The organism is Bartonella vinsonii subsp. vinsonii (genome assembly GCF_902825235.1).
Taxonomy (GTDB): Bacteria; Pseudomonadota; Alphaproteobacteria; order Rhizobiales; family Rhizobiaceae; genus Bartonella; species Bartonella vinsonii.
Window position 1 is genome coordinate 1 of record NZ_CADEAJ010000004.1, and the last position, 57,671, is coordinate 57,671.

Consider the following 57,671-nt stretch of genomic DNA (forward strand, 5'->3'; position numbering starts at 1 on the left):
GTAATATGTATAATTATTATATTATTATTTTTTTGTTAATATATTGCTGTTTTATATTTTATTTAAGTATGAATTTTAGTAATAAGATAAGAAAAATTGTTTGTAATTTGTCTCTTATAATTGTTTTGATGGAATTTTATGCCAAAACTAACTTAATATAATTGTTATTATTCATACAGAAAATTCAAGTAAGATTTTTTGTAGCTTTTATGGATGGTTCTCTTTGTCATTTTTTCTTATTTAATGTATATCTGTGATATTGTTGCTTTATAGATTTTATAGAAGAGATACATATCAAACAAACATATTCATAAAATTAAATCTTCTAAAGAGATCATTTCAGAAGAAATAATCTATTTATCGTATTATATCAAAATTTAGGAAAACTCTTACAGAGGATGTAGGTCATTTTTTAATAAATACATAATAGAAATATATTGAATAAAGTGGGATAAAACTTTTTCTTCATTAGATTATTGAGCCTTATTTACTCTTTAGAATTTAATATTATGCTTCTGTTTGTATTTAGGAAATATAAAAAATATGCGGCAAATAAAAGATTATAATAATGATAATGAATAAATAATACTTATAAAAGATATAACATAGTTATTTAATGTTGTTTTAGTTTTTATAATAGATATTTATTTTTTTCATAACTGTATCATTTTTGCTACAGATTTTTTTTAAAAAATATGAATAATTTAGTCATTATTGTGTCAATTAGCTTTTAGGGGAGCATTATGACTATAAAATACTTAATCACAACTTCTATTTTTTCTTTAACTTTAGTTTCTGCAGTGCAGGCAGCGGATATTATAGTCCCTGAACAATCGACACCTGTTATTGCAGTTCCAGCATTTTCATGGACAGGGTTTTACATTGGAGGCCAACTTGGCAATTTTTCCAGTAAAACTGGTTTAAGTTATGAAGAAGATGACAAAACAGGAAAATGGATTCCAGTGAAAAAGGATCTTTTGCCTAAACTTTCTGGTTTTGAAGGGGGTATCTATGCGGGTTCCAATGTTGATATCGACAATGGCTTTATCATAGGTATTGATACAGATGTGATTTGGTCTGATAAAAAAAATATGAAAAGTATCAGTTCATCAGATGTTGAGCCGCCGAAAGAAAGTCACAGTGAAAAATTAGGAGAGACGAGTCGGGCTACAGAGCACACAGATGTTCATCCTATAACTGTGCAATATACTTTAAAACAAAAATGGGCCGGTGCTACAAGGGCACGAGTGGGGTTTGTTGTTGATCGCATGATGCCTTATGTTGCAGGAGGAGTTGTCTATACGCAGCTTCAAAATATTTTTGCATTGCCAGCGAATACAACAGAGAGGGCAGTAAATCTTTCTGCTTTGGTGCATGATGAAAAAAAGACGATGATTGGTTATACCCTTGGAGGTGGTGTTGATTTTGCAATGACCGATAATGTTATTGTGCGTGCGGAATATCGTTACTCAGATTATGGTAAGAAAAAATTCGCACAAGATAAAATTGAAATGAGCTACAAAACGAATGATTTTCGTGTTGGTGTAGCGTATAAATTTTAATTCATTGCAAGATTGCATTTTAAAAGAGCCCCATTTTTGAATGGGGCTCTTGTTTTTCAGAGATATGAACATCCTCTTTTAAGAGAGCGGTTATTTTATTTAGAGTATCTTTAGAAAAGTCGCGCTTTTCTATTCCTTAAATACTGTTTTTTTCATTTTTAGATAAACGAGTTTAGTCTAATATACTAAAATTGTGCGTTTTAGAATGCGTCATCATTTGTTTTTGTTAGAGCTATGGGGATGTAAGTATAAAAGATAATTCAGATCCTTATCATTCTCTTCATGGTTTTATAAAATGATTCAAGTGTGATTTTGAATAATGGCTAAGAAAGAGAGATTTAAGATTTTGCCTTGCTTTATGAGAGTATAATTAAAAAATTTCTTTCTTTATAATGGTCAAAATTTTTTAAAATATAAAGAGAGTGAAAATGCTGGACATTTCTCAAAAGAGAATATTTTGCCTAAAAAATGTTTCAATAGGGGCACTTTTGGTAGCAAAGTCTTATAAAGGGATTTGTAATATAGCGTTAGGAGATACAAAAGAACAATTATTACAGGAATTCACAGGTCGTTTTGGTAATGTAAAATACGTGGATGATGACAATACATTTAAGAAAGAAGTTGCACATATTGTAGCCATGATAGAAACGCCTAAGTTGGCAAGAAAATATGATTTTCCTTTAGATATAAATGGCACTATTTTTCAACAGAAAGTGTGGACGCTATTATGTGAAGTGCCATGTGGTAAAACAATTTCATATGAAATGTTAGCGCAACGTATTGGTATGCCCCATGCTTTTCGTGCAGTTGCGAATGCATGTACACGGAATGAATTGGCATTAATTATTCCTTGCCATCGCGTGGTGCGCAAGGATGGTTTTATCTCTGGATATCGTTGGGGTGTTTGGCGAAAACAGATTTTACTACAACGGGAACAAAAGGAGGAATTTAACTTTGTTTGATTGGCATTGTAATGGTTACAGTTGTACCTTTCATTTCTTTAGAAATAATTTCAAGTTTTCCTTTGTGTAATTCTAGCAATGAGCGCGAAATGGCTAAGCCAAGACCAGAGCCCGTATGGGTTTTAGTGAGTTGATTTTCCACTTGTTCAAAAGGTTGTCCAAGTTTTTTAATTGCGGATTGGGGAATGCCAACACCTGTATCTTTAATTCTACAAATAAGGGTATTTTTTTTCTTAAACGCGCAGATATCAATACTCCCTCCAGAAGGTGTGAATTTAACAGCATTAGAGATGAGGTTAAGAAAGATCTGTTTCATGGCACGGACATCAACTTCTGCATGCAATTCTGGGGCAATACTTGTTGTAACAGAAATATTTTTTTCTTGAGCCTGTGGCGTAAGTATTCGTGCTGCTTCACTGATGATAGGTTCAAGATCGATATTTTTACAATCAAGAGTAAATCTTCCAGCTTCGATTTTTGACATATCAAGGATATCGTTAATAAGGGTTAGGAGATGGGTTCCTGAATTGTAAATATCACGCATATATTCTTTATAGCGTTGCGAGCCAAGAGGTCCAAAGGTGGATTGCAACATAATATCTGAAAAGCCGAGAATGGCATTAAGAGGAGTGCGCAATTCATGAGACATATTGGCTAAAAATTCTGATTTAGCTTTATTAGCACTTTCTGCGCGCTCTTTTTCAGCTTTCAGACTTTTATTAAGTTTTTCAACTTCTGTTGCACGTTGTTGAGCATTTCCTCGCGCACGTTTGAGTTCTTGAATGAAAGAAAAAAGGCGCCTTTCACTATCTTCAAATTTTTCTTGTTGTTGTTTAAGTTCAGAAATATCTGTACCAATGCAAACAAGTCCTCCATCTTGAGTGCGTCGTTCATTAATTTTGAGCCAATAACCGTCTGCAGTTTGGCGAATACTCGTTAAGTTACCACTCCCATCGTCTTTGAGGGGATATTCACTCATTGCAGGGCGAGCCATGGCTTCGACAGTTGCACGTTGGATTCCTGATTGTAAGACCTGTTTAGGAATAGCAGCATATTCGCAAAACTTGCTGTTGGACATGACTAAACGTCCTTCTGAATCCCATAAGACAAAAGATTCTGAAATATTTTCAATTGCATCACGGATACGAAGGTCGGCTTGCGCTGTTTCTTCTGCGAGTTGGCGCTGTTCACTAATATCGAAGGCAATACCGACCAAATGGGGTTCTTCTTCATCGGTAACTTCAGCACGAATACGCATCCATATATAATGACCATCGGCATGACGCATGGGGACATTAATATCGATATGTTTTTTCTTACCACTCATTAATTCTTGAGCAAGATCAAAAAAATTAGCATCATTTGGGTTGATAATGGCGGTAATTTGGGAAATTGATAGCAGTGCATCTTGAGGAACATAACCGAGCATTTCATAAATTGCTCGTGACCAGTAAACGCGTCCGCTTGCCATATTCCAATCCCATAGACCACAGCGCCCACGCATCATTGCCATATCGATGCGGTTTTGAGTTTTTTCTGAAATTAAATCTGTATTGTGTGCTCTTATAATTTGATTGTAATAAGCGTAGAGGAGAGCTAAAATAATTCCGCTTGTTCCTATGAATAGGGTCATATTTAATGAGAAAATCTTGCGCCATTCTCTATAGGTATTTTGTGTTTTTTCGCTGATGAAGACACCATAGTGTCCATTTTCTGTTTGCTGAAAAGAAGCAAGAGCGGGAATATCTTGGCCTATTGTAATTGTCATAACTCCAGCATGTTTTCCCAGAGATTGTAAAGCAATGCTTTCAGAAGTAAAATCCTGTAAAGTTTTTCCTAAAATAATCTCGGAATTTGATGAAGCTAGGACATTGCCTTTTTGATCAACTATGGCAATAACAATGCTGGAATTGATAAGGCCTTGATTGCGAAAATCAGTAAGGATCTTTTGCAAATGATTATGAGAAAGAGTAGAAACTTTGCCTTTTTGCGTAGCGGCAAGTAAATCACGATCAATTGTGTTGGTAATATGAGAAGCTAAAAGAGTGATGGTAGAACGTGTGTTTTTATCAATCGCATGGCGCCAATCGTAGAGTGATATGAAGCGAATTGCTGCCAGTACAACAAGAAATACAAGAATTACAAATGGCAGTGAACGTCGCAGCCAAGGTTCAATAAAAAGAAGTTTTTGATAGGCTGAACGAGAAAAAAGATTGAGACGCTCTTTTTGCGCTTTATGATTTTGTGCGCTCGATTTTGAATCAGCATACGTCTCCGTTGGCGCATTATATGCGTCCAATTCAGCCATTTCTCGTTCCTTTAATGATGGAATAATACATTTTAAAAACTGCTTCGATATTCATAGTAACTCCATAAAGTGCAGTGAATCAAAACAGGAGTCTTCTGTCCAGTCTTTTTTTTAGAAAAAACACTTTTACTTTTATAAGTGTGACGTATGGAAATGAAAAGGAATCTCAACAGCACCTATAAACAGGTTTAAACGGCCTGCTTATAGGTTTCTTATTATCGCGTAGAGCGTTGAATTTATTTGATAAGAAATATTACAAACTATTGCTTATAAATGTTTTTTATTTTAATCGAGAAGACGGTTGATGATCTCAGCCACATCGCTTGACAATTGTGAAGCTTTTGCAATTATTTTTAATGCAGTTTCAAATTTTTGTTGCCGAATGGGTTCTAATTGTCGCCAAGAGCGCATCATTGTTAATAACCGTGAGGCAAGCTGTGGATTTTTTTTGTCAATGTCCAAAATAATTTGGCAAAGAAAATGATAGGATGCCCCATCAATTCTATGAAAACCTGTTAGGTTGTGAGAGGCAAAGACACCAATCAAGGCTCGTACACGATTGGGATTATCTTGTGAAAAAAGCGGATGTTGCATGAGTTTTTGAACATGATCAAATGTTGATGCTCCCGCAACCATTGCTTGAATGGAAAACCATTTATCCATGACTAAAGGGTCATGCTGATAGCGGCTTTCAAAATCATTTAAGGCATTTTGCGCTTGTTCACTTTCGGTAAAGCGTCGCACTAAGATGGTTATACTAGCCATGCGATCCGTCATATTATCCGCTGTTGCATATTGTGTGGCAGCACGGTTTGGTTTGGCTTCGGCGATGGAGAGATAGTCTAGCATAATATTGCGTAATGCTCGTTTCCCAGCTTGTGCAGTGTTTGGTGAATAGGGTTCATTGATTTGCATTTGCGCATAAACTTTTGTGAAGAGTTCCTGATGCCTATGTGCGAGTGAAATTAAAAACTGATCGCGCACATAGTGGATACGTTCTGGATCAACATTTTTACCGATTATATGGGCAAGTTCAATTTCACTGGGTAAAGTTAAACAAAATGCGCGAAATTCTGGTTCGAGGCTTTCATCGTTAAGAATATTTTCAATCAATTTGAGCAAAGTAGAGGGCATCTCCTCTTTTACTTGTCTTTTATCTTGAATGGCTTCAATCAGAGCATGGGTCATTAAATGGTTAAATGATTGCCAACGATTAACTTGATTGCTATCATTTTGTGCAAGAAAAATGAGTTCGTTTTCATTGAAGGAAGTTTGTAGAGTAATAGGCGCAGAGAAGTCTCTAAGCAGTGATAAAACAGGTTGTTCACTCAGTCCCTTTAATGTGAAAGTTTGGTTTTCTTCAGACAAAAGCATAATATCTGATTGAATATTCGCATCAGTCTCATAAGTAAGAGATTTCCCGTTATGTCCTAAGAGTCCAAAAGCAATAGGGATAAGCATAGGCTTTTTTATGTTTTGGTGCGGTGTTTCAGGAATATGTTGTTTTGCATGAATTGTTAGAACACCATCACTATAATGGTGGCTGATTTCTACATTGGGTGTGCCTGCTTGTTCATACCAAAGCATGAACTGGGAGAAGTTGAGACCAGAGACTTCGGCAAAACAGGCGATGAAATCTTCAATTGTACAAGCTTGTCCATCATGACGTTGAAAATAAAGATCCATCCCTTTACGAAAAAGAGTGGGACCTAAAATAGTACGCACCATGCGAACGACTTCTGCACCTTTTTCATAAACGGTTGCGGTATAAAAGTTATTGATTTGGCTATATTGACGAGGACGTACAGGATGAGCAAGTGGACCAGAATCCTCAGTAAATTGCGCAGCTTTCAATGTTTTTATATTTTCAATTCGCTGTAAGCTGCGTACATTTTGATCTGAGGAAAATTCTTGATCACGGTAAACAGTTAAGCCTTCTTTTAAACAGAGTTGAAACCAATCACGGCAAGTAATACGATTACCAGTCCAATTATGAAAATATTCATGAGCAATTATACGTTCGATGTTTCTATAATCCTGATCGGTAGCTGTTTCAGGATCTGCAAGAACATATTTATCATTAAAGATGTTAAGTCCTTTGTTTTCCATTGCCCCCATATTAAAGTCAGAAACAGCAACAATATTGAAAACATCAAGGTCATATTCACGACCGAAACATTGTTCGTCCCAACGCATAGAACGTTTAAGGGCATCCATTGCATAGATTGCACGTTTGGTTTTTCCTTTTTCTACATAGATGCCAAGTTTGACCTGTCGACCAGATACAGTGGTAAAATAATCTTCTAGCTTATCAAGATTACCACCAACTAAAGCGAAGAGATAGGATGGTTTTGGATAAGGATCTTCCCAAAGAGCAAAATGGCGATTATTTTCAAGCATTCCTGTCTCGATAAGATTACCATTGGAAAGTAAGATAGGAATTGTTTGGGAATCCGCTTCAATTTTTACCGTATAGGTAGAAAGAATATCTGGGCGATCATAAAAATAAGTAATACGACGAAAACCCTCTGCTTCACATTGTGTACAATAAACACCATTTGAAAGATAAAGCCCCATGAGTTGACTGTTGCTTTCAGGATTCAGTTCCGTGACCAATTGTAATGTAAAAGGATCCGTTGGTGGAGCTATAATTTCTAAACGTGAAGGGGTAACTTTATAAGCATTTTCAGATAATTTTTGACCATTGAGAGCAATAGAGACGAATGTAAGATCATCACCAGAAAGCACAAGAGGTGTTGCTTCTTTTGTATTGTGACGAGGTTCAATAGACAATATTGCTGTAACAGAGGTTTTTGTTGGTGCTAAACGAAAGTGAAGGTACGTTTTTGGTATAGTATAAGGCGTTTCTTGATAGTCTTCTAAACGATAAATGGGGACTGCTGATTGTTGCATCATTTTTTCCTATTAATATTTTTCAAAGAGTTACGGATTGTAAGAGTCTTTATCTTTTGAGATAAGGGAGGATGAAGATATTACAAAAGACACTCTAAGCGGTTTTTGACTTCTAAAAAATCTATCCACGTAAGCTTCTTTTGACTAGGCGTTCGGAGAAGGTAAGCGGGATGAAAGGTTGGCATAACAGGTATTTTTATATTGTTTTCGCTTTCATAGGTAAACCATTTGCCTCGTGTCCGTATAATTCCATTTTGAGCCCCCGTAAGAAACTGCATAGCAACCCCTCCCAGTGCTATAAGAACACGTGGACGAGCTAAATAAATTTGTCGTTCAATAAAAGGGCGGCATAAGGCAACTTCTCTTGGTGTTGGTGTACGGTTTCCTGGAGGGCGCCAAGGAATAGTGTTGGCGATGTAAACACTCTTTCTTGTTAAGCCAATAGATTCAAGGATCTTATTAAGTAACATTCCGGCTTTTCCCACAAAAGGAATGCCCTGTATATCCTCTTCTCGTCCTGGGGCTTCCCCTATGAGCATGAGTGGACTTCCCGCTGTTCCATCTGAAAAACAGGTATTTTTCGCTGTTAATTTTAATGAACAGCCATTAAAAGCGAGAAGAGCAGCTTTTAATTCATCAAGTGTTTTCGCACTTTTGGCACTCTCTATAGCTGAAGATTCACCTTGTATTGTAGAAAAGTTAGGCAGTGGATGCTTGGGTACTTTGGTGGTTGGTGATGTTTGTTGATTATGAGAAATCTTTACTGCTTGTGTTGATTTTTTCTCTAAGGAAGCAGCTTGATCAAAGCGGTTAATAGGTGAATCTGTGAGGACAGCATCCGCACCACTTTCTTTATAAAAGTTCAAGAGTTCTTCATATGATATTGAGAGTGGTGTTTGATTTAACATTTTATTTTCTCTAATAATCTGTCTCTACAATAGATCAGGTAACATTATCCTTCAAGTTTTATGATGTGTTTGTGAGGAATTATGTATGCAATAGTGATAGACCATTTTCTTGAAAAGAACGAAGAAATTTAAATTTAGGTCATTTACAGTTGTATACATTTTTCAGTGTGTGATTTTATCTATTAGAATATATTAAATAAATTTATAATAAGTAAAATTTATATAAATTGATTTACTATAATGATACTATTTTAGTTTTATAAAACAAAAAATATAATTTATTATCAATGTATTTATAATTTTATTAATTAATAATAAAAATATTTTTTATCATAATTACTTTATACATACAGATTCATTAAGTTTAGGATAACACAATCCATATAAACTACAAAATACAGCAAGAGTGTTTAGTCAGATTATGACATAAGCTTAAACTTTTAATGACCCTTTTTGATTATGATTTAACAGCAATGTGTGAATATATGCTTTTGCCTTTTTTATGGCTTGAGTCATAGATTCATTTAATGCCAAATGCGCTGCAATAGCACTTGAAAGGATGCAACCTGTTCCACGCATTGTTTCCATTAAGCGTGGGGTGGAAATGTTAATAATTTCAGTTTTATGTATGAAGCTATCGGTTGCTAGAGGACCTTCTGCATGTCCACCTTTTATCAAGAGAGAGCGTGGACCAAATGACAGCAGTCTTTTTGCTTGTTGTATTGCTTGTTTATCATGAGATGCCAACGGGCTTTGGCTGAGAAGAGCGAGTTCTTCTCTATTTGGTGTGAGAAGATCAACATGAGGGAGAAGTTTATGAATCATCATTTCTGTGATTTCTTCTGTTGTTAGTTTTCCTCCTGATGAGGCGATAAGTACAGGATCAAGAATAACTGGAATATGAGGATAGTCTTTGAGGACATTACAGATTGCTATAATAATTTCTTGTGTTCCTGTCATACCGATTTTTATTGCTTTTATTGGATTGGCTTCTAGAGCAGTGCGCATTTGTGCGGCAACAAGTTTTTCACTCATTGGAACAATTTCAGCAACGTGATTATCATCTTGTACGTTAACACAGGTGATAGCTAAATTGGCTTTTATTTGAAAATGTGCGGCCGTTTCTATATCGCGAACAATACCAGCTCCTCCTGTTGGGTCTGTTCCCGCAACAATAAGAATCGAAGGAATTAACGCCATACTCGTGTCATCTCTATCCATTGTTGGACACGCTGTTCAGGTTTTTTATGAAGGAGAATATCGGTTACAACAGCAGCACTATTGGCACCTGCTTTTAAAACACCAATTGCACGTTCCGGCGTTAAGCCACCAATGCCTACTAAAGGTAAAGTACCAATCCGTTTTCTCCATTGCTTAATTTTATCGAGTCCTTGTGGGTTCCATTTCATTTCTTTTAAGATTGTAGGATAAATAGGACCAAGGGCGATATATTTAGGATTAGCAGATATTGCGAATTCTAGCTCATGTTCATCGTGCGTGCTGAGACCAAGCTTTATACTGTTTCTACGGATTGCAGGAAGATCAGCATTGCTTAAGTCTTCTTGTCCGAGATGAATAAAATCGCATTTTTCATCAATTGCGATTGTCCAATGATCATTAATAATTAATTGTGCTTCGAATTTATCGCATACATTTTTTGCGCGTTTAATATGTTGACTAATCGTTTTGGGATTTTCATTTTTCATACGCAATTGTATGAGTTTAACTCCAAGAGGAACCAAACGCTCAACCCAATCAGCATTGTCAACAATGAGGTAAAAAGGATCCAGTTTCATAAAAATACTGCTTTTCCAATGACTGGTGTTGAAGGAACTGCTATATTACGTGCTTCGAGGATTCCTGCTTTATATCCCATATGCCCTGCCTGAACAGCTTTAGAAAATGCTTCAGCCATTAAGACCGGATCACCTGCTTTGGCAACCGCTGTGTTAAGAAGGACTGCATCATAACCAAGCTCCATAGCAATGGCAGCATGCGATGGACGCCCAATGCCGGCATCAATAACAAGAGTAACATCAGGAAGGTACGCACGGATAGAACGCAACCCATCAGTATTATGAGGACCTTTGGCAGAGCCAATAGGAGCACACCAAGGCATAATGACACGGCATCCAACGTCCAAGAGCTTTTCAGCAACAATGAGATCATCTGTTGTATAGGCAAAAATTTTAAAACCTTCACTATTTAAAATTTGCACTGCTTCGATCAAGGAAAAAACATTTGGCTGTAAGGTATCTGGATTACCGATAATTTCAAGTTTAATCCAAGATGTTTTAAAGAGATCTCGAGCTAAGTGGGCAGTGGTTACAGCTTCTTTAACAGTATAGCAACCAGCGGTATTGGGAAGCACTGTTACATCAAGTTCTTTAAGAAATTGCCAAAATTGTCCACCTTGTTTCCCACCTGCTGTTTCGCGGCGCAACGATACGGTTACAATTTCTGTATTTGATTTATGAATAGCCTCACGAAGGATTGCTGGTGAAGGATATTGCGCTGTACCTAACATAAGACGAGAAGAGAATTTACGTCCATAAAGATTCAGCATAGTTTTATCCTCCTTGCATTGGGCTTAAAATTTCAATTTTATCTCCTTCCTGTAAGACAAATTGGCTTCGTGCATTGACAGGAATAACTTCGGTGTTCACGGCGGTTGCAAGCCAATTTCCTTCATATCCCAATTCTTCAAGTAAGAGACTGAGAGTCATAACTTCCGTTTGGATTGTTTCACCATTGACAAATATTTGCATATTTTACTCCAATGCCAATTTTATTGCTCGTTTTGCCATTTCTGGAGATAAAAGGAAACCATGTCTATAAAATCCATTAATAGAAATATGATTACCATGTTTGTACACAGAAGGAAAGTTATCAGGATAGGCTGGTCGTATACCAACACCGGATTCAATAATTTCTGCTTCAGCAAAAGCAGGATGCAAGGTATAAGCTGCATTGAGTAATTCCATCATTGATCTCACCGAGATGGCACCATCAAAATCACTTTCAATCATTGTTGCGCCAATCATAAAAATATTATTTTGTCGAGGTACAATGTAGAGAGGAAACCGTGGATGGAGAAGGCGAATTGGACGAGAAATTTTAACATCTGTACTGCGGACAAGAAGCATTTCTCCACGTACACCTCGAATATTTTTATCTTTTCCTAAACGTGCTATTCCAGTTGCATCAATAACAATATCAAAATTTGTTTCAGATGTTTCGACATCGACAAAACACACTCCATTTTGTACAAGCTTTTCTTTTAAAGTGATAAGTGCTTTACGAGGATCAATATGTGCTTCTTTTTCATAAAAGAGCGCATAGTTAAAACGTTCTGCAAGATCCGGTTCAAGATGGGCTATTTCTGCACCGTTGATCGTTTTGTGATTATGGGTACGCATGGAAAATCGTTCTAGTTCTACCCTATCGCGTATAGGGGCGACAACTAAAGTCCCTTTTTCTATGACAAGATTGGGAAGTGTTTTGCGCCACCATTGTATGGCTTGTACACCAAGATCTTCAACAATTTGTTCAGCATTTTCTCTTTCACAGTAAGGCGCAAGCATTCCTCCCGCATACCAACTGGCCGTTCCTATAGGAGAATGAGGGGGAGCAGATAGGGTAAAAGAAATACCTTTTTGTTGTAACATAAAGGCAACTGTTAAGCCCCCTATACCAGCACCCTTGATAAGAATATTCTTCACCTGTTAACTCTCTTTTTTTGAGTAGGAATAGCATCTACATAAAGATCACCATTCTTTTGATATTTTTCGGACATAACAGTCATACCTTCCTCTTTTGTTTTTCTTATTGCTGCTGCATCACGAATATCATGGGAAATACGCATGGAACAAAATTTGGGTCCACACATGGAACAAAAATGCACCAATTTATGTGCTTCTTTAGGCATTGTTTCATCATGGAAAGCACAGGCTGTTTCTGGATCAAGAGAAATATTGAATTGATCATGCCATCTAAAGTCAAAACGGGCACGTGAAAGGGCATTATCACGCAATTGTGCTCTGGGCAAACTTTTGGCAAGATCAGCAGCGTGGGCAGCGATTTTATAAGTGATCACGCCCGTTTTAACATCATTTTTATCGGGGAGTCCTAGGTGCTCTTTAGGTGTTACATAACACAACATAGCTGTCCCAAACCATCCAATCATAGCGGCACCAATCGCGGATGTAATATGGTCATAACCAGGAGCAATGTCAGTAGTAAGAGGTCCCAAAGTATAAAAGGGTGCCTCATGACAGAGCTCTAATTGTTGCTCCATATTTTCTTTAATTTTGTGCATTGGAACATGCCCAGGTCCTTCAATCATAACCTGTACATCTTTTTCCCAAGCAATTTTTGTCAATTCTCCCAAAGTCTTAAGTTCGGCAAATTGGGCTTCATCATTGGCGTCGGCAATAGAGCCTGGGCGCAAACCATCTCCTAATGAAAGAGAGATATCATACGTGCGTGCAATATCACAAATTTCATCAAAATGTTCATAGAGAAAACTTTCTTTATGATGATGGAGACACCATTTTGCCATAATTGAGCCACCACGTGAAACAATACCTGTTACCCGATCAACGGTTAGAGGGATAAAAGGTAATCTTAATCCTGCATGAATGGTAAAATAATCAACACCCTGTTCTGCTTGTTCAATGAGTGTATCACGGAAAATATCCCATGTTAAATTTTCGGCAATACCTTGTACTTTTTCGAGTGCTTGATAAAGAGGAACAGTTCCAATTGGAACTGGCGAATTTCTAATAATCCATTCACGGATATTGTGAATATTCCGTCCTGTTGAGAGATCCATAACTGTATCTGCTCCCCAACGAATAGCCCAAACCATTTTATCAACTTCTTCTGCCATGGATGAAGTAACTGCTGAATTGCCAATATTAGCATTAATTTTAACACGAAAATTGCGTCCAATAATCATGGGTTCACATTCTGGATGATTAATGTTTTGGGGAATAATGGCACGTCCGCAGGCAATTTCATTGCGAACAAATTCAGCGGTATAAATTTCTGGTAGTGATCCATGAAAGATTTCATTTGGTTGCACTTTTTGTTGCTCTTGTATTACAAGACCTTCATTTTCTCGTATAGCTACATATTCCATTTCTTCAGTAATAATGCCGGCACGTGCATAAGCCATTTGTGTAATTGCTTTGCCCTTTTTTGCTCGCAAAATAGGTCGTTTTTGTTCAAATGCTGTTACTGAGGGAGTATCGTAGGTTACCCCATTATCTTCAGGTTTAATGAATCGTGCAGGATAAGATTCGGTATCAGCGCGTTTAGAGAGCCAAGATGAGCTAATTGCTGGCAAGCCTTTTGTAATATCAATGATCATATTTTCATCGGTATATGGACCGGAAGTATCATAAATGTTTAAAGATTTTTCACCGCCGCTATCGGTCAGTGAAATTTCACGCAGTGAGACACGCACATCAGAAAAAAGAGGACTTTGTTGATAAATTTTGCGTGAGGCGGGAAAGGGGCTGCAACTGATGGATGGAATATCTTTCTGCATAAATTTTTTCCTTATAAACACATAGTTCAAAAACAGATTGCGATATTAAAGGGGAAATATTCAAATTATTAATCAGCTGTGCTTGCATTAAGGAATGTGTATAATATCGCTATATCAAGGCGCAGCAGATGAAAATCAAAAAGCTTTATTGAAAAAATTGATGCAATATTTTCCATAATATTTGCGCTACCCCCACTTAAAGCATTTTTGTTAGCATGACTATGGTTGGCTTAAATATCTATATTGTCAATCGCAAAGATATGTTTTGAACGGGTTTTATGTATTTTGGGGAATGAAAGCAGGAACTGTAAAGTGAAAAGTTATAATACGAAAGTTTTTTATAAAGAAACAGTAAGAGCAAAAATTTATTGCCAAAATGAGAGGGTTTATGCTTATTGCTTCTCTTAAGTTTTATTTTTCACATTTCATGTAGCTTTCTGATTCAAGAGCCAGTCTTTAGAAATCAGCATTCTTATAAGTATTCTTGTTTTCTGTTTAGAAAAAATTGCTTTGAGTTATGATAGTTCTTCTCCTGAAATCATGGCGAGTATTATTGCATATTTTTTTAAGTTATGTGCTCATTTTTTATACTTACTCGTGCGCTTAGGATATCTCTCATGCTTTTGGAAAAAACAGGATTGATCACCAAAACAGTTTGGCGAATGCTGCTCTGATATTGCAATAAGGATGGAGAATGCCAATAATGATAAGGTGCTGGACGGTCCCTTCAGCATTTTGCTGATATTCCTTAGAGTTTATTGCTCTTGCAAAAAAAATCTGTATATAATAAAATGTAAGGAAAGGCAGCTGTGTTAGCTGTTAGAGGGGGTAGACAGTTACAAAAATTGATTTTCGAAGATCCGTGGTGCGCCTTTTCAGGGGGGCGCAGATTCTATTTTTCAATTCACGTAAAGAACTCGGATGCATTCTTCAAGTTTGATGAGAGATGCGCCTTTAGTATATTTAGAATATAATTCTCGGATTATTAAGTTGAAGCGTGAGGTGGTGGCCCGTATTGAGAGATATCCTTTGTGCTGCTTTAGATTGAAAAGAGTAGGCCTTCAATAAGGGTGTGGGGTATTGATCTGGTAAGAGCAGTTTTCAGAACAATTCAATAAAATAAGATATGTTTGAAGAGATTTTTGCACGCAGAGAGAATTGTGGTGGGGAATGCGAAAAAAAAATATAAAGAAATTTTTTTAGCTTGTTTAATAAAGAAAACGATCAATAAAAATCATAGCCTATTTAAAATGAGGATAAAGCAAAATAACTTAAAAAATTTTGCAGTCACAGATCAAAAAATTGCAGTTATTTGTATAATTTCTAACATACAATATGCAGAACAATCTGTGCAGACAGCATGAGATATTTTGGGCTCAATAACGTTTAAAGTGTTGGGGGGCTAGAAAGTACAGTAGGCTTTTCAAGTGTATCAGTTCGCTTCATATTTAACTGATAGGTATTACATCCAACCGCAGTTATATCAAATCCACAGCAAGGGATTTTGTGACACATATTGTAGACTTTTACAACAAACTGAGGATTCCAAAATATAACCGCATAATGACAACGAGGTAATAAGAGGCAAGTAACACCAAATGGGATGATTATATTGCACGCGAAAGGCCTTGATACTGGTTTTATGAAAAAGATGTAATGGATTGAATTCATTTGATTGGGGAGGGATAAAAAGAAAAACAAATGACAAGTACAGATTGCTACAGCAGAAATGATGTATCAACGAATAATAGCGTTTTTTAACATTTTAGTATGTATTTGCAGGCTTACGACTGTTAATTAATAGATCTATTGATGAGGAATAGTTTCCTCATGGGGGAAGCAAAAAGAAACGAAGTTTCGAGAAGAGTTATTGAAAATAATGGGGGATAATAATGTCTAATATTTACGATTGGTCGTTAAAGGCTGATGAAAATGCTAATGCAGATAGTATCATTAATTGGGCAGAAGGTCAGCCACCCAGTTCTGTCAATGATAGTGCACGAGCGATGATGCAACGTGTGCGTGAATATCTTGCAGATAGTGGGGGTTCTATTGATTCAAGTTTTATGGTGAATGTAGAAGATAAAACAACATTTATCACGTTAAAGACAGCTTCGCTTATAGAAAAATATAAAAATGATATCATCATACGTTTTAAGTCTCGTGGCGTGAATATTGGCACGACAACAATAACCGTTAACAGCATGGGGGAGAAGCCAATCTATAAGGCAACCAATGTAGGTATTATACCATTAGAAGGCGGAGAGCTACAAACAGATGGCATTTACGAGATAGTTTATAATAGCAATGTTTCCATGGAAAATCATGATGGTTGGTATCTCTTAAATCCTACACCTCTTCCACCACCAAAAGTAGAACCTTTTCCTTGCGGGTTTATTGCGACATTTGCTATGCAAGAAATGCCGAATGGCTGGCTTTTATGCGATGGTGCTGTTTATAAACGTAAAGATTATCCGCAGTTATTCAAGGCAATAGGTGATAAATGGGGAAAAGACAGTAATACAACCTTTAAAGTTCCTGACTTTAGAGGGATGTTTTTACGGGGGGTTGATAATGGCCGTGGTCTGGATCCCAATAGACAGTTTGCAAAAGAGCAGCAAGATTCCATAAAATCACACGAGCATGTTTGCACCATTGAAAAGGCAGGTGAGCATACGCACAATTTTCAATATGATGGGGTAGGATGGAGTGCTGATGATATTGGTAGAAGAAACCCAAGTTATCACTATCAAATCATTACAGGGACAACACAATCGGCCGGCGCACATACGCACAAGGCGAACATTTCTCCAACAGGTGAGAGAGAAACAAGACCTGTGAATACAACAGTTGTTTATGCTATAAAATCATGAGGATTATTGAGTGATCAATAATCTGTTTTCTTTTAGTGAAGTTGTTAACGCGGAGCAATTTCGCGTTACTTTTTATACAAGTAATAAGAGATTCAGGTAGCATGAATAAGTTGCTTAAGAGTTTTAAAACGCTCTTTGAGTGATAAAGAAGTAATTTTAAATAGCTGTAGAGCCGAGAATATAATTCATTAACGAGAAAAATATCAATTACTTTTTCTTTGTAAATCCATAATTGCATAGAGGAAATGCATAAAAGTCATTTAAAATTTATCATTAAATTAAATTGTCTGAAAATACTTTATTTCGCTGTGCAGCTTGACTTTAACTCTTTGATTTAAATAATCAGACTTTTGAAAAAACACATCACTTTATAGGCAGGATGCTGTTTGAGGGAGTATAAATGGAATATCTGCTTTAGGTAATTCCGAAACAATTAAGGGACAATGATAAACATCACGGAGATTTTGTGTTGTCAAAACGGTAGAAGCATTTCCCTCGCAATGAATCTTTCCTTGCTTTAGCAATATCATTTTATCTGCATAATGTGAGGCAAGATTGAGATCATGGAGAACAGCAAGAACACCACCGCCACAACGGGCAAAATTTTTGGCAAGATCCATAACAACAAGCTGATGTTGAATATCAAGGCTAGCAATAGGTTCATCTAAGATCATCCAACGAGAAACTCCATGAGAAACAGGTTCCCAGACTTGGCAAAGTACACGAGCAAGTTGCACCCTAGCTTGTTCTCCTCCTGACAATTTATGATAATATCGCTTTCCATAGTCAGCAAGTCCGACACGTTCCAAAGCTTTTTGGGTAAGATTTTTTAATCCAGTTTTGGCAATGGTAAGTTGATTTACAGAAAGACCAAGTTCTACAACTTCATGGACTAAGAACGGAAATACGAGCATTGTTGATTGTGGAAGCACTGCACGCATCTTTGCCATTTCACAAGTTTTTGTTTGGCGAACATCATAACCATTTAAAGTGATTTTCCCACTGTAAGGAAGCTCCCCACTCAGCGCTTTGATGAAAGTGCTTTTCCCAGATCCATTAGGACCGATAATAATGGTAAAGTCACCACAGTTTGCATGAAGGTCTATATGGTTAAGAATTTGTTTTTTCCCGCGTTGAACACAAATATTTGTTGCCTCAATCATGAAAAGTTTGTTCCTCTTTTGTGTATAAGGATCCATAGGAAAAAAGGCGCACCAAAAAGCGCTGTAACGATTCCAATTGGTAATTCTGCAGGGGCAACAACTAAGCGTGCAAAGGTGTCAGCAAAAATAAGTAATGCCGCTCCTAAGAGAGCAGAACAAGGAATGAGATAACGGTGATCTGGACCAATAAGCTGACGCAAAATATGAGGAACAACAATACCGATAAAACCAATTCCTCCACTAATAGCAACTGCACTACCACACATAAGGGCAACAAGGAGAATAGCAATATTTTTAGTTCGTTGGATATGAAAACCAATATGGCCAGCAACGGCTTCTCCAAGAGCAAGAGCATTAAGTGCTCGTGATAAAAGGGGTGAAAAAAGAAGACCAACACAGATAAAAGGAAAAACAAGCCAAACTTTTAACCATGTAGCACCTGCAAGAGAGCCAAGATTCCAAAAAGTGATATCACGCAGTTGTTGGTCATTTGCAATAAAAATGAGTGTTCCAACAACAGCACTGCTTAAAGCACCAAGTGCAATACCAGCAAGAAGCATTGTTGCAATAGAGGTAAAACTATGGTGGGTTGCTATTGTATAAAGGACAATTGTTGAGAGAAGTCCGCCCAAAAAGGCACCTATGATCACTTTATAAGGTTCTAGAAAAGGTGCCAAGGAAGCAGGAAAGGCAATGCCAATAACAATTGCTAAAACAGCACCAAGACCGGCGCCTGCTGAGACGCCTATAATTCCAAGATCTGCAAGAGGATTACGGAAAAGCCCTTGCATGAGAACACCAGAGACAGCGAGAGCTGATCCAATCAATAACCCCAAAATGACACGGGGCAGCCTAATATCGATAAACACAAGATAATCGCGCGTCTTACGACTTACTGAAAAGTCTTGCGTAAGCATTCCATGAAGAAAATCAAAGAGAGAAACGTTTGAAGCTCCATTTAAAATTCCAGCAAAAATGCTGAAGATGAGAAATATGATGAGACCTAAGAGTACAATCTTTCTCAAATTTGCACGGTCTATTTTTTTATTCTCACTTGTTTCAGGTGTATACATTATAGATGTGCTATTTACCATTTTTGTTTTCACCATAAAGCATATGAATAAGTTCTCTTGAGGCATCCGCAGTGCGTGGACCAAATCCTAAAAGATACATAATATCCATCTGTTTAATAGCATGATTTTTGGCTGCATTCGTTGCTTGGATTGCTGGAATAGCTAAAATCTTTTCAAGGTTGGTGGATTTTTCACCGTGCTTCACAAGCAAAATAACATCAGGATTTGATTTTAATAACGCTTCACCATTCAGTAGCTTATACCCTTTATAATCGGTGATGGCATTGATACCACCTGAAAGTTTTATCATACCATCTGCAGCAGTACCTGTTCCAGATGCCATAACACGTCCATTTTGTACGGAAAAAATAAAAAGGACACGCTTTGGTTTTGTTACTTTTGCCAAAAGAGCATCATTATCCACAAAGTCACGACTTATTTTTTTTATGAGTGCAGCCGCTTCTGCTTCGCGATGCAGGGCTTTACCAACAATGCGAATCTTTTCTATAACATTTTCACGGGAGTAATCCTCTGGCACGATCACTATAGGAATCGATGTTTTTTTTAGGATTTCAATTGTTGAAGGAGGTCCACTTCCTTCGACTAGCAATATACCTTCTGGAGCAAGTGATAAAACACCTTCAGGTGAAAGAGCACGCATATATCCGAGGACAGGAAGTTTAAGCGCTTCTTGTGGATAAACGCTTGTACTATCACGGGCAACAAGTTGATCTTGAGCTCCCAATGCATAAACGATTTCTGTAAGAGAGCCGCCAACGGAAACAATACGCGCATTCTCAGAAAAGTGTGTTGTAGGTTCAGCGTATACTGGCTGAGAAAAGAAGGGAAGAGAGAGCAGTATGAAAATAAGAAAAAAATTTAGTACTCTACGCAAAAAAAGTGTAAGCATGCCCAACTTTACCTTATCTAAGCGATTGCTGTTTCTCTATATAAAGGTAAACTCTTCAATAAAGAGCGCCAATCCTCACGCTCTTTTTGGCCTTCCTTTCGCATGCCAAAGAATTGAACAATCATCTCATTATTTTTATCAAAAACTTCAAGTGAGCTGACATAACCATCATTTGTAGGTTTGCGAACATGCCATACTCTACCGATTCCAGAAAGTAACAAATGCATGTCAAATTTATGGTCTAGAATATTAATCCAAGGTCCCATTGTCTTAATATTTTTTATTTTCCCACTGAAAATTTGGATACACCCTCTATTGCCAATAAAGCACATAATTGGAATTTCCTGTTGTGCAGCTTGGTTTAGCATTATTTCAATAGAGTCCTCACTTAACGCGTCAGAAAATTCACTACCAGCATATTTCACAGCGTCGTGCCGATTAATTTTTAGTTCAGAGATAATTTCATGAAGTTGATGTACATCAGTCATGTTCCGCCAACGATCTCGGAAATGTTCAACATCTAGCTTTTCTATATCACATTGAACTGGGATTGGAGCAGGAAGAATATCAAGAACAGAGGATTGATCCTCATGAAGCAACTTATCAACAAGCTTATTCCACTCTTCCATATTTGTCGTATCTGTAGGATAGAGCTTAAAAATAGAAACGCCGCTTTGATCAAAAAATTGTAGACTTTTTGTAGGTTTTCCGAGAACAATCATATCATATTCGAAGCCAAATTTCCATTGTTTTGGAAAAATACGTAAGTCAATTTCACCGAGCGTGATTGGGATATGTTGGCTTTGAACAATCTCTCCAAAACATCCTGTTATTTCATGAACAGCATATTCATTACGTGTCAATGCCATCACTGTTCCAAGTTGAGGAGCACTTTCTAGGAAAGTTGCAACATTAGCATGTAATCTTTTTGCTTTTCCAATTGTACAATAGGCTGCAACAAATTCTGCCTCAGATATACCAATAGAGACTGCAAAATCACGATTCCGCATCTCTTTTTTTTCTTCACGCAAACGAATAATCATTTCGGCTGTATAGGATGACATGGACTTATCCTTATGTTAATTTTAGAGAGTTAACTTTCAAATTTTATCATTACAAAGGCAATAGGTTGAGTCATTCTCAATGAATGGCTCAACCCTTCACCAAATAAGCCCCTAATAATTAACAGCAGAACAACCAAAAATTGATAAATGAGGAAGAATTAAAGTTTTTCTTTCAAGTCTTTGTGATTTAAAGAACAATGAGAACAAAAACACAATAATTTATCCTTTTATTAATATAATTTTCTGTTGATCTAAGAGTTAACAGAAGTGACTAAAACTTTTGCACGAACGATACCTTAAAGTTACGACCAGGTTGGCTATAATAATCATCTGGTGTTGCACTTTTACTTGAAGGAAGATCAGAGACATTCCAATATTTTGTATTGAACAGATTATAAACACCAGCTCTTACAACAAGCCCTTTTTCACCAAAGGGTTTCCACCATCCTGATATATCAACAATGTTATACCCAAGAACTTTGGGGTAGCTAGATTCTTGAGTAGCTTTATCACGTTTTACAGATGAAGTAAGTATGACGTCTGCTCCCCAAAACTCTTTTGCATATCCTAGTCCAACAACCGTTTTTAAAGGTGGGATTGAGCTGAGATATTCATTTTTATCAAGATCTTTTCCTTGAGAGTAGACAAGGGCAAAATTGCTACGGAATCCACTATTAAGGGCCAAATGCATTTTTGCTTCAACACCAGAAATACGGACATTCGAACGATTCATGTAATGCAGACGCTTCATTCGAAACTCTTCTGACGGCCCTTTATCCATGGTATCTATGAAATTCTTATACTGATTGACAAAGCCACTAAGTGAACCACCAAAACTTTTATTTCCATATCTTATGCCAACATCATACCCATTGCTTGTCTCTGCTTTAAGATCAGGATTTCCCTTCACATAATAAGCAGAGGGTCTGATATAAGAGACGTAAAGTTCTGAGACACGCGGTGCGCGAAAAGCTTGCGCCCATTGAGCATAGAACGTTACTTGATTACGAACATCCCACTCCATCCGTAACTTAGGAGAGAAATGTGAGCCATTTCTTTCAGGAGGGAATTGATCAGAAATCAGTGCTTTTTCATAAGCAGAGGTTTTTTGAGGGATATGTTGATACCAATCGTAACGAACTCCAGGTGTTACACGGAAACGGTTATGAGAAAAGCCAATTTCATCTTCAAAAGCAAAACCAAAATTGTAGCTCTTCGTATCCGGTGAATCTGATCGATTAGCAGGCACAAAGAGACATCCTTGAGCATTTTCCTTCAAATGACAATTATCTCTTCCTAACAAATAATGATGAAATTGAGATGACGAAACATCAGTGGCAAGCTTTAATGTATGGCTTACAGTGCTAATATTCACTTTTTTGGAAGCATGAATATTTAAACCATAATTGGTATTGCGCACAAGATTATCTATCAAATAATCTCCTTTTGGTGCTCTAACACGAACCCCGCTCATAGTATCATTATTTGATTGTTTTAACCAATAAAGTTGCCCTTGAAACGCATCAAAAAGCGAATTTCCATTGCCATTATAATCATAAGAAAGAGAAAGACGTTCACGGCGTTTATTTTCCTGATTATAAACGGAACCAGGGGAGTAGTACCTTTCACTCATATTTAATGAATGCGTATTTTTGTTATAATCAAAGCGTTCCGCTGTAAAACCAAGTCGATGGTTTTCATTGAAATATTGATGAACTTTAAAAAGCAAATTATTTTGGTCAAAATGAGCGGGATTTTTACGTGTACGTTCTTGATATCCCTCTATGGTTCCCATATTTTTACGTTCATTTCCTTGCTCATGGGAGCCTTGGAAGAGCAAAAATGTTTGTTGAGCACGCACAGCAAAAGCTTGATTTATGCGCCAACTATTATCAACAGAATGATAACCACCTTTTATAAGGCTCCCCCAATTTTTTTCTTCAGTGATAAGGTCTTCAGGATTAAGAGTACGCAAAGCGACTACACCACCTAATGCACCAGACCCATAAAGACTAGAGTCCGATCCTTGAATAACGTCAAATGTGGAAATGCTACTAAAATCAAAAGTTGTATTTCCAGTGGTGGTAGTCCCAGTGCTTCCACGCATCATATCATCACGCAATATATCACTAAGCCACGGAAGAACAATGCCATCCATTGTGGTGAGAACACGGTTCCCATTCAAACCACGAATCACAAAGCCATTTTTTCCTGAGTTATAGGCTACGGACGGATCGAGACGGCTAATTTCATGGATACCACTGATTTGCTTTTCATCAATATCCTTAGCGGTTTTACGATCAGTTAAAATGGTTACTGAACCTGACGCTCCCTCTATTTTTTTCCCTTTAATAACAATCGGTTTAAGCTCAGTTATAGCACTGTTCTCCTTATTTTGCGCAAAAACAAATGAAGGAATACAGACTGATAAAGCACTTAAAATCAGGCAGCTTTTATGGATATTTTTTCGTCTTATTCGCATAACACATCATAACCTTTTTTAAAACATCCCCTCTCCAGCTCAAAACTATAAAAAACGCTTGACTTAACCATTACAAACGAGCCAGCCAAGCAAAAGTGATTTGATTTTAGCAAAAAACCACAGGAAAACCATATTAAACATGACAAAAGCAGTCAAGAAAAAAGTTGCATTTTCAAAATAGCTTGTTTTAATGCATTTGGATACCGATGTTAAGCTTAGAATAGCGGCAGAAAGACTATGATTTTTACAAATAAGAGGCGGTTATTAACTCTTTGGATTGGCGCTTTTATTTGCGCTTTTTCTTTGCATATAGTATTGGGAGCACAGTTCTATTTTCAGAGTACTGGTGTAAGTAAAGGTAAGCTCTCACCTATTGTTATGCTGACTGTTGTGCAAGAAGTTGCACATCCGGATGTTGACGTATATTTTCCGGATATTTATAGAGATCTATCGAATATGAATACAGAGTCAGAAGAGTTGCAGTCTGATCTCTCAGAACAGGAGTCGGAGAACTTGGACACCATGGATGAGGTTCAACCGGAAGAGTCTCAGCATACTGAAGAAAAAAATGATTTTGCATTTCTCAAATCCTTGGAGAAACCTTTTCCTCAAGAAGTAGAGCGTAAAGTGATCGATAAAAAACCTATACCGATACCAAAGGCTATAGTAAAGCAATCCACTGTAAAGAGGACACCTTCGTCCACCATCCATCAGGGTGGCGATGCAGCAGCACGTGAGGATGCGTTGTTAGTAGAATGGTTGGCAAAGGTACAGACGCAATTAGAAATGCAAAAAAAATATGTTGTAGGACAGCGTAACAGTTCTGCAAAAGGAACAGTGAAGTTAGAATTTCGGGTGCATGAGCAAGGGAATATTTTTTCTAGCCGTGTTGTAGTCTCTGCAGGTGATCCAGAACTTGATCGATTAGCTATGGCGGCGCTTTCCCGTGTTGGCTCTTTTCCTCCACCACCACCATCAAAAGTGAACAAAATTATTAGAGTATCACTGATATTTAGCTGATTTCCATGGGATTTATGATTCACTTTAACATATGTTATGTTTGTTGCTATGATGTTGTTGTTTGTGGGTTAAGAAATAAAAATGAACGACAGGAGATCATTATATTACTTCCATCGACCGTAAAGAAGATCAGCTTTCATATCTGTTTTTCCAGTAAGTCTTGCTTTATAAACGCCATAATTCTCCATAACACGCATCACGTAATTACGTGTTTCTGTATAGGGAATGCGTTCAATCCAATCGATGACTTCATCAAGAGATTGCCCTCGAGGATCTCCATAACGTTTTATCCATTCATTGACACGACGGGAGCCTGCATTATACCCAATAAGAGTCAAGATATAGGATCCATTAAAACGTTCCAATTGTTCACTGAGAAAATAGGCACCCAATGTAGCGTTATAGCTGGCATCGCTGCTCAGTTTTTGGGGTGACCATGCAATTGAATATTTCTTTGCAAGTGTTTTGGCTGTCGTAGGCAGAAGTTGGAGGATGCCTCGTGCGCCTGCTTTTGATATAGCTGTCGGGTTAAATTCACTTTCTTGGCGTGCTATAGCATAAACAAGTGCTTGTCCTGCGGCTGATACGTTGGCAGATGTTGGTATAGCACCTATAGGATGGGAAAGTGCACCGACATTTTTACCTTGAAAAACAGCAGTTTTTCCGATTTTGAGACTGGTATAATAGTCTCCATTCTTTTCTGCCATCACTGCCAGAAGAGCTAATTCCCCAGGGCTTTCTATTTTTTTGCCGAGTTCTCTATAAAAAATTTTAGCTAACTGAGCATAACCTGCTGCTTCAAGGCGTTGAATTGCTTTAATGGCGTTGCGTGCACTAAAACGTTGTCGTTCAAGGGCTGTTGGTTTAGGAAAAAGAAAGTTGAGTTTTTTTTTGTTAAGTCGTGCAGCTGCTAATTGGCCATAATAAGTTGTACCAAAATGAGCAGCACGATGAAAATAATTTTGGGCACTTTTACGTTCACCTAGAGTTTCTGCTGCTCGTCCCATCCAATAATATCCACGGGATGCAGAAAGAGGTGCAGAAGATAATTGGGGAATACGCGAAAAATGGTGCATTGCCGATTTAGGGGCATGAAGAAACCGTAGCGCATACCATCCTGCATGAAATTCCGCATCGACTGCCAATAAAGATGGCATACCAGTGTGTGTGGAAACGAGTTGATAAGCAATTTTAGGTTTGTTTAAATCAAGCATTTCGCGAGAAAGGGCACGTTGCTCTTTCCACAATGCAGGAGGGTTTATAAGTCTTAAGACATCTCTTGGTGTGCTCATCAGAAGTGTCGCGGCTTCATTATATTGTCCAGTTCGCCGAAGATAGCGAATTCGAGCGAATTGTAAGAGAGGATCTTTTTGCCATGATCTCTCCACGGCCCGTAATTTTTGTGCGGCTTTAGGATCATTTCTTTCAACGGCGACAAAAGCATTAAAAAGAGATTGAGCATGAGCCAATTTTGCAACGCGCTCTGCTGAATCAAAGTGATGTGCATAAAGCATGAATTGCATGCGTTTTAGATGATCAATAGGTTTTAATGCAGCACTTGCATTTTTAAGAATAAGCCCTTCTTCTTTCGCATTGAGCTTTGTTTTATGCCACCATGGTGCAATAATTTGATGGGCACGGATGGTTTGTCCTGTTGCGATAAGTGCTTTCGCAAAGAGAGCCATACCTTGTGCTGTTAAAGGGGGATGATGAGCAAATTTTTGGATAATTACATGTGTGGAATTGGTTTCATTGATAAAAGCACGCTCCGCATTACATTGCATAATATCTATACCGGGCCATCCTTTTAGCTCGTTGATTGCATTGAATATTTCAGAACTTGGGACATTGGCTTGGCTTGATATGCCGATCGCCCATGTCAAAATATGATAATCAAGGCTATTTTTTTCCATTGAATTACGAACGCTTATTGTTTTTGCAATATCGTTGTTTAAAAGTGCCTCTAAACCAGCTTTAAGGTATTTAAGAGAAACATTATTATTAAGCAGTGTAGGAGAGCTGTGGGGTGCTTGATAAACCTGTTTAAGAGATTCCTGAGCTTCTTTTTTTGTGACAAAGGGAAGAGGGCGCGCTAGAGGAATTGGCGCATTTCTAGGCAAAAGGTGTGTTTGTGCACATGCACTTGAAAATAAGATTGTTGTTGCCAGTATAAGTACAGTAAAGATTTGCACAAAAAAAGAGACAGAAAGTGGGCGCATAGAGAAAAAACCTTGAGACCTTGCTTTTTGAAAACACTCAAGAATTTCTAGAACACAAGCGTGAAAAACGGGTTAATGTGGGCTGATACTTTAAAGAAATATGCAAAATTGAAGAAGATATATGCTAAATCTTATGAGAACTATCGTGAAATTCATCTTGCTTCAATAATAGAGCAGGACTATGCTCTATTATTGCTAATCTATAAAGGCCATAAAAAAATAAAGAGAACATTACAGGGAGTTTATCATGCTCAAGGGAGCTGTTACCGCGCTTATCACACCGTTTGATGATGAAGGCGCTATTGATGAGAAAGCGTTTTGCAATTTTGTTGAGTGGCAGATTGCACAAGGTATTAACGGTGTAAGCCCTGTTGGAACTACAGGTGAAACACCAACTTTAAGCCATGAAGAGCATAAGAAGCTTATAGAATTGTGTGTAGAGCAGGTTGCTAAGCGTGTTCCTGTTGTTGCTGGAGCAGGATCCAATAGTACAAGTGAGGCTGTAGAGCTTGCACAACATGCGCAAAAGGCAGGTGCAGATGCAGTCTTGGTAGTTACTCCCTATTATAATAGACCTAATCAGTCTGGTTTATATACGCATTTTTCTTCCATTGCGAAAGCTATTTCTATTCCTATTATAATCTATAATATTCCTGGTCGTTCTGTGATCGATATGGCTGTGGAAACTATGAGAGATCTTTGTCGGGATTTTAAAAATATCATTGGTGTTAAAGATGCAACGAGCAGGATTGAGCGTGTGAGTGAACAACGTGAAAAGTGTGGCAAGGATTTTGTGCAGCTTTCTGGTGATGATTGTACAGCATTAGGTTTTAATGCACATGGAGGTGTAGGATGTATTTCGGTTTCTTCCAATGTTGCCCCCAAACTCTGTGCGGAGCTTCAGGGGGCTTGTTTGCGCGGTGATTATAAAACAGCCCTCAAATTAAATGACCGTCTGATGCCTCTCAATCGTGCAGTATTTATTGAACCCAGTCCTGCAGGTATTAAATATGCTGCTGCAAAATTAGGGTTTTGTAACGATATTGTCCGTTCTCCAATTGTTCCACTAAAAGATACCACAAAAAAGATCATTGATGCGGCTCTATGCCATGCTGGTCTGCTTAAAGAATAAAATGGTAGAGTAGCCATGAACAAAAAGAAAAACGTGCCAGTACGAAAAATAATTGCTGACAATCGTAAAGCCCGTTTTAATTATGAAATTCTCGATAATCTTGAGGCGGGTTTGGTACTTCATGGTGCGGAAGTGAAGTCGTTGCGTTCCAATCAGGCCAATATTGCTGAAAGTTATGCTAGCTTTGAAAATGGGGAATTATGGCTTGTAAATAGTTATATTCCTGAATACACGCAAGCTAATCGTTTTAATCATGAGCCGCGTCGTTTGCGTAAATTATTAATTTCAAAACGTGAAATGGCACGATTTTTTAATGCGACTTCTCGGGAGGGAATGACAATAGTCCCCCTTAAACTGTATTTTAATGAAAGAGGATGTGCTAAGTTGGAAATTGCTCTAGCACGCGGGAAAAAGCTTCATGATAAACGCGAAACGGAAAAGAAACGTGATTGGGGACGCGAAAAAGCACGGCTTTTAAAAAAATATGGATGACAAAATTGGTTTCTATATCTTTGTCATAGTTCTGAGAGATTTCAACATTGATCAAGATATGTTTTTGCAGCTTCAAAAATTTCATGGAACATAACATCCGTTAAGCGTCCAGTGTTGGTATTATAGCGTGAACAGTGATAGCTTGAAAAGACACGTAATCTTCCGATATCATTTATTTTTCCATGTCCGAAAGGATGGGCTAAAATTTTTGCATTGAGGGCGCGTAGAGTTGAATGATGTGCAATAGTGCCGAGGGTGATAACAGCTTTAAGTTTGGGAAGATTTGTTAAAAGAGGGGAAAAGAAATATCGGCAAGTGTTGATTTCTGCACCAGTGGGTTTGTTTTCTGGCGGAACACAACGAACTGAGTTGACAATTGCGACATCAATCAATTCAAGAGTGTCGTCTGCTCTTTCTTCAAAGGTGCCTTGGGCAAAACCAAATTTTTTTAGAGTGGAATAAAGTAAGTGCCCAGCATAATCACCAGTGAATGGGCGTCCAGTTCGATTTGCTCCGCGTAACCCAGGAGCAAGACCAACAATGAGAAGACGTGTTGTGGTTGCACCTTTATAGGGAAAGAATGGTCGCACCGGTGCATTATACCAACTTGGTTCTTTTATACGCCAGTCAGAAATGAACTTGTTTAAGCGTGGGCATAAATTGCAGTTTTGCGGTGGTTCAGGACAAAGCGATGTTAATTGGTTATTCATAGGCATTAATTATTCTTATAAAAATTCTTTTGAGTTGTTTATGAGGTGTATGACGAATTATATTTTTGTAAACAACCTTGATAAATAAAAATGGGCTATTTGATAACAGAGTTTAACATAAAATGATTGCAAATTCTTTTTCATAAAGGAGCAAATCTTTTAGTAATTTATGAGGTGAATAAAAGAGGAATGAAGAGAGGCGCTATGGAATAAAATTCCTTACCATACATACTGTGCATGAGATTGTCGTTATTACAAAAAAATGAATAAATTGGAATGATTGCTATAATTTCAAAGGATGAAGTTGCTAGAGTAGAGAGTCAATTTATCAAGTAAGTATAGTTTTTGTTTGAAACCGACACTTTTAAAGCTTTTCTTTTAGAAGAGCGTTGGAAACGAATTGGAAGAGGTTATGCGCTTTTATGAAGATTCTAAGATTCTTTTAATAAGCTTTTTGAGCAAAAAAACAAAGCTTGTGTTGTTTTTCTTGTGTTTTATTTTGATTATTGTATATACTCTAACACCTATTATAAAATTTTTTAAGCTTTAAGAAAGAGATATAAATGGCCCGCGTAACGGTAGAAGATTGTATTGATAAAGTCGATAACCGCTTTGAGTTGGTGCTTTTAGCTGGGCATCGAGCGCGTCAAATTTCACAGGGTGCGCAGATCACAGTTGATCGTGATAATGATAAAAATCCAGTTGTTGCTTTGCGTGAAATAGCTGAGGAAACATTATCGCCTGCTGATTTGAAAGAAGATCTTATTCATTCATTGCAAAAGCATGTGGAAGTGGATGAACCAGAAATGGCAAGTGAGTTTATTTCTCATTCAGGTGAATCTGAAAATGTTTTTGGAGCATCGTCAGAAGAAGAGAGCTGTTCATTTGATTATATGTCAGAAGAAGAGCTTTTAGCTGGTATTGAAGGTTTAGTCGTTCCGGAGAAAAGTGACGATTATTAATTGCAGCGATTTATATTTCTGGAGAAAATATACATTGTCATGCGGGAGCGGTTGTTTTTCTTGTCTTTTATTGATGAATTGTTCATGTTCAATAAGGGTTAAGTTGTGAAAAGATAAAGGATATGCTCGTATGATGCGTCAGTGTGAGCTTGTTGAGCGTGTTCAACGTTACAAGTCTGACGTGGATGAAGCTCTGTTAAATAGGGCCTATAATTATGCAATGCAAAAGCATGGTCATCAAAAGCGTGCTTCCGGAGATCTTTATTTTTCTCATCCCTTAGAAGTTGCTGCTATTTTAACAGATATGCGGTTAGATGAAGCGACAATTGCCGTTGCTCTTTTGCATGATACGATTGAAGATACAAGCGCTACACGAGCGGAGATTGACCAGCTTTTTGGATCTGAAATTGGCAAGTTAGTTGAAGGGCTCACAAAACTTAATAAACTTGATCTTGTATCGAAGAAAGCAGTACAGGCAGAGAACCTTCGCAAACTTCTTATTGCTATTTCTGATGATGTTCGTGTTCTTTTAGTCAAGCTTGCTGACCGTCTCCATAATATGCGCACTCTTGGTGTTATGCGTGATGATAAGCGTCGGCGAATTGCTGAGGAAACAATGGATATTTATGCGCCACTTGCAGGTCGTATGGGTATGCAAGATATGCGCGAAGAATTAGAAGATCTCTCTTTCTTTTATTTGAATCCAGAAGGTTATCGTACGATAACCAATCGACTTTCTGAATTATCAAAGCGCAATCGTGATGTGCTTTCTAGGATTGAAAATGAACTGGCAAAACTTTTTTTTGAACATGGCATTAAAGCAGATGTTAAAAGTCGTCAGAAAAAATCCTATTCAGTTTTTCGCAAAATGGAAAGTAAGGCATTATCGTTTGAACAATTGTCTGATATTTTTGGGTTTCGTGTTATTGTTGAAACAGTGAATGATTGTTATCGTGCTCTTGGTATCATTCATACAACTTGGCCAATGGTACCTGGTCGTTTTAAAGATTATATTTCTATACCAAAGCAAAATGATTATCGTTCCATTCATACGACGATTGTAGGTCCTTCGCGGCAACGTGTAGAACTGCAGATTAGAACGGCTGCTATGGATGAAATTGCTGAATATGGCGTTGCGGCACATTCTATTTATAAAGATCATGGCTCCAATTATTCAACTTTGAAGTTGTCAAACGAAACAAATGCCTATGCATGGTTGCGTCAAACGATTCAATCTTTGTCAGATGGGGATAATCCAGAAGAGTTTTTAGAACATACAAAACTTGAGCTTTTTCAAGATCAAGTTTTTTGTTTTACTCCAAAAGGTCGATTGATTGCCTTTCCAAAAGGCGCGACCCCTATCGATTTTGCTTATGCCGTTCATACGGACATTGGTAATTCTTGTGTAGGGGTAAAAATCAATGGTCGTATTATGCCTTTAATGACCAAATTAAAAAATGGTGACGAAGTTGATATCATACGTTCACAAGCTCAAATCCCGCCAGCAGCTTGGGAATTCCTTGTTGTGACAGGTAAAGCGCGCTCAGCCATTCGTCGAGCAACCCGTGCGGCGGTACGTAAGCAATATTCTGGTTTGGGATATCGTATCCTCGAGCGTTCATTTGAATATATGGGAAAGCAATTTTCAAAAGATGCTCTTAAGCAAGTTTTGCCACGTTTGGCACGTAAAGATGTTGAAGATGTATTGGCTGCTGTTGGACGTGGTGAATTGCTTTCCGCTGATGTAGTTAAAGCGATTTATCCTGATTATCAAGATCACCGTGTTGTACAAAAGTCATCTTTTAAGCCTGGTGAAGAAGGTTGGTTTAACATTGAAAATGCTCAAGGGATGATTTTTAAAGTTCCAGAAAATGAAAAGGATGCAACTGCGCAGAAGCATCAATCCAAAGCATTACCTATCCGAGGAACCGGTGGAGATATTCCTGTACGGTTTTCTCCTGAAGGAGCAGTACCGGGAGATCGGATTGTTGGTATTATGCAACCAGGAGCGGGAATCGTTATTTATCCGATACAGTCTTCGGCGTTGATGGCCTATGATGATCAGCCAGAACGATGGATTGATGTCCGCTGGGATATTGATGCCCAAATGAGTGAACGTTTTCCTGCTCGAATTAATATTTTGGCTGTTAATAGTCCTGGCTCTTTGGCAGAAATTACACAAGTGATTTCTGCCAATGATGCCAATATTCAAAATTTATCTTTTATTCGTACAGCACCAGATTTTACAGAAATTGTGATTGATCTAGAAGTTTGGGATTTAAAACATTTGAATCGTATTTTTTCTCAGTTAAAAGAAGCAGGTTCGGTTAGTGCAGTACGGCGGGTTCATGGGTAAAAAGAGAGATTCAATGATGAATACACAAGATGTGATTGATATTTTTAAACAAGCAGATGCTATTTTGGAAGGGCATTTTATTTTGACATCAGGCCGCCATAGCGCTACTTATATGCAGAAGGCGAAGGTATTCATGCATGCTGACTTGACAGAGAAGTTATGTCGTGGGTTGGCTGAAAAAATCAAAAAATCTGTTGAGGGAAAAATTGATTATGTGGTTGGTCCAGCAATTGGTGGGCTTATTCCTTCGTACGAAACTGCGCGTCACCTTGGTATTCCTTCTCTTTGGGTAGAACGTGTAAATGGTATATTTGAATTGCGTCGTTTTGAAATCAAGCAGGGTGCACGTGTTGTGATTGTTGAAGATATTGTAACAACAGGCCTTTCCATTCGTGAGACGGTTGAGGCTCTGGTTGCAGCAGGAGCAGATGTATTGGCGAGTGCATGTATCCTTGATCGTTCTGGCGGTAAGGTTGATGTTGGGGTTCCGTTGATTGCGCTTGCTGAATACGAGGTAGCATCTTATGCTAGTGATGCACTTCCTGCTGAACTTGCCATGCTACCAGCGGTTAAGCCAGGAAGTAGAAATATTTAATTGTCTTTCTATTTTTTTACAAAATCTTGGAGAAATTAATTTGAACCATATGAATTACTTCATTGTTACGAGATGTATATAGAGAGTTAAATGCTTTTTCGTCGTAGAGAACCAGTAGATTTTGTAAAGCGTATTCGACTTTGGTTATGGCCACGTCGTTCATTCTCTCGCTCATTTTGCTACATACATAAACGTATTTTGCGTATCTCAGCAACGCCACATAAAGTTGCGTTGGGGTTTTCTATCGGTATTTTTTTAGCTTGTTCGCCTCTTTTGGGGATGCATGTTATTTTGGCGATATTTTTTTCTTGGATTTTACGCGGAAATTTTGCTGCAGCGATTATCGGGACGGTTTTTTCCAACCCACTTACATTTTTGCTGATTGTTATGGCTGATTATAAGGTAGGCTATTTGTGTTTATCGCTTTTTAGTAATGTAGATGAGATTTCTCTTTCTCAAATTCGTATTTTGTTTGAGGGTTTGACACTGTCAAATATATCTCTGCTTTTTAAGGGGACATGGGACTCAATCATGAGACCAATGATTTTAGGTGGTATCCTTTTAGGTTTTATTTTTGGCAGCTTATCTTATATAGGTGTTTACAGAGCAATTGCCCGCTTTCAACAAAAACGATATCAAAAGATTATTAAAAAAAAGCGCTTATGGCAAAAAAAATCGGGTAATATCTTATGATCATTGGTCTTGGAAATGATCTCATTGATATAAGACGCATCGAGAGAATGTTGATTCGTTATGGGGATCGTTTTATTCAACGTATTTTTACTGATATTGAGCAGAACAAATCTGAAAATCTCTCCAAAAGATCTTCTTCTTATGCCAAAAGATTTGCTGCTAAAGAAGCATGTGCTAAGGCTTTGGGGACTGGAATTGCCTGTGGTGTGGGTTGGAAAGATATGGGAGTGATCAACTTACCGTCTGGTAAACCAATCATGAAACTCACAAATCGTGCGCAAATACAGTTACAAAAGTTATTGCCTCCACATTATGAAGCTGTCATTCATCTGAGCATAACAGATGATTTTCCTTGGGCGCAGGCATTTGTTATTATCGAAGCATTTCCGCGTGGATAGAATAGATATCGTGGGAGATTGTGCTTTTGTTATTTGGACATTATGATAAAAAATGAATTATATCTGTCATGGGAAGGTAGTCTGTAATGGTTCAGAAAGAAAAAATGCATAAAAAGAAAGAAAAAGGCGGAATTCTTGAATTTATTTTGGTTTTGATACAAGCTCTGTTTTTAGCAGCACTTATTCGTACATTTTTTTTCCAGCCTTTTAGTATTCCTTCTGGTTCAATGCGTCCTACTTTACTTGTAGGAGATTATCTATTTGTTTCCAAATATGCCTATGGGTATTCTCGTTTTTCCATACCCTTTTCTCCTCCTCTTTTTTCGGGACGCATTTGGGCATCTCAGCCGAAGCGTGGAGATGTTGTCGTTTTTCGTTTACCGAGCAATCCGGATATTGACTATATAAAACGTGTTGTTGGGCTACCAGGTGATCGTATACAAGTTCGTCAAAGTGTTCTTTATATTAATGATAAAGCTGTTCCACGTCATTTTATGGGGAAGATTGATAATTCTGATATAACAGAGGTTAATGACCCTGTTGATGTGTATCGCGAAACAATGCCTAATGGTGTTCGCTACGATACACTTGATTTAGCTTTTATTCCGCAAGTTGATGACACAAAAGTCTTTGAAGTTCCACTAGGGCATTATTTTATGATGGGTGATAACCGTGATAATTCAGATGATAGCCGTCTGGATGTAGGCTATGTTCCAGAAGAAAATCTTATTGGTCGAGCGAGTGTGATTTTTTTCTCTATCAGTAATGGTTCAAGTGCTTGGCAGATTTGGCGCTGGCCATTTGATGTGCGTTGGAGTCGTTTGTTTTCTTTTATCAATACTGTTCATGATTTGCCGCTTGTTAAGCAAGGAATCAATGATGAATCGTCCAGTAATTGACCAGCTTGAAAAACTGACGGGGCATCGTTTTAGAAATGAAGAGAAATTAAAAAGAGCATTAACACATTCGAGTGTACAAGATTCGGAACAAGGGAATTATGAAAGACTGGAATTTTTAGGTGATCGGGTTCTAGGACTTTTGATTGCAGAGATGCTGTATCAATTTTTTCCGCAGGCAAGTGAAGGTGAATTATCGGTACGTTTAAATGGTCTGGTCAATGCGCAGACATGTGCCGATATTGCGCAAGAAATGGGTTTGCCTGATATGATTCGTGTTGGTTTTGAGATGAAAAACTTCGAGGGGCGTCGACTCATCAATATGCATGCTGATGTGATAGAAGCTTTGATTGCTGTGATGTATCTAGAGGGAGGACTGGAGAGTGTTCGGCCTTTTATTCAAAGATATTGGAAAGAACGGGCCCAACAAATGGATGCTGGTCGACGTGATGCAAAGACGGCGTTACAGGAATGGGCTCATATACAGAGCAACGCCCAACCATATTATCGGGTTATAAAACGTTCTGGTCCAGATCATGATCCTGTTTTTATGGTAGAAGTAAGCATTTCTGGTTTTGCTCCAGAGATCGGGCAGGGCAGTTCTAAAAGGTATGCTGAGAGAATGGCAGCTGAGAAGATTTTACGACGAGAGGGTATATGGAAAGCAATAGGAAAAAGTGATCATGGATGACGTTATTAAAACGCGTTCTGGTTTTGTCGTGCTTATTGGGATGCCGAATGCTGGCAAGTCAACATTAGTTAATCAGTTGGTGGGAACAAAGGTTTCAATCGTAACGCATAAAGTACAAACAACACGCACTTTAATCCGTGGTATTGTCATTCATGATAATACGCAAATTGTGTTGATTGACACACCAGGTGTTTTTCATCCTCATAAGAGATTAGAACGCGCAATGGTGTCTGCTGCTTGGGGGAGCGCTAAGAGTGCTGATATTCTTTTAGTTTTGATTGATGTTCAAAGTGGTCTTTCAGATGATGTCTATAAGATGTTAGATATTGTAAAAAATATTAAACAGGATAAGATTCTTGTTCTTAATAAAGTTGATACAGTTGTTAAGTCATCCCTTTTAGCATTAACCACTCAAATTAATGAGCGTGTGCCATTTGTGCAGACATTTATGATTTCAGCTTTAAACGGTTCTGGTTGCAAGGATTTGCTTCATGGATTAAGTGCAATGATGCAGGAGGGGCCATGGTATTATCCGGAGGATCAAATTTCAGATATGCCTATGCGTTATCTCGCTGCTGAAATTACGCGTGAAAAACTTTTTCTTCGCCTCCATGATGAACTGCCTTATTCCTCAACAGTTGAAACAGAAAACTGGGAAGAGCGTTCGGATGGTTCAGTTAAAATTAATCAAGTTATTTATGTAGAGCGTGAGAGTCAGAAAAAAATTGTTTTAGGAGCAAAAGGGGATACAATTAAAGCGATTGGTCAGGCAGCACGTAAGGAATTAATGGAAATTATGGACCAGAAGGTTCATCTTTTTCTCTTTGTAAAAGTGCGTGATAATTGGGATACTGATCCAGAACGTTACCGCGAAATGGGATTAGATTTTTTAAAATAAAATGAAATGGAAAGAGCAGGCCATTATCCTTGGTACACGCCAATATGGTGAAACAAGTGTTATTCTTGAAATTATGACACGTCTGCATGGCCGCTATATGGGGGTGGTAAAAGGAGGGCGATCTCGTCGTATGGCGGCTCTTCTGCAACCTGGAAATTTTGTTGAAGCCGAATGGTGGGCGCGTTTAGATGAACATTTGGGGCTTTTTCGGGTTGAAGCGCTTGACTTACATGCTGCGCGATTAATAATCTTACCGGATGCACTTTATGCTTTGCAGTTAATAGCTTTTCATTTGCGTCTTCTTCCTGAGCGTGATCCGCATCCCATTTTATATGATATTTTACATCTTTTTATGCAAAATTTTGAAGAAACGTTTGTGAACGCTGAATTACTTGTGCGTTTTGAAATGCGGCTTCTTGAAGAACTGGGCTTTGGACTCGATTTATCTCGTTGTGCTGCAACAGGTCGTCAGGAAAGGCTCTGTTATGTATCACCAAAATCAGGACGTGCTGTATGCGAAGAAGCTGGCTCTCCTTGGAAAGAAAAGCTTTTAATTCTACCACAGTTTCTCGTGCAAAGAACAGCTCGTCCTGTTGATTTTAATGACATATTAAATGGTTTTATTTTAACGGGTTTTTTTTTAATGCGTCATGTTTGGGAACCACGAGATATGAAGCAACCATCGGTGCGCATGAATTTGATACAATTGTTTGAACGGCGATTTCGTATGCAAACATGAATGTGCGGATTTGATAAAATGAAGAGAATGTGAAGATGAAAATCGTGAAAACAATTGCCGAGGTACGCTGCTTTCTTGCAGAAGAAAGGCGTTTAGGGCACTCTATTGGTTTTGTGCCAACCATGGGAGCACTGCATAAAGGTCATCTTGCATTAGTGCAGGAAGCAAGGGCTATGTGTGATCGCATATTGGTTTCTATTTTTGTCAATCCAAAGCAATTTGGCCCCAATGAGAATTTTGATCAATATCCAAGAGATTTGATGAGTGATTGTACTTTGTTGAAAAAAGCAGGTGTTGAATATGTTTTTGCACCTTCTGTGGAAGAAATGTGGCCACAGGGAAATGACACAATTGTGAAAGTAGAAAAATTATCACGTATTTTGATGGGAAAATTACGTCCAGGACATTTTTGTGGTGTAACGAGTATCGTTGCTAAACTTTTTAATATTGTGCAGCCAGATAAGGCTTTTTTTGGGGAAAAAGATTTTCAACAAATTTTGATCATTCGTCGTATGGTTGAAGATTTGGCTTTTCCTATTGAAATTATTGGAGTCCCTATTTTACGTGAAGCAGATGGAGTGGCGAGTTCTTCACGGAATCAGCTTTTAACCTTAGAAGATCGCCAAGCTGCAAAAATTATTCCTGAAAGCGGTAAAGCTGCGGAAAGGCTTTATCATCAAGGTGAACGATCGGTTGATAAATTATGTAAAACTGTTCGCAATATTTTACAGCAGGAATCGCGCGCGATTATTGAATCAATAGATTTACGGGACATGGAAACTTTGTCGGTAGTGAAGGGGAAGTTAGAAAAACCTGCGGTTTTATTACTCACTGTCCGTTTTGGTGAGGTGAGACTTCTGGATCAATATATCTTGCAAGAGAAAGGCTGAAAAGATGAGTGCACAGAAAATCATAAAACGTATGACTGCTTCTGATATAAGGTTAAGAAAAGGACAAGAACCGATTGTGTCTTTAACAGCTTATCAAGCTTATAGTGCGCGAATTGCTGATCTATATTGCGATTTGCTTTTGGTCGGTGATAGCGTTGGTATGGTTGTGCATGGGTTTGAGACAACACTCCCTGTGAGTGTGGATATGATGATTTTGCATGGGCAGGCAGTGATGCGCGGGTCTAAGAAGGCATTAGTGGTTGTTGATATGCCTTTTGGTTCTTATGAAGAAAGTCCAGAACAAGCTTTTTCTAATGCGTCACATATTCTTGCAGAAACGGGGTGTGGTGCAATTAAGCTTGAAGGTGGTGTTTATATGGCAGAAACGATTGATTTTTTGTGTAAACGCGGTATTCCCGTTATGAGCCATATTGGTCTTACACCACAGGCAGTAAATCGTTTTGGTGGTTTTAAGACGCAAGGACGTGATGAAAGGAATTGGCAACAGATTGAAGAAGACGCAGCAGCGGTTGAAAAAGCAGGTGCCTTTGCTGTTGTTGTAGAAGGAGTCGTAGAACCATTAGCAGTAAAGCTTACGGAGATGCTTTCTATTCCGACTATTGGCATTGGAGCATCTAGTCAATGTGATGGGCAGATATTGGTAATGGAAGATATGTTGGGTTATGGCGCTTGGGTACCTAAATTCGTACGTCGTTATGGTGCTCTTGAGCAAGCAATGGAGACCGCAATCAAGAGTTATGCAGAAGATGTCAAATCACGTGTTTTTCCAGCTGATGCAGAAGTTTATAAACTTAAATAAAATCCACTTTCATAAAAAGGTTTTACAAGAGATTATTTGTTGTTAAAACCTTGCAAAATTAACGTGTATTCTTTCATATGTCTTTTGTTCGTATTCAATTTGAACGATAATTTTTTTGTATGCTATTGCAATGATATTATCGGAAACCAATGAATACATAGAATTACGAGGACCTTATTGTGAGTATATTTTATAAAAATCTTTGGACTTAAATATTCTTCGCTTTTTGTTGGTTTTAAGCTGCAGGTTATTCTAACAGCAGAGGTTTTAGAATATTCAAATATCTATAAGTTGAAGAATAGGAAAGGAGGATATCCTTTTTATAATGGCATTCAAAAAGGTATTAAGAGAAGAGGGCGATAATTTAATATAGGCATTTTTTCACTAAAACGATAAAGGGTAAAGTATGCAAGGAGAGTGTTAGGATGATCTTTGCGTATCAAGGTGAATAAAACGGATTAAAAAGGCATTTTCAATTTGTTGTGTAGAAGTAGGTTGCAAATCGAGATCGTCAGGTAAAATATTATTGGGAGTACCAAAATAGCGAAGAGCTTCTTCTGTATTGAAGCCAGCAAGTGTAATTGCTTCGTAAAATGCAGCGATACGATCGGCTTGCTTGATTTTTTTTAAGAGCTTTTGAGAAGGGGAAACGGGGAGAGAAAATCGTATATGGATAGCATCTTGTATACGTTTTTCGATAAGCTCATATTGTTTTCCTATGACAGCTTTAAAAGGTGAAATCATATCACCGATGACATATTCTGGTGCATCATGAAGAAGAGCACATAGGCATTCATTGCTACGTGATTGCGGAAAAAGCTTCTGAAATATTTGTTCTACCAAAAGGGAATGCTGTGCAACAGAATAGGCATGCTCTCCTCGTGTTTGGCCGTTCCAGCGTGCAACACGGGCGAGCCCATGGGCAATATCTTCGATTTCAACATCAAAAGGAGAAGGATTTAGCAGATCAAGTCGTCGACCAGAAAGCATTCTTTGCCAAGCACGAGCTTCTCCATTTTTTGATAATTCAGCTTTAGCCATGCATTAAGTTTCCTCAGAGTTTTCAGGAAAGGTAAAGTTCATATTTTCGGCAATGCTTATGGTGACAGAAGCATTTTTTACTGTCAACGCAATACCTCTGTCCACAGCATCTTTGACATGGTCAATCCGCATTAAAGCCAAAGCTTCATTTGCAACACATGTTCCCAAACAACCAAGTATTTTTGTTTCTGCTTCAATGTTGGAACCTGAGGTTAATTCATGCTGACTTTTGACGATTAAAATGCGGCGACGTGCCGCACGACGGTGATGCATTCGTGAAACCACTTCTTGCCCTATATAGCAGCCTTTATTAAAGGCTAATCCACCAATTTGATCATAATTAATATCATGGGGAAAGACTTTCCCTATTTCATAGTCTTGACCACTTTCGGCGATTGCATAACGGATACGCAATCGATCCCAATGATGCTTATCTTCTGAAGCAAAAAGGGGTATATTTCCATAGATTCGCATTATTTTTTCTTTTTGTGGAAAGCGCTTATCAATAAAAGTTGAATCATACTCTGAGGAAGTTCTTTCAGTGTTCAAAAAAACTGTAACAACTTCTTGTAATGGTTGTGTAATTTCCACATTCCTGCGCAATTTGTAAAGGAGAAGGCGCTTTTGAAGGGTATCAGCTAAAGAGGCAACAATATCGATTAGATAGCCGTCTTCTATTTTCCCGATAAGAAAATCAGCAATAACTTTTCCTTGTGGAGATAAGAGGGCTCCAGGAAAAATTTCTTGTAAGCCGATTTTTTTTACGTCTGTAGTGATGAGAGATTGCAGAAAATCTGTTGCTTCTTCGCCTGTAACTTTAATAATGCTACGGTTTTTAAAGCGAATGGTATTTTGTTTTTCAATCATGGTTCTTGCTTTTCTGCTCAAAGTTACATAATCGATCAAAGAGGGGATATGTAAGAGGAGTACAGCTATGTTTAAAACATTTGATACAATTTTTAAAGGTGCAACACTTGTAAATCATGATGGAAGTAGCAAGCGTGATATTGGTATTACAAATGGCCGTATTGCTGAAATTGGCGATCTTGCATATGCCTCTGCTGGGGAGGTTATTGATTGTACAGGGCTTCATATTTTACCGGGTATCATCGATAGCCAAGTTCATTTTCGGGAGCCGGGCAATGAACATAAAGAAGATTTGGAAAGTGGTTCTTATTCTGCGGTGTTAGGAGGAGTTACGGCAGTTTTTGAAATGCCTAATACCAATCCATTAACCACCACGGAAGAAGCTTTGAATGATAAGGTAAAACGCGGATTTCACCGGATGCATTGTGATTTTGCATTTTGGGTTGGAGGAACACGTGAAAATGTACATGAATTGGCTGAGTTAGAAAAACTTCCTGGTGCTGCTGGAATAAAAGTTTTCATGGGGTCTTCTACTGGTGATCTTTTGGTGGATGATGATGAAAGTGTGCGTCTTATTTTGCAGAATACACGCCGTCGTGCAGCTTTTCATTCTGAAGATGAGACAAGGCTTAGAGAGCGTAAAATGTTGCGTATCGAGGGGGATGCATCATCACATCCAGTTTGGCGTGATGAGGTTGCAGCATTGAAATGTACACAACGTTTAGTAAAAATTGCGCATGAAACAAAGTCGCGCATCCACGTGTTACATCTTTCTACAGCAGAAGAAATTGAGTTTTTAAAACATCATAAGGATGTTGCAACAATTGAAGTTACGCAGCATCATTTGACTTTAACCTCTGATGATTATGAGCGTTTTGGTACATTGATTCAAATGAATCCACCAATTCGCGAAAGTCGACACTGTGAATCTCTCTGGTATGGTGTTCAGCAGGGTATTGTTGATGTGTTAGGTTCTGATCATGCTCCTCATACGCTTGAAGAAAAGCGCAAATCTTATCCTGCATCACCTTCAGGGATGACAGGAGTGCAAACAACAGCGGCAATTATGCTAACACATGTAAATGCAGGAAAGATATCCCTTGAACGTTTTGTCGATCTCACGTCACATGGCCCTAGTCGTGTTTTTGGTATAAGCTGTAAAGGGCGCCTTGCTGTTGGATATGATGCTGACTTGACCATTGTTGATCTTAAGCGAGAAGAAGTTATTACCGATGCTTTGATTGGTTCACGCGCAGGTTGGACACCTTATGATGGTAAAAAGGTTAAGGGCTGGCCTGTTGGAACCATTATTCGAGGGATATGTGTTATGTGGGAAGGCGAAATCGTAACCCCTTCGCAAGGTGAACCTGTTAAATTTATAGAAGCTCTGGTGTAACCAGATAAAACAGATGGGGTTTATGGAATGACTTACTCTGTGAGAAGACGCTTGTTGTGGTTTTGTCATAGGAAAATAAAAATATATTGAGGGTTTAGGAATTTTTGTACAGGTTAATTATTATAATATTAATTATTATAATGCGTGAGAAGGTTTTCAGATAAAGCTCTTCCTTCCTTAATATATCTTTGATTTGCTTCAATTGCTGATTGTGTACAATGATGATAATTTTCTGAAAAAGCACGGTACGCTTCATTAAATGCTTCATAAAAATAAGCACGTCTTTGTGGCATGGGTTTTTCTGCCTCAATCAGTGCACTCATGTAGTTATACCATTGGTTTGTGGGAGTACTACAAAGATTTTGTAAGTAATGGAGGGATCCCAAAATTTCTGATAGTCGTAGTAATTTCGTCTCATAGGGTGGCGATTGTTGCGCAAAAGTTGATGTTAACGCTAAAAAAAATATAAAAAAAACAATTTTTATCAGATTACGCATTGTTTATTGTTCCTTTTTAATAAAGCTTTGTAGATTACAATCGCGGATAAAATGGCTTTGTCATAGAATATAGGTTACAATGTAAAGACAAAAATGGTTTGCACATCATTACCAAGAGCGGGCATGTTATAAAATTTAGGGCATGAAAGGGAGTAAGGAAAGCATCATGAAGATATTGAAATTTTGACGAAGCTTTGTGTCGTTAAAAATTTCAGATTTTTGTATGCAATCTGTTTTTCGTATGATTTTCGCTGTATAGCGTGTTCTAGATTTTCTTCTAGAGCGGTTTTCTCATCAAAAAAATAGAGTTTTTATTAATAGGCCGCTTTAATCCTATCCAATAGAGTAGATTGTTTTTTGACAAATGATGGGTACAGACTCAATGAGATAGGCTCACTGTGAGAATTTTAGATAAGATATACGAAAGTTTTAACTTAAAGCCACATAATGCAATGATTTTGAATAAAATTCACTTTGAAAAGCGGCGAATAATATCATTTAACGGAGTATAATATGAAAGAGTTGCGTTTTTATAACACGCTGACACGTAAAAAAGAAATTTTTACACCGATAGATGCAACGAGAGTACGTCTTTATGTTTGTGGTCCAACAGTTTACGATTACGCCCATATAGGTAACGCACGCCCAGTCATTGTTTTTGATATATTATTTCGTTTATTGCGTCAGATTTATGGTAAAGATCACGTTATATACGCCCGTAATATTACAGATGTAGATGATAAAATTAATGCACGAGCAGCTTACGAATATCCAGAGCTAGCACTTAACGAAGCTATTCGCCGATTGACGGAGCGTACCTATTCTCAATTTCAACAAGATACACTAGCACTTGGTTGTTTATTGCCAACCAGTCAACCGCGTGCAACGGATCATTTAGAAGAGATGCGCTCTTTGATTGAACGGTTGCTTAAAAAAGGACACGCTTATATAGCAGAAAATCATATATTATTTTCTGTAAGCAGCATAAAAAAACATCCTCGTTATGGGGCATTTGCAAAACGCTCCTTAGAAGAGATGAGAGCGGGGGCGCGTATTGATGTTGCTACTTATAAAAGAGAAGAAATGGATTTTGTTTTATGGAAACCTTCTGCGGAAGGGGAACCAGGTTGGAAATCACCAGCAGGAATTCCTGTTTTAGGTCGTCCAGGATGGCATATTGAATGTTCTGCAATGTCAATGGCAAAATTGTTAGAACCCTATGGCGGGGGTTTAAGCTGTGCTGATCCGACAGCAAATATTTTTGATATTCACGGTGGTGGACTTGATTTGATTTTTCCTCATCATGAGAATGAGATTGCACAAAGTTGTTCGGCTTTTGGAACTGAGCGAATGGCTAATATTTGGATGCATAATGGTTTTTTGCAGGTTGAAGGCCAAAAGATGTCTAAAAGCCTCGGCAATTTTATTACTATTCGTTCTGTTTTAGAGAATGATTTTTTTGATTATAATGATGTTTTAACAAATGAAATGAAGCAAAATTGGGCGGGTTTATCTGCACGTTTTTCGATGTTACAAACGCATTATCGTGAACCGTTAAATTGGACAGCTCAGCGTTTAGTACACTCTAGTAACGAACTGTATCGTTGGTATGAATTGCTTCGTAGAGAAAGTGCTTATGTGGAGGAGAATGAAATTCTTGATGACTCTCTGATAAACGTATTAAGTGATGATCTAAACACGCCGAATGCCTTTGCTCTTTTACGACAATTTTATAAAAGAAGCGATGCTGTAGCGCTAGCAAATGGGATGAATTTATTTGGGCTCTTACGCCAAGAGTGGGTTAGAGATGGAGAGTGCCCATTATTTATGAGAAAAGCTTCTCTTGATTCAAAATTTATCGATCAACGTATTGCCGAAAGGTCACGACTTATCCATAATAAAGAGTGGGCAGCTGCGGATACAATTCGTGATGAGCTTGCAGCCGATGGGGTTATTTTAAGAGACGAAAAAGATCCACAGACTGGCGAGCGTATAACAGTGTGGGAAATAAAGCGATGATAATTTGCCTACTCCAGCAGCTTTCATAGAAAAGGGAGAATATGATGGAATTTGTGTATAGTTATGGATATGTCGCACTTAAGCTGGCTGTAGGTCTTGTTGCCTTTCTCTTAATTTTAAGAACAACCGGTCGTGGTAGTCTTAGTCAAATGACACCCGTTGATTTGGTTAGCAATTTTGTAATGGGGGGTATTCTTGGAGGGGTGATTTATAATCCCAATATTAGTATTGTTCAATTATTGGTTGTTTTATGTATTTGGCAAGCCTTGGTTACATCTCTTAATTTTTTTGCACGCTATTCAGTTTTTTTTCATCGTCTTGTTGCAGGACAGAATGTCGCATTAGTTTTGGATGGTATATTTCAAATAGATAAGATTAAGAATTTGGGTATCACCGTCAATGATTTGATTACAATGTTGCGCATTAAAGGCTGTAGTTTACATGAAGCTGCTTTTGTTCATTTAGAAACTAATGGTGATTGTTCTGTTGTTAAAAAGGAAGAAGGTAAGAAGTCCATTATTTTAGTACAAAATGGCGAAGTTTTCGATAAAGGTCTTAAAGAGATTGGCAAATCAAAGACATGGCTTCAAGCAGAATTGAAAAAAAAACGTGCAAAGGTTGAGAATTTATTTGCGGCAGAATGGTATGAGAATACAGACCAAAATAATAAACCTTATAGTGGATTATTTCTTGTCCCTTTTTCAAAAACAGTCTAACTTTAAGTGCTAATACGTATATTTACAAGAAGCATATGGCAAGTAGATAGAAACTGTAGTGGCTACAGGGGATATTATCGTGCTTTTGAGTGGATGATAAAGAAATAAGTGCTTTATGAAACAGAATGAAATGATAAAAACCGTATCGTCAGATACAGGGCAGACTTTGCGTACACTCTACAATTTATGGCCTTATATGTGGCCAACAGATCGACGCGATCTGAAAATGCGTGTTCTATGGGCGATATTTTATCTTGTTTTAGCCAAGCTGTTTCTCATATCTGTACCGTATTTCTTTAAATATGCTACGGATACTCTTGATGTAAGCTCTAAATTCTCTATGTGGACGTCATCCAGTTGCGTCATTCCTCTTATGCTCGTCTTGGCATATAATGTTGCACGTATTGTTCAAACTGCATTAAATCAATTACGTGATTCTCTATTTGCAACAGTTGGTCAACATGCTATCCGCCAATTAGCTTATAAGACCTTCATGCATGTTCATGAATTATCTTTGCGATTTCATTTGGAAAGGCGAACAGGTGGTCTTTCTCGTGTGATTGAGCGCGGGACAAAAGGAATTGAAGCCATTGTTCGATTTTCAATTCTGAACACAGTACCAACGGTTTTAGAATTTATTTTGACAGCATTTGTATTTTATATAAACTATGGATGGCATTATTTATTCATAGTTGTCATCATGGTGGGGCTATATACTTGGTTTACAATTAAGGCAAGTGATTGGCGCATTCGTATTCGGCAGAACATGAATATGGCAGATACCGAAGCCAATACGCGTGCTGTTGATTCTCTTTTGAATTTTGAAACAGTCAAATATTTTTGTAATGAAACTCTAGAAGCACGTCGCTTTGATTCTTCTATGGAAAATTATGAAAAAGCAGCAACGAAAATTTGGACATCCTTAAGCTGGCTTAATTTTGGTCAGGCTCTTATTTTTGGTATTGGAATGACTATTCTGATGGTAATGTCAGCTTACGAAGTCTTTCATAATACACAAACTTTGGGGGATTTTGTTTTTATTAATGCGCTTTTAATACAGCTCTCTATTCCGCTGAATTTTATTGGTTCCATTTATCGTGATGTGCGACAAGGATTAACTGATATTGAAGCCATGTTTGATCTTTTAGACGTTCAGCAGGAGATTGTTGATAAATCAGATGCTAAACCATTGGTGGTGCATGACGGTACCCTTCGGTTTCATCAGGTAAAATTTTCCTATGATCCAGCTCGCCCAATTCTCAAAGACATTAATTTTGAAGTCCCTGGAGGCAAAACAGTTGCAATTGTTGGTCCATCAGGTGCTGGTAAGTCAACTATTTCTCGATTACTTTTTCGTTTTTACGATGTTGATGCAGGTTCTATCACAATTGATGGACAAGATATCCGTGATGTAACGCAAAAAAGTTTACGTGAAGCTATCGGTATGGTACCGCAGGATACGGTGTTATTTAACGATACAATTGCATATAATATTTGCTATGGGCGTCCAACTGCTACAGAGGAAGAGATGCGCAAAGCTGCTGAAATGGCACAGATATCAAAATTTATTGAGATGCTTCCAGAAGGCTTTCAGTCTACGGTAGGTGAGCGTGGACTTAAATTATCAGGTGGTGAAAAACAACGTGTAGCTATTGCGCGGACATTGTTGAAAGCTCCTCCCCTTCTTATTCTGGATGAAGCAACAGCGGCTCTAGATACGGCAACAGAACAGGAAATTCAACAAGCACTGGATATCGTAAGCCGTGGGCGTACGACATTGATCATTGCTCATCGTCTTTCTACTGTTGTCAATGCTGATGAAATTTTGGTTCTTAAAAATGGCCGTATTATTGAAAACGGGACGCATGTACAGCTTTTACGGAAGAAAGGTCTTTATGCTTCAATGTGGAATAAGCAGCTTGAAGCATCGCAAGCTGAAGAGAAATTACGTAAAATGCGTGAAGAAGATGAGATAGGCGTTGTTAATCGTAAAAAATAAGCTGTGCAAATGTTATCTATAACTTTATATGGGGTGGTTGATTAGGTACACAAAAGGGCAAAAAGGAACAAAAAAATTTATACCTTGTTAAGGTTATACTATGAATAGGAAATTATATGAGTATTCTACAATCTATCCATAATAGCTTTGTGTCGATTCATAAAGAGGGTTATCCCTTTATTGTGGCATTTTTTATTATTTCGCTCATTCTTGGTTGGATGTGGAATCCGTTGTTTTGGTGTGGTCTCATTCTTACTGTATGGTGTATATATTTTTTCCGTGATCCAGATCGTGTGGTCCCTTTAAATTCAAATTTGGTTATATCCCCGGCTGATGGGCGTATCTCATTCGTTGAACCGTGTGTTCCACCTGAAGAATTGGGATTAGGTCAAGAAGAAATGATCCGTGTTTCCGTATTTATGGATATTTTTTCATGCCACATCAACCGTATTCCCATAAGTGGAACAGTAGAATCTATAGTTTATCGCCCAGGGCGCTTTACCAATGCTGAGCTTGATAAGGCGAGTCAGTTTAATGAACGTAATGGGATGGTGATTGATAGCAAACATGGTAAAATTGGTATGGTGCAGATAGCTGGGTTGCTCGCTCGCCGGATTGTTTGTTGGTCAAAAGAAAATGATTCTGTGACTGCTGGAGAACGATTTGGGTTAATTCGTTTTGGTTCTCGCCTTGATATTTATATACCAACTGGAGTGCAAATGCGTGTTGCAGTTGGGCAAACAGCAATTGCTGGAGAAACGGTTTTAGGTTCTTTTGATGATCAGAGTGAAACAACTGGTTTTAGATTTGATTAGGATGAACAATGAAAATTTTTTCACTCTTTTCTTCATTTAATCCTGATGGGCAGCAGGATGACGGCGCAAATCGGTGGCGTTCACCTACACCGATGCGATATGTTATTCCCAATATTATCACTATTTTGGCAATTTGCGCAGGGATGAGCAGTATTCGTTTGGCTTTCGAGCATCGCTATGAGGCTGCTATTTTAATGGTGCTTTTGGCAGCAATTCTAGATGGTGCTGATGGCCGTATCGCCCGTTTGATGGATGGCAGTTCATCTTTTGGAGCACAGATGGATTCTCTTGCTGATGTGGTCAATTTTGGTGTCGCACCTGCGCTTATTGTTTATTCTTTTGTTTTAGAACAAGCACACCAAGTCGGTTGGGTGGCGGCACTTGTCTATTGTGTTGCTTGTTGTTTGCGATTAGCGCGTTTTAATGTGATGTTGGATAACAAGGACATACCAAAATGGCAGGGGAATTATTTTGTTGGTGTTCCAGCACCAGCAGGGGCGTTACTGCTTTTATTACCTATGTATTTAGGAGCTCTTGGTTTGGTACCAAGTTGGAGTTGGGCATTATTTTTTAGCCTTTATACTGTGGTCATTGCTTTTCTTTTGGTCAGCCGTTTACCAGTATGGAATGCAAAAACAATTGATCAAAATTTGAGGCGTGATATCGTTGTACCGTGCATGCTGGGTATTGTTATTTATGTAGGTTTTCTTGCCACTTATACGTGGTATACATTATTGGTTACAGCTGTTTGCTATATGATTTTCCTCCCCTGTAGTGTTATTGCCTATAATAAACGCGCTATTTTGGAAGAAAAAAAAACCAATGCTGAAAAGTGCCAAGAATCATAGAGTTTTATAGTTTGGGAAAGAAGAGTAGAAACAGAGAAAAATTTCCATTTAGGTTGGTTATTTCTATTTTTTCTATAATCAGTCAGGTGCATGATAATCCGTAAACCGATTTTTACGGACGTTAAAAAGTTTTCCTGTTTCTTTTAAATCAGGTGAGGATAAATGTGCTATCTTTGCTGCAACTTCTTGTGGTGAAGGGAGTGTTTGAGGATCTTCACTAGGCATGGCTTGTGCTCGCATAGCAGTCCGTGTTGCACCGGGGTCAACACAATTAATCTTGATAGGGGTTTGTTTGAGTTCTTCTGCCCAGCAGCGAGCAATGATTTCTAAAGCCGCTTTAGAGGCTGCATAAGGTCCCCAGAAAGCACGTGCAACATGAGCAACACTTGAGGATAATAGAATCGCTCGTCCAGCATCAGATTTACGTAATAAAGGTTCTACGGCTTTCATTAAGCGCCATTGGCTGATGAGGTTTATTTGCAAAACATCTTCAAAGACTGTGTTCTCTATATGAGCTACTGGTGAGAGCATACCAAGAATTCCTGCACTTGCAACCATAATGTCGAGCTTTTTCCAGCGTTTAGCAATTGAAACACTCAGAGTATCAATGTTTTCCATATGATGTAAGTCAAGTGGGACGAGTGTTGCACATGCACCTTTTTCTCGGATTTTGTTGTCAAGCTCAGTAAGACCACTCACTGTTCGTGCAAGGGCGATAATGTGAGCACCACGTTTCGCAAGCTCTAACGCTAAATGGTAGCCAATACCTTTTGAGGCACCGGTAACAAGTGCAACACGACCAGAGAGACTAAAATCAAATTGTGTCATCATTAATCTCTTGTTTTAAGAACAGAGGATTGATGAATTTTGGGGATACTTTCTTGATCAACCAGATGTGTAGGATAGTGTCCGGTAAAATAATGGTCAGTAAATTGTGGATCAGCGTTATTTCGTTTTTCTCCTGCTACAGCAAGATAGAGACCATCCGTTGAGAGAAATTCTAATGAGTCAGCTCCAACAAAATTGCACATAGATTTTAAGTCTGGATATTGATTAGCTAATAGGCTTTCAACTTCAGGTGTATCAATGCCATAAAAATCAGGATAGAAAATCATAGGGCTAGAAATGCGCATATGAACTTCTTTTGCGCCTGCATCACGGAGCATGCGTACAATTTTGAGGGATGTTGTACCACGCACAATGGAGTCATCAACCAGAATAACACGTTTCCCTTTGATGACAGAACGATTTGCGGAATGTTTTAATTTGACTCCAAAAGCACGAATTTGTTGTGTTGGTTCGATAAAAGTACGGCCAACATAGTGATTACGAATAATTCCAAGCTCAAAGGGAATTCCAATTTCCTGCGCATAGCCAATTGCAGCGGGTGTTCCACCATCAGGAACAGGAACCACAACATCACCTTCACAGGGTGCTTCCTGTGCCAAATGGATTCCCATATTTTTACGTACCGTATAAACATTCCGTCCTCCAACAATTGAATCAGGACGTGCAAAATAGACATATTCAAAAAGACAAAGTTTTTCTGGTTTTTGATTCTCTGAATTTATGATTTTTTTAGTAATTTCCCCATTTTTTTGGATTTCACATATGATAATTTCCCCATTTTTAACATCGCGAACATATTTTGCTCCGATGATATCAAGAGCACAGGTTTCGGAACAAAAGATTGGTTTACCGTCAAGTTCCCCCATTACAAGAGGTCTAATCCCTGTTGGATCGCGTGCAGCAATAAGCTTGGTGCGTGTAAGCGCCAACATGGCATATCCACCTTCCACTTTCCGAATAGCATCAACAAAACGATCAGATGACGATTCATAACGTGAACGGGCAATAAGATGGAGGAAAACCTCTGAATCTGATGTTGATTGACAGATGGCGCCTGAAGCAATGAGTTCGCGGCGTAGTGTAAGACCATTCGTGAGATTGCCATTATGGGCAATAGCAATACCTCCAGCTTTTAATTCGGCAAAAAGAGGCTGAACGTTTCGTAATGCTATTTCTCCAGTTGTTGAGTAACGCGTGTGTCCAATAGCGCGATTACCCGGTAAACGGGCAAGTGTTGCGGGGTTTGTATAGTGATCACCCACAAGACCTAGATGCTTTTCTTGATGAAACATTTTATTATGGTAAGAAACGATTCCAGCTGCTTCTTGCCCACGATGTTGAAGCGCATGGAGTCCGAGAGCTGTTAATGTTGCTGCATCTTCATGACCAAGAATACCAAAAACTCCACATTCTTCATGAAGGGTATCATCATCCAATGAAAAATCCTGACAGGAAATATCGCCTTTTGTCATCATATTCTTTCAGTTGTAATGTGAAAAATGATTACGCATCCTTCACATGTTATTTTGAACTTTTTCCCATAACAAATTATTCCCCATTTTGCCGAATTGCTTTTTCATGAGAGTGGTTATCCTGTGTATGAGTGTCGTCTTTTTTAAACATCTTTTCTGCTTTTTCGAGGACAGTATCGAGATTTTTAGGAAGTATTTTTAAAACCTTATGTCCCCATGAATCTAATATGGGTTTTGTTGTTGCATTTTTTAACCAGTTAGCTTGGTTTTCGGGTTTAATCAGCGCATTAATAAGGAGCATGCCAATGACCATGATAAATACCCCTCGGAGTGCTCCAAAAACAAAACCGATAGTGCGGTCAAGAATACCAATTCGACTATCAATAATAAAATCAGAGATTTTCATGGTAATGATTGAAGTAATAATAAGAACAACAATAAAAATCGTGACCAATGTTGTTATCAATGCAATCATTTTATTAGAAAGATATTGCTCAAAGAAGGGTAAGAAAGGTTTGAATAAAAATAGTGTAGCAACAGCTGCTATTGCCCAAGAAACCAACGATAGCACCTCGCGTGAAAACCCTCGGAGCATAGCGAGAAAAGCGGACAACAGGATGATTGCTACGACAATTCCATCAAGGACTGTTATGATCATTTGTTTGTTCCTTATACATAAAGTTGTGTTTTTTTAGTGAGTATACACACATTTCTAGTTATGCTATTTTTATTCTTATAGCAGGGATCTTTTGTATTTTGTAGAGTTTTTTCTATATTATCACGCGTGTGGTACAGACCGTTTTCTACCAGCAGTAATAGCGGCAACCAGTTCAGGAAGGTCAGAGAATGTTTTTTGTTGAAAATTGAGCGTTTTCATCATTTCATTTGTTGTAATAGGTTGAAAAGCGCCTTGAAAGCCAAGTTTTTTTGCTTCATTGATGCGTTGTGCTGAATGTGCAACAGCGCGAGTAGCTCCTGAAAGGCTAATTTCACCAAAATAGACATAATCCGTTGGAAGAGGAATGTTTGCGAGAGAAGAAACCAAAGCTGCTGCAACGGCTAAATCAGCTGCTGGCTCTGTTATGCGATATCCACCTGCAACGTTAAGATAGACATCATGTTGTCCAAAGCGAACACCGCAATGAGCCTCTAGAACAGCAAGAATCATTGAAAGGCGATTTCCATCCCATCCCACAACAGCTCGTCGTGGTGTTCCAAGGGAAGAGGGAGCAACAAGCGCTTGAATTTCTACTAATATGGGGCGTGTTCCTTCCATTCCTGCAAAAACAGCCGCACCTGGTGCCTTTTCATTTCGTTCACCTAAAAAAAGTTCAGATGGATTAATAACTTCTCGTAATCCCTTATCAGACATTTCAAAAACACCAATTTCATCAGTTGGTCCGAAGCGGTTTTTTACAGTTCTAAGGATTCGATAATGATGTCCGCCTTCACCTTCAAAATAAAGAACAGCATCAACCATATGTTCAACAACACGGGGACCAGCAATTTGTCCATCTTTTGTAACATGTCCGACAAGAACGACAGCTGCTCCTGTTTTTTTTGCAAAACGGATCATTGCTTGAGCCCCGATGCGCACTTGTGTGACAGTTCCTGGTGATGAATCGGCTGTATCTGACCATAGGGTTTGAATGGAATCAATAATAACCAGATCAAGGTTTTTATGCTCATTTAAGGTGGCAAGAATATCTTCAACATTTGTTTCAGCAGCGAGTTTTACCTCTGTATTTGCTGCACCAAGCCTTTGAGCACGTAAACAGATTTGCGCAACTGCTTCTTCGCCTGAAACATAGATAACATTATGTCCTTTTCGCGATAAAGCAGCTGCTGTTTGCGTAAGTAATGTTGATTTTCCAATACCTGGGTCTCCACCGACAAGTAATGCTGATCCACGGACAAAGCCCCCACCGGTAACACGATCAAGCTCAGCAATGCCAGAATGGATCCGTGGAGCATCTTTAAGGTCTCCAGAAAGAGATGTGAGTGCGACAATACGTCCTTTACGGACATTTTGTGTAGGACCACTGCCAATGCCACTATTTTCATTTTCTTCGATAAGAGAATTCCATTCTCCACAAGAACTACATTTGCCAGCCCAACGTGAATGGATGGTTCCACAATTTTGGCAAATAAATTGAATGCGGCTGCGTGCCATGGTGATTTACCCAATTTGTTCTGGAAGATAATCACTGTCTGCTAGATCGCTAAAACGTGTGAAATCAGACTGAAAAGCAAGATGAACAGTTCCTGTTGGTCCATGGCGTTGTTTTGCAACAATAACGTCAGCTTTCCCAAAAGCTTTGTCCATTGTATTTTGCCATTTTTCATGTTCAAGAGTGCCTATCTTTGGTTCTTCATTTTTGAGATAATATTCTTCACGATAGACAAAAAGCACGATGTCGGCATCTTGCTCAATAGAACCAGATTCACGTAAATCTGAGAGTTGTGGGCGTTTATCTGCTCGGTTTTCAACTTGGCGCGAAAGCTGCGAAAGAGCAATGATAGGAATATTCAGTTCTTTCGCTAATGCTTTTAATCCTGTGGTGATTTCTGTAATTTCCTGAACACGATTTTCAGATGAACGTCTTGAATTGCTTGTCATGAGCTGGATATAGTCAATAATTAAAACATCCAAACCATGTTGCCTTTTGAGACGACGTGCACGGGCAGCCAGTTGCGTGATTGATATACCACCCGTTTGATCTATATAAAGTGGTGCTTTTTGTAAGCGATTCATTGCACGAATAATTTTTGCAAATTGTTCTTCTGAGATATTTCCACGGCGGATATCAGAAGAAGAAACCTCTGTTTGTTCGGAAATAATACGTGTTGCAAGCTGTTCTGATGACATTTCAAGTGAGAAAAATCCAACAATACCACCCTCATTTTCTTGTGTTTTAGAATCACGATTACAAGCATTGGCAATATTAAAAGCAATATTGGTAGCAAGTGAAGTTTTCCCCATGCCAGGGCGTCCAGCAAGAATAATGAGGTCAGATGCTTGTAACCCTCCCATTTTTTCATCAAGTGTTTTAATATGTGTAGCTATCCCTGATAACTGTGAAGAACGCTTTTTGGCAGCATTTGCCATATCGATAGCTTTTTTGACAGCTTCATTGAAATTTTCAAATCCTCCTCCATATTTTCCCTTTTCTGCCAATTCAAACAAATGCTGTTCAACAGTTTCAATTTGTTTGGATGGCGTAAGTTCTATAGGAGCATCAAAAGCTGTATTGACAACTTGAGTTCCAAGATTAATTAAGGATCGTCGGATAAAAAGATCATAGATGACTCGTCCATAATCTTCGGTATTAATAATTGTTACTGCTTCTTTTGCTAAACGAACAACGTAAGTGTATACATTGATGTCTCCAATTTTTTCATCAGCTGGAATAAAAGGCTTGATAGTAACCGGATCTGCAACTTTTCCTTTTTCAATAAGGTGAGATAAAACAGCATAGATTTTTTGATGCAATGGTTCAAAAAAATGATCTGGTTTTAAAAAATCTGCAACACGATCATGAGCATCATTATTAATGAGAAGCGCACCAAGCAACGCTTGTTCAGCTTCAATATTATGCGGAAGTTGCTGGAAAGAAGGGGAATCTTCTTTTTGTGAAGAGCTAAAATTAACGACGCTTGTTTCTTCCATAACAGTTTTTTCCACTCAAATTTCGCGTTTAGCTACTTTAGAAAATCGATCGAACGTTGTACCTAAAAGGAATAGAGGACCAAATCTTCATTTTAAGTTAAAACCACACTTTTAATTTTTGAGGTTCTCGTTGATTTCTAGTTTATCATCTGTGTATAGTTTATATACAAGTTATTCCTTTATATTTTATTTTAAATAAAAAAATTTTCCAAATTGCACTTTTGGTGTTCTAAAAAGCACGATGCACTATCTTCAGTGTTTTGATGTGATGAGATGCTAGATTCTTAATATTGTTGTGAGTAAAATTACTTTATTATAATTTGAATGATTTCAAATGAGATGGGAGATGTAATCAATTTCCCCCTTTATGCGAAGTGTACTCTTTTGAAGAGCAGAGGCTTAAAAAATTGTTTTTATTTTAATAAAACAACATATGGGAATGTTTTTTCTAACTGTGTTTCTAAACTGTGTGATTTCCTTTACACACTACGCTGAAAACGGTCTTTCCATAAGAATTCAGTTTTTACGACAACACAATGGAGCATTTAGCCTAAAAGGCTAAATGCTCCATAATATATCAATGTTGTTAAACGACGGAAAAAGAAAAAATGCAAGATAGAGAGTAAAAATAGCTCTTAAGCTTCTTTATCAGTACTGTTTGCATCATTATCGTTCATTCCTTCTGCTGATGATTCTTCCTGATTTTCTTCTAATGATTCTCTTTGAATATCATAGATTGCTTCAGCAGAGGTTAGAGTTTCACCTTCTGCTTGGCGTTGTGCTTCACTGGCTGAACGCGCAACATTAATGATCACAGAAATTTGAACTTCAGGATGTAAGCTCAGGGTGATGGTATGAAGACCAATTGTTTTTATTGGATGATTCAACTCAATCTGATTGCGTCCAATAGAAAAGCCTTCATTTGTTATGATTTCAGAAATATCACGTGTTGATACAGATCCATAAAGTTGCCCTGTTTCACCAGCTGAACGAACAACAATAAACGATTGACTATCAAGTTTTTCAGCAATTTTTTGGGCTTCGCTTTTGCGTTCAAGATTACGCGCTTCGAGTTGTGCACGTTGTATTTCAAAATGTTTTTTATTCGTTTCATTAGCGCGTAAAGCTTTGCCTTGAGGTAAGAGGAAGTTACGTGCATAACCATCTTTAACAGAGACAATATCACCCATTTGACCAAGACGAGGAATACGCTCAAGTAGAATAATATCCATAGTTTTTCCTTTCGAACAAATAAATTTAGTGAAGTTTTTTGCGTGATTGAAGACTGTATTGAATAGCCGCCCAAATACCCATCAAAAGCATCATGAAAGAAATAGGTGGAGCAAAAATGACGGTTAAAATAGCAATATAAACAAGAGAGAGTATAATAGCGCGACCATTGATCCCTTTTGTAATATTGTGGAGATACGCTAAGCCACTGATTGATATAACGACAGTATATGCAGAGCTAAAGGTACGCGTGCCCAAATCAATAGGAGCACTCAATTCAATCATTGATGCTATGCAAACAACAATGAAAATAATGATTCCAGAAAGAGGAAGACGGAGAGTTTTACTCCAATCATCACGAGGTCTTTTCAGCCACTTCATATGTTGAGCTGTTATTATCGAAAAATAAAGATTACCAATAAGAAAAATCAAGCTATAAATTGTTAGAGCAATAGCTGTAAAAGTTGCAGCATGGGTCGTTAAAAGCTCACTAAAAGCAAGTATATCAGCTTCTTTTAATGATTGCGCCTTTTGCATAGCTTGTACGACATTTTCAGTAACTTTTTTTGCAATGAAGGGGGGGGATGGACAGGTTTGGATATAGAGCCCGATGAAGGTTGCTATAAGAGCGATAAAATTGGTTAAATGAAAAATAACCGATGATAATGGATACCATATCAGTGTGTTTTCTTTTTGCGCTGATCGTGCAAGCCCAAGAAGCCAAGAAGCGTAGACAGCAGGAAGGAAGAATAAGAGCATAAAGCCAAGAGCAGTATAGATATTAGTGGTTATGATAAGAACAACAGTAGCACTTATAAGGGCGATGAGGCTAGCTAATGTTCCTTGTCCAAACGCAACAATAAAAATTGGGAATGAAAGAAAGCAGCCAAGAAGAAAAGAAAAATAGGGTGCGACAGTTGCGACGCTAATGATTGCCATTCCTATTACAACAGCAAACAAGCCCGCTAA

General features: G+C 38.1%; 49 protein-coding genes (1 of these 49 running past the window's edge). 23 read left to right on the plus strand and 26 right to left on the minus strand.

Annotated features, from left to right (window positions below; translation table 11 throughout):
- The first annotated feature begins 743 nt into the window (after nucleotides 1–743).
- Together J7R12_RS04195 and J7R12_RS04200 are read left to right on the plus strand one after the other, a co-directional pair.
- The gene (locus J7R12_RS04195; RefSeq protein ID WP_126602935.1) at nucleotides 744–1,562 is read left to right on the plus strand and encodes an outer membrane protein; all 819 of its coding nucleotides are present in this window, start codon (nucleotides 744–746) and stop codon (nucleotides 1,560–1,562) included.
- A gap of 428 nt (nucleotides 1,563–1,990) precedes the next feature.
- Nucleotides 1,991–2,524 (plus strand): methylated-DNA--[protein]-cysteine S-methyltransferase, encoded by a 534-nt coding sequence (locus J7R12_RS04200; RefSeq protein WP_126602937.1) that lies wholly within the window; start codon nucleotides 1,991–1,993, stop codon nucleotides 2,522–2,524.
- On the opposite strand, the gene J7R12_RS04205 is transcribed toward J7R12_RS04200, so the two are convergent.
- The 9 genes from J7R12_RS04205 to thiC all read right to left on the minus strand — a co-directional run bounded on the left by J7R12_RS04205 (nucleotide 2,511) and on the right by thiC (nucleotide 14,207).
- On the minus strand, nucleotides 2,511–4,832 hold the full coding sequence (locus J7R12_RS04205) for an ATP-binding protein (RefSeq protein WP_126602939.1): 2,322 nt from the start codon (nucleotides 4,830–4,832) through the stop codon (nucleotides 2,511–2,513). The genes J7R12_RS04200 and J7R12_RS04205 overlap by 14 nt on opposite strands.
- Before the next feature lie 285 nt (nucleotides 4,833–5,117).
- The gene (gene pepN, locus J7R12_RS04210; RefSeq protein WP_126602941.1) at nucleotides 5,118–7,745 is read right to left on the minus strand and encodes an aminopeptidase N; all 2,628 of its coding nucleotides are present in this window, start codon (nucleotides 7,743–7,745) and stop codon (nucleotides 5,118–5,120) included.
- 80 nt (nucleotides 7,746–7,825) lie between these two features.
- On the minus strand, nucleotides 7,826–8,653 hold the full coding sequence (locus J7R12_RS04215; RefSeq protein WP_126602943.1) for a uracil-DNA glycosylase: 828 nt from the start codon (nucleotides 8,651–8,653) through the stop codon (nucleotides 7,826–7,828).
- A 432-nt stretch (nucleotides 8,654–9,085) separates the two neighbouring features.
- Nucleotides 9,086–9,853 (minus strand): hydroxymethylpyrimidine/phosphomethylpyrimidine kinase, encoded by a 768-nt coding sequence (locus J7R12_RS04220; protein ID WP_126602945.1) that lies wholly within the window; start codon nucleotides 9,851–9,853, stop codon nucleotides 9,086–9,088.
- On the minus strand, nucleotides 9,844–10,449 hold the full coding sequence (locus tag J7R12_RS04225; RefSeq protein ID WP_126602946.1) for a thiamine phosphate synthase: 606 nt from the start codon (nucleotides 10,447–10,449) through the stop codon (nucleotides 9,844–9,846). The genes J7R12_RS04220 and J7R12_RS04225 overlap by 10 nt, the downstream gene beginning before the upstream one ends.
- A complete protein-coding gene (locus tag J7R12_RS04230; protein WP_126602948.1) occupies nucleotides 10,446–11,219 on the minus strand; it encodes a thiazole synthase in 774 nt (257 codons plus the stop codon). The genes J7R12_RS04225 and J7R12_RS04230 overlap by 4 nt, the downstream gene beginning before the upstream one ends.
- A 4-nt stretch (nucleotides 11,220–11,223) precedes the next feature.
- A complete protein-coding gene (thiS, locus tag J7R12_RS04235) occupies nucleotides 11,224–11,421 on the minus strand; it encodes a sulfur carrier protein ThiS (protein WP_126602950.1) in 198 nt (65 codons plus the stop codon).
- Between the two features lie 3 nt (nucleotides 11,422–11,424).
- On the minus strand, nucleotides 11,425–12,375 hold the full coding sequence (locus J7R12_RS04240) for an FAD-dependent oxidoreductase (protein WP_126602952.1): 951 nt from the start codon (nucleotides 12,373–12,375) through the stop codon (nucleotides 11,425–11,427).
- Complete coding sequence (gene thiC / locus J7R12_RS04245) at nucleotides 12,372–14,207, minus strand: phosphomethylpyrimidine synthase ThiC (RefSeq protein ID WP_126602954.1); 1,836 nt, start codon at nucleotides 14,205–14,207, stop codon at nucleotides 12,372–12,374. Before thiC ends, J7R12_RS04240 begins: the two co-directional genes overlap by 4 nt.
- A 1,892-nt stretch (nucleotides 14,208–16,099) precedes the next feature.
- Here thiC and J7R12_RS04250 point away from each other — a divergent pair.
- Nucleotides 16,100–17,080: a phage tail protein gene (locus tag J7R12_RS04250; RefSeq protein WP_126602956.1), complete on the plus strand. Its 981-nt coding sequence runs from the start codon at nucleotides 16,100–16,102 to the stop codon at nucleotides 17,078–17,080.
- 368 nt (nucleotides 17,081–17,448) lie between these two features.
- Here J7R12_RS04250 and J7R12_RS04255 read toward each other — a convergent pair whose 3' ends face one another.
- From J7R12_RS04255 to J7R12_RS04275, 5 genes are all read right to left on the minus strand, one after another.
- Entirely contained in the window at nucleotides 17,449–18,243 is a 795-nt protein-coding gene (locus tag J7R12_RS04255; protein ID WP_126602958.1) for a heme ABC transporter ATP-binding protein, read from the minus strand.
- Complete coding sequence (locus J7R12_RS04260; RefSeq protein ID WP_208439031.1) at nucleotides 18,240–19,337, minus strand: FecCD family ABC transporter permease; 1,098 nt, start codon at nucleotides 19,335–19,337, stop codon at nucleotides 18,240–18,242. The genes J7R12_RS04255 and J7R12_RS04260 overlap by 4 nt, the downstream gene beginning before the upstream one ends.
- Entirely contained in the window at nucleotides 19,327–20,226 is a 900-nt protein-coding gene (locus J7R12_RS04265) for a heme/hemin ABC transporter substrate-binding protein (RefSeq protein ID WP_126602960.1), read from the minus strand. Before J7R12_RS04265 ends, J7R12_RS04260 begins: the two co-directional genes overlap by 11 nt.
- 17 nt (nucleotides 20,227–20,243) lie before the next feature.
- Complete coding sequence (locus J7R12_RS04270; protein WP_126602962.1) at nucleotides 20,244–21,290, minus strand: hemin-degrading factor; 1,047 nt, start codon at nucleotides 21,288–21,290, stop codon at nucleotides 20,244–20,246.
- Between the two features lie 271 nt (nucleotides 21,291–21,561).
- The gene (locus tag J7R12_RS04275; protein ID WP_126602964.1) at nucleotides 21,562–23,772 is read right to left on the minus strand and encodes a TonB-dependent hemoglobin/transferrin/lactoferrin family receptor; all 2,211 of its coding nucleotides are present in this window, start codon (nucleotides 23,770–23,772) and stop codon (nucleotides 21,562–21,564) included.
- A 237-nt stretch (nucleotides 23,773–24,009) separates the two neighbouring features.
- Here J7R12_RS04275 and J7R12_RS04280 point away from each other — a divergent pair, with 237 nt between their 5' ends.
- Nucleotides 24,010–24,792 (plus strand): energy transducer TonB family protein, encoded by a 783-nt coding sequence (locus tag J7R12_RS04280; protein ID WP_126602966.1) that lies wholly within the window; start codon nucleotides 24,010–24,012, stop codon nucleotides 24,790–24,792.
- Between the two features lie 104 nt (nucleotides 24,793–24,896).
- Here the strand turns inward: J7R12_RS04280 and J7R12_RS04285 are convergent, their stop codons facing one another.
- Nucleotides 24,897–27,011 carry a lytic transglycosylase domain-containing protein gene (locus J7R12_RS04285; RefSeq protein WP_126602968.1) on the minus strand — a complete coding sequence of 705 codons (2,115 nt, stop codon included), beginning with the start codon at nucleotides 27,009–27,011 and terminating at the stop codon, nucleotides 24,897–24,899.
- 247 nt (nucleotides 27,012–27,258) lie between these two features.
- On the opposite strand from J7R12_RS04285, the gene dapA reads away from it, so the two are divergent.
- Nucleotides 27,259–28,143, plus strand: coding sequence for a 4-hydroxy-tetrahydrodipicolinate synthase (gene dapA, locus J7R12_RS04290; protein ID WP_126602970.1), 885 nt, complete (start codon nucleotides 27,259–27,261; stop codon nucleotides 28,141–28,143).
- A 15-nt stretch (nucleotides 28,144–28,158) separates the two neighbouring features.
- Nucleotides 28,159–28,635, plus strand: a complete 477-nt coding sequence (gene smpB / locus J7R12_RS04295) for an SsrA-binding protein SmpB (protein ID WP_126602972.1) — start codon at nucleotides 28,159–28,161, stop codon at nucleotides 28,633–28,635.
- Between the two features lie 41 nt (nucleotides 28,636–28,676).
- Here the strand turns inward: smpB and J7R12_RS04300 are convergent, their stop codons facing one another.
- Nucleotides 28,677–29,345 carry a uracil-DNA glycosylase gene (locus tag J7R12_RS04300; RefSeq protein ID WP_126604021.1) on the minus strand — a complete coding sequence of 223 codons (669 nt, stop codon included), beginning with the start codon at nucleotides 29,343–29,345 and terminating at the stop codon, nucleotides 28,677–28,679.
- 563 nt (nucleotides 29,346–29,908) lie between these two features.
- Between J7R12_RS04300 and rpoZ the strand changes: the two genes are divergently transcribed.
- From rpoZ to panB, 11 genes are all read left to right on the plus strand, one after another.
- Nucleotides 29,909–30,307 (plus strand): DNA-directed RNA polymerase subunit omega, encoded by a 399-nt coding sequence (gene rpoZ / locus J7R12_RS04305; RefSeq protein WP_126602974.1) that lies wholly within the window; start codon nucleotides 29,909–29,911, stop codon nucleotides 30,305–30,307.
- 130 nt (nucleotides 30,308–30,437) lie between these two features.
- Nucleotides 30,438–32,663 (plus strand): RelA/SpoT family protein, encoded by a 2,226-nt coding sequence (locus J7R12_RS04310; RefSeq protein ID WP_126602976.1) that lies wholly within the window; start codon nucleotides 30,438–30,440, stop codon nucleotides 32,661–32,663.
- Nucleotides 32,664–32,679: 16 nt separating this feature from the next.
- Nucleotides 32,680–33,258: an orotate phosphoribosyltransferase gene (pyrE, locus tag J7R12_RS04315; protein WP_126604022.1), complete on the plus strand. Its 579-nt coding sequence runs from the start codon at nucleotides 32,680–32,682 to the stop codon at nucleotides 33,256–33,258.
- 90 nt (nucleotides 33,259–33,348) lie between these two features.
- Complete coding sequence (locus tag J7R12_RS04320; RefSeq protein ID WP_126602978.1) at nucleotides 33,349–33,951, plus strand: DUF2062 domain-containing protein; 603 nt, start codon at nucleotides 33,349–33,351, stop codon at nucleotides 33,949–33,951.
- Entirely contained in the window at nucleotides 33,948–34,349 is a 402-nt protein-coding gene (gene acpS / locus J7R12_RS04325) for a holo-ACP synthase (protein ID WP_126602980.1), read from the plus strand. The genes J7R12_RS04320 and acpS overlap by 4 nt, the downstream gene beginning before the upstream one ends.
- 86 nt (nucleotides 34,350–34,435) lie before the next feature.
- On the plus strand, nucleotides 34,436–35,248 hold the full coding sequence (gene lepB / locus J7R12_RS04330) for a signal peptidase I (RefSeq protein WP_126602982.1): 813 nt from the start codon (nucleotides 34,436–34,438) through the stop codon (nucleotides 35,246–35,248).
- On the plus strand, nucleotides 35,229–35,936 hold the full coding sequence (gene rnc, locus J7R12_RS04335; RefSeq protein ID WP_126602984.1) for a ribonuclease III: 708 nt from the start codon (nucleotides 35,229–35,231) through the stop codon (nucleotides 35,934–35,936). The genes lepB and rnc overlap by 20 nt, the downstream gene beginning before the upstream one ends.
- Nucleotides 35,929–36,834, plus strand: a complete 906-nt coding sequence (gene era, locus J7R12_RS04340; RefSeq protein ID WP_126602986.1) for a GTPase Era — start codon at nucleotides 35,929–35,931, stop codon at nucleotides 36,832–36,834. The genes rnc and era overlap by 8 nt, the downstream gene beginning before the upstream one ends.
- 1 nt (nucleotide 36,835) lies before the next feature.
- Nucleotides 36,836–37,573: a DNA repair protein RecO gene (gene recO, locus J7R12_RS04345; protein WP_126602988.1), complete on the plus strand. Its 738-nt coding sequence runs from the start codon at nucleotides 36,836–36,838 to the stop codon at nucleotides 37,571–37,573.
- A gap of 35 nt (nucleotides 37,574–37,608) precedes the next feature.
- Nucleotides 37,609–38,463 carry a pantoate--beta-alanine ligase gene (gene panC, locus J7R12_RS04350; RefSeq protein WP_126602990.1) on the plus strand — a complete coding sequence of 285 codons (855 nt, stop codon included), beginning with the start codon at nucleotides 37,609–37,611 and terminating at the stop codon, nucleotides 38,461–38,463.
- Nucleotides 38,464–38,467: 4 nt separating this feature from the next.
- The gene (gene panB / locus J7R12_RS04355; protein WP_126602992.1) at nucleotides 38,468–39,283 is read left to right on the plus strand and encodes a 3-methyl-2-oxobutanoate hydroxymethyltransferase; all 816 of its coding nucleotides are present in this window, start codon (nucleotides 38,468–38,470) and stop codon (nucleotides 39,281–39,283) included.
- A 420-nt stretch (nucleotides 39,284–39,703) separates the two neighbouring features.
- Here panB and J7R12_RS04360 read toward each other — a convergent pair whose 3' ends face one another.
- Both J7R12_RS04360 and ygfZ read right to left on the minus strand, forming a co-directional pair.
- Nucleotides 39,704–40,324 (minus strand): YfbR-like 5'-deoxynucleotidase, encoded by a 621-nt coding sequence (locus J7R12_RS04360; RefSeq protein ID WP_126602994.1) that lies wholly within the window; start codon nucleotides 40,322–40,324, stop codon nucleotides 39,704–39,706.
- Between the two features lie 3 nt (nucleotides 40,325–40,327).
- Entirely contained in the window at nucleotides 40,328–41,191 is an 864-nt protein-coding gene (gene ygfZ, locus J7R12_RS04365) for a CAF17-like 4Fe-4S cluster assembly/insertion protein YgfZ (RefSeq protein ID WP_126602996.1), read from the minus strand.
- 67 nt (nucleotides 41,192–41,258) lie between these two features.
- Here ygfZ and J7R12_RS04370 point away from each other — a divergent pair, with 67 nt between their 5' ends.
- Nucleotides 41,259–42,587: a dihydroorotase gene (locus J7R12_RS04370; RefSeq protein ID WP_126602998.1), complete on the plus strand. Its 1,329-nt coding sequence runs from the start codon at nucleotides 41,259–41,261 to the stop codon at nucleotides 42,585–42,587.
- 128 nt (nucleotides 42,588–42,715) lie between these two features.
- On the opposite strand, the gene J7R12_RS04375 is transcribed toward J7R12_RS04370, so the two are convergent.
- Nucleotides 42,716–43,084 (minus strand): TIGR02301 family protein, encoded by a 369-nt coding sequence (locus tag J7R12_RS04375; protein WP_126603000.1) that lies wholly within the window; start codon nucleotides 43,082–43,084, stop codon nucleotides 42,716–42,718.
- Nucleotides 43,085–43,597: 513 nt separating this feature from the next.
- On the opposite strand from J7R12_RS04375, the gene cysS reads away from it, so the two are divergent.
- From cysS to pssA, 5 genes are all read left to right on the plus strand, one after another.
- The gene (cysS, locus tag J7R12_RS04380) at nucleotides 43,598–45,103 is read left to right on the plus strand and encodes a cysteine--tRNA ligase (protein WP_126603002.1); all 1,506 of its coding nucleotides are present in this window, start codon (nucleotides 43,598–43,600) and stop codon (nucleotides 45,101–45,103) included.
- A 44-nt stretch (nucleotides 45,104–45,147) separates the two neighbouring features.
- The gene (locus J7R12_RS04385) at nucleotides 45,148–45,819 is read left to right on the plus strand and encodes a DUF421 domain-containing protein (protein ID WP_126604023.1); all 672 of its coding nucleotides are present in this window, start codon (nucleotides 45,148–45,150) and stop codon (nucleotides 45,817–45,819) included.
- A 115-nt stretch (nucleotides 45,820–45,934) separates the two neighbouring features.
- On the plus strand, nucleotides 45,935–47,818 hold the full coding sequence (locus J7R12_RS04390; protein ID WP_126603004.1) for an ABCB family ABC transporter ATP-binding protein/permease: 1,884 nt from the start codon (nucleotides 45,935–45,937) through the stop codon (nucleotides 47,816–47,818).
- Nucleotides 47,819–47,934: 116 nt separating this feature from the next.
- A complete protein-coding gene (locus J7R12_RS04395) occupies nucleotides 47,935–48,633 on the plus strand; it encodes a phosphatidylserine decarboxylase (protein ID WP_126603005.1) in 699 nt (232 codons plus the stop codon).
- A gap of 8 nt (nucleotides 48,634–48,641) precedes the next feature.
- Nucleotides 48,642–49,481, plus strand: coding sequence for a CDP-diacylglycerol--serine O-phosphatidyltransferase (gene pssA / locus J7R12_RS04400; protein WP_126603007.1), 840 nt, complete (start codon nucleotides 48,642–48,644; stop codon nucleotides 49,479–49,481).
- A 78-nt stretch (nucleotides 49,482–49,559) separates the two neighbouring features.
- Here pssA and J7R12_RS04405 read toward each other — a convergent pair whose 3' ends face one another.
- The 7 genes from J7R12_RS04405 to J7R12_RS04435 form a co-directional block, all read right to left on the minus strand.
- Nucleotides 49,560–50,309: an SDR family NAD(P)-dependent oxidoreductase gene (locus J7R12_RS04405; protein ID WP_126604024.1), complete on the minus strand. Its 750-nt coding sequence runs from the start codon at nucleotides 50,307–50,309 to the stop codon at nucleotides 49,560–49,562.
- A gap of 2 nt (nucleotides 50,310–50,311) precedes the next feature.
- The gene (gene purF, locus J7R12_RS04410) at nucleotides 50,312–51,805 is read right to left on the minus strand and encodes an amidophosphoribosyltransferase (RefSeq protein ID WP_197721521.1); all 1,494 of its coding nucleotides are present in this window, start codon (nucleotides 51,803–51,805) and stop codon (nucleotides 50,312–50,314) included.
- 73 nt (nucleotides 51,806–51,878) lie between these two features.
- Nucleotides 51,879–52,460, minus strand: a complete 582-nt coding sequence (locus tag J7R12_RS04415; RefSeq protein WP_126603009.1) for a CvpA family protein — start codon at nucleotides 52,458–52,460, stop codon at nucleotides 51,879–51,881.
- A 120-nt stretch (nucleotides 52,461–52,580) separates the two neighbouring features.
- Nucleotides 52,581–53,975: a DNA repair protein RadA gene (gene radA / locus J7R12_RS04420; RefSeq protein ID WP_126603011.1), complete on the minus strand. Its 1,395-nt coding sequence runs from the start codon at nucleotides 53,973–53,975 to the stop codon at nucleotides 52,581–52,583.
- A gap of 6 nt (nucleotides 53,976–53,981) precedes the next feature.
- Nucleotides 53,982–55,472 (minus strand): replicative DNA helicase, encoded by a 1,491-nt coding sequence (locus tag J7R12_RS04425; RefSeq protein ID WP_126603013.1) that lies wholly within the window; start codon nucleotides 55,470–55,472, stop codon nucleotides 53,982–53,984.
- Nucleotides 55,473–56,107: 635 nt separating this feature from the next.
- Nucleotides 56,108–56,704 carry a 50S ribosomal protein L9 gene (gene rplI, locus J7R12_RS04430; protein ID WP_126603015.1) on the minus strand — a complete coding sequence of 199 codons (597 nt, stop codon included), beginning with the start codon at nucleotides 56,702–56,704 and terminating at the stop codon, nucleotides 56,108–56,110.
- A 25-nt stretch (nucleotides 56,705–56,729) separates the two neighbouring features.
- Nucleotides 56,730–57,671, minus strand: the 3' portion of a protein-coding gene (locus J7R12_RS04435) for a DUF2232 domain-containing protein (RefSeq protein ID WP_126604026.1). Its footprint extends 39 nt past the window's final position; 942 of the gene's 981 nt are visible here — the last part of the coding sequence; its start codon lies off the right edge, out of view; the stop codon is at nucleotides 56,730–56,732.

Coding starts and splice junctions, on each gene's coding strand:
- J7R12_RS04195 (WP_126602935.1), top strand. CDS start 744: ATGACTATAAAATACTTAATCACAACTTCTATTTTTTCTTTAACTTTA.
- J7R12_RS04200 (WP_126602937.1), top strand. CDS start 1,991: ATGCTGGACATTTCTCAAAAGAGAATATTTTGCCTAAAAAATGTTTCA.
- J7R12_RS04205 (WP_126602939.1), bottom strand. CDS start 4,832: ATGGCTGAATTGGACGCATATAATGCGCCAACGGAGACGTATGCTGAT.
- pepN (WP_126602941.1), bottom strand. CDS start 7,745: ATGCAACAATCAGCAGTCCCCATTTATCGTTTAGAAGACTATCAAGAA.
- J7R12_RS04215 (WP_126602943.1), bottom strand. CDS start 8,653: ATGTTAAATCAAACACCACTCTCAATATCATATGAAGAACTCTTGAAC.
- J7R12_RS04220 (WP_126602945.1), bottom strand. CDS start 9,853: ATGGCGTTAATTCCTTCGATTCTTATTGTTGCGGGAACAGACCCAACA.
- J7R12_RS04225 (WP_126602946.1), bottom strand. CDS start 10,449: ATGAAACTGGATCCTTTTTACCTCATTGTTGACAATGCTGATTGGGTT.
- J7R12_RS04230 (WP_126602948.1), bottom strand. CDS start 11,219: ATGCTGAATCTTTATGGACGTAAATTCTCTTCTCGTCTTATGTTAGGT.
- thiS (WP_126602950.1), bottom strand. CDS start 11,421: ATGCAAATATTTGTCAATGGTGAAACAATCCAAACGGAAGTTATGACT.
- thiC (WP_126602954.1), bottom strand. CDS start 14,207: ATGCAGAAAGATATTCCATCCATCAGTTGCAGCCCCTTTCCCGCCTCA.
- J7R12_RS04250 (WP_126602956.1), top strand. CDS start 16,100: ATGTCTAATATTTACGATTGGTCGTTAAAGGCTGATGAAAATGCTAAT.
- J7R12_RS04255 (WP_126602958.1), bottom strand. CDS start 18,243: ATGATTGAGGCAACAAATATTTGTGTTCAACGCGGGAAAAAACAAATT.
- J7R12_RS04260 (WP_208439031.1), bottom strand. CDS start 19,337: ATGGTAAATAGCACATCTATAATGTATACACCTGAAACAAGTGAGAAT.
- J7R12_RS04265 (WP_126602960.1), bottom strand. CDS start 20,226: ATGCTTACACTTTTTTTGCGTAGAGTACTAAATTTTTTTCTTATTTTC.
- J7R12_RS04270 (WP_126602962.1), bottom strand. CDS start 21,290: ATGTCATCCTATACAGCCGAAATGATTATTCGTTTGCGTGAAGAAAAA.
- J7R12_RS04275 (WP_126602964.1), bottom strand. CDS start 23,772: ATGCGAATAAGACGAAAAAATATCCATAAAAGCTGCCTGATTTTAAGT.
- J7R12_RS04280 (WP_126602966.1), top strand. CDS start 24,010: ATGATTTTTACAAATAAGAGGCGGTTATTAACTCTTTGGATTGGCGCT.
- J7R12_RS04285 (WP_126602968.1), bottom strand. CDS start 27,011: ATGCGCCCACTTTCTGTCTCTTTTTTTGTGCAAATCTTTACTGTACTT.
- dapA (WP_126602970.1), top strand. CDS start 27,259: ATGCTCAAGGGAGCTGTTACCGCGCTTATCACACCGTTTGATGATGAA.
- smpB (WP_126602972.1), top strand. CDS start 28,159: ATGAACAAAAAGAAAAACGTGCCAGTACGAAAAATAATTGCTGACAAT.
- J7R12_RS04300 (WP_126604021.1), bottom strand. CDS start 29,345: ATGAATAACCAATTAACATCGCTTTGTCCTGAACCACCGCAAAACTGC.
- rpoZ (WP_126602974.1), top strand. CDS start 29,909: ATGGCCCGCGTAACGGTAGAAGATTGTATTGATAAAGTCGATAACCGC.
- J7R12_RS04310 (WP_126602976.1), top strand. CDS start 30,438: ATGATGCGTCAGTGTGAGCTTGTTGAGCGTGTTCAACGTTACAAGTCT.
- pyrE (WP_126604022.1), top strand. CDS start 32,680: ATGAATACACAAGATGTGATTGATATTTTTAAACAAGCAGATGCTATT.
- J7R12_RS04320 (WP_126602978.1), top strand. CDS start 33,349: ATGCTTTTTCGTCGTAGAGAACCAGTAGATTTTGTAAAGCGTATTCGA.
- acpS (WP_126602980.1), top strand. CDS start 33,948: ATGATCATTGGTCTTGGAAATGATCTCATTGATATAAGACGCATCGAG.
- lepB (WP_126602982.1), top strand. CDS start 34,436: ATGGTTCAGAAAGAAAAAATGCATAAAAAGAAAGAAAAAGGCGGAATT.
- rnc (WP_126602984.1), top strand. CDS start 35,229: ATGAATCGTCCAGTAATTGACCAGCTTGAAAAACTGACGGGGCATCGT.
- era (WP_126602986.1), top strand. CDS start 35,929: ATGGATGACGTTATTAAAACGCGTTCTGGTTTTGTCGTGCTTATTGGG.
- recO (WP_126602988.1), top strand. CDS start 36,836: ATGAAATGGAAAGAGCAGGCCATTATCCTTGGTACACGCCAATATGGT.
- panC (WP_126602990.1), top strand. CDS start 37,609: ATGAAAATCGTGAAAACAATTGCCGAGGTACGCTGCTTTCTTGCAGAA.
- panB (WP_126602992.1), top strand. CDS start 38,468: ATGAGTGCACAGAAAATCATAAAACGTATGACTGCTTCTGATATAAGG.
- J7R12_RS04360 (WP_126602994.1), bottom strand. CDS start 40,324: ATGGCTAAAGCTGAATTATCAAAAAATGGAGAAGCTCGTGCTTGGCAA.
- ygfZ (WP_126602996.1), bottom strand. CDS start 41,191: ATGATTGAAAAACAAAATACCATTCGCTTTAAAAACCGTAGCATTATT.
- J7R12_RS04370 (WP_126602998.1), top strand. CDS start 41,259: ATGTTTAAAACATTTGATACAATTTTTAAAGGTGCAACACTTGTAAAT.
- J7R12_RS04375 (WP_126603000.1), bottom strand. CDS start 43,084: ATGCGTAATCTGATAAAAATTGTTTTTTTTATATTTTTTTTAGCGTTA.
- cysS (WP_126603002.1), top strand. CDS start 43,598: ATGAAAGAGTTGCGTTTTTATAACACGCTGACACGTAAAAAAGAAATT.
- J7R12_RS04385 (WP_126604023.1), top strand. CDS start 45,148: ATGGAATTTGTGTATAGTTATGGATATGTCGCACTTAAGCTGGCTGTA.
- J7R12_RS04390 (WP_126603004.1), top strand. CDS start 45,935: ATGAAACAGAATGAAATGATAAAAACCGTATCGTCAGATACAGGGCAG.
- J7R12_RS04395 (WP_126603005.1), top strand. CDS start 47,935: ATGAGTATTCTACAATCTATCCATAATAGCTTTGTGTCGATTCATAAA.
- pssA (WP_126603007.1), top strand. CDS start 48,642: ATGAAAATTTTTTCACTCTTTTCTTCATTTAATCCTGATGGGCAGCAG.
- J7R12_RS04405 (WP_126604024.1), bottom strand. CDS start 50,309: ATGACACAATTTGATTTTAGTCTCTCTGGTCGTGTTGCACTTGTTACC.
- purF (WP_197721521.1), bottom strand. CDS start 51,805: ATGATGACAAAAGGCGATATTTCCTGTCAGGATTTTTCATTGGATGAT.
- J7R12_RS04415 (WP_126603009.1), bottom strand. CDS start 52,460: ATGATCATAACAGTCCTTGATGGAATTGTCGTAGCAATCATCCTGTTG.
- radA (WP_126603011.1), bottom strand. CDS start 53,975: ATGGCACGCAGCCGCATTCAATTTATTTGCCAAAATTGTGGAACCATC.
- J7R12_RS04425 (WP_126603013.1), bottom strand. CDS start 55,472: ATGGAAGAAACAAGCGTCGTTAATTTTAGCTCTTCACAAAAAGAAGAT.
- rplI (WP_126603015.1), bottom strand. CDS start 56,704: ATGGATATTATTCTACTTGAGCGTATTCCTCGTCTTGGTCAAATGGGT.